Genomic DNA, 56,740 nt, shown 5'->3' with positions numbered 1-56,740 from the left:
CTGTGCTAAGGGCTTGCCTTTCCGGCCGTCTCAGGCTGCCGGGCTGAGGGCCGAAACCGGCCGATCATGAAGGAGAAGTCCATGCCCGTCGTCCGCGGCAAGAATATCGAACCACTGTTCACCGCCGTACAGATCGCCGAGCGCAATCACGAGCTCGCAGCCGATATCATGAAGGGTCCCTGCGACGATCTTCTGGTGATTTCGGTGCTCAAGGGCTCGTTCATCTTCGCTGCCGATCTCATTCGTGCGTTGCATGACGTCGGGCTCGCGCCGGAGGTCGAATTCATCACGCTGTCCAGTTATGGCACAGGCACGGTGTCGCAGGGCGTGAAGATCATCAAGGACATCGACAGTGACGTGAGGGGCCGCAATGTGCTGCTCATCGACGACATTCTCGAGTCCGGCCGCACGCTGTTGTTCGCCAAGGAACTGATGTACGAGCGCGGTGCCGCAAACGTCACGATTGCTGTGCTTCTCGACAAGAAAGTGAAGCGGAAAGAAGTGTTTGAGGCTGATTTCGTCGGCTTCGAATGCCCCGATTACTTCGTCGTCGGCTACGGCATGGACGTTGCCTATGCCTTCCGCGAACTGCCCTATGTCGGCGTGGTGACCGGCGACGCCTGAGGCGTTTCGTTTCGCGACATCTGGCCGTCGTTCGCTGACCGCTTGTTAACCATGGCGCGGGACCGGGTGTCCCGCGTTTACCTCTCGACAAGGAAACTCTGTTGATTTGCCCCGACGGGCATGAAAACGGATCGCGGGAGTTGAATGCAATCATGGCGAGAATCTTGATCACCGAAGACGAAGATTCGCTGCGCACCTTCGTCGCCCGCGCCCTGCGGCTCGACGGCCACGAAACCAGCGAAGCGGCCGATGGGGAAGAAGGTCTCGCCCTGCTCTGCGAAGAACCGTTCGATCTGCTGCTGTCGGATATCCGCATGCCGGTCATGGACGGCATCGAGCTTGCCCACCGGGCCTCGTCCAATTTTCCGGACCTGAAGATCCTGCTGATGACTGGCTATGCCGAACAGCGCGAGCGGGCAGACGATCTGGCATCGAAGATCATCGATGTGGTGCCGAAGCCCTTTGCGCTGACCGATATCCGCGCCGCCGTGGCCAGCGCCCTGGCCGGCTGACGCACTCTGGCCGGCAGACCCGCACGTTCGGGCTCCTGCCGGATCTCACTTGACCTCATTTGATCTCACTGGATTTCGAGCAAGCGCTCGAGATACCGTCGCTCCAGTTCCGGGCTGGAGTTCTGGCCGAGCTTTTCGCGGATGGCCTCGAGAATTTCGCGCGCGCGCTGCACGTCGATCTCGTCCGGCACCCTCACTCTTTCGCCGAAGTCCGGGCCCGACGTCGCGCGGGGGCGGCCGAGCGGATCACGGCCGTTCTGGTTGCCCTGGCCCATCTGCTGGCCTTCGCCCTGCTGACCCTGCATGGCCTGCATCATCTGCCCCATCATGTCGCGTGCACCCTGGCGCAGCGCTTCGAGCGCGCGGCCCTGGCCCTCCACGGCGCGGTCGCCCTGGCTCTTGCCCAGAGCCTCGCCGGCACCCTTCATTTCGCTTTGCGCCTGGCCGAAGCCCTCACCCGGTTCGAGGCCGAGGCCCTTGAGGCCTTCCTGCAACTCGCCGAGTTGCTTGCCAAGGCCCTCCTGCTGCTGGCGCAGGTTCTTCAGCGCCTCGCGCAGCTGCTCGGCGGTCATCTGGTCGGTATCCTGCCCGCCTTGCTGCCCCTGCTGGCCCTGTTCGCCCTGGGCCTGCGGATCCTGCTGCGGTTCGCCGTTTTCACCCTCTTCGCCTTCGCCCGGGTCGCCGCGCTGCATGCGGTCCCGCAGGGCCTGATCGAGCTTGAAGGTCTCGTCCATCAGCCGCTGCTGCTGCTGCATGATTTCGCCGAGCTTGTCGATCTGCTTGCGCGCCTCGCTGTTCTGCTGCTCGCCGCCGCGCTGCGGGCGTCCGGCCTGCATGTTGTTCATCATCCGGCTCAACTCGTTGAGCAGCTGGCGCGCCTCGTCCTTGTTGCCCGAACGGGCGAGGTTTTCCAGCTGGTCGAGCAGGTTGTCGAGATCCTGCTGGCGCACGGTGTTCTGGGCGCTCTGCTGCTCGCCGTTCTGGTTCTGCATGCGCTCGGCCATGGCGGTCATGAAGTCCTGCATGGCGGCACGAAGCTCGTCCATCAGCTTCTTGATTTCCTCGTCCGGGGCATCGCGATCCAGCGCGTCTGCCAGGTTCTTCTGTGCGTCACGCAGCCGCTTTTCGGCCAGCGACAGGTCGCCGTCCTCGATGCCGAGCGCGATCTCCCACAGATAGTCCGCCGTCTCCTGCAGCGCCTCGGTGCCCTTGGCCTGCTGCATGCGGGCACGGGCCGATTCGATCAGCAGGAAATGGGTGAGATTGGGAATGGTCTCGTCGGCGCGAAGGGTGATCGCTTCGTTCAGCGCAATGGCCCGAGGCATGGCGCGGGTGTCGAGCGAAAAGACCTGCCGCTGTTCGGCAACGGCCGCTGCCAGCTTCTCCGAGAAGTTTCGCGATGGCAGGATCATTTCCACCGGCGGGCTGCGGCCGACCTGTCCTGCGCCATCGGTGGCGACGAGCGTGATCGACACCCTGGCGCCGGCCAGGGGATGCTCGGTGATGTTGCGGCTGGAAACACCCTTGGTCTCGCGCGCATTGTGTCGCGGCAGGTCGAGCTTGTAGTCCGGCTGCGGATAAAGCGGCGTGGCGCCGGGCTTGGTCTCGAGCGGTACGATCTCCGCATGGGCCTTCTGCAGGCCGTAGTCGTCTTTTGCGGTGAAGGCGATTTCCAGAGCGCCGTTGATGGCGCGGCGCGGCGTGCCGTCGAAGGCGATCTCGGGTGCCTTGTCCGGTGTCACCTGAATGGTCCACTGGCGCTGGCCAACACGCAGCTGGCCTGCCTCGGCCAGTTCCAGTTCGTGGGTGCGGGCGGCCGGCGGCGCAGAAGGCGCAGGTGGTTGGTCGCCCGACGGTTGCGCAGCGGACGGTGCGCCCGCCTCTGCCTCTTGCTTGGCCGCCACCTCGACGACCGTGCCGTCGGCTGCCTTGCGGTAGAAGACCTTCTCGTCGGCGGCCCCACCGCTGATGCGAACGGTGATCTTCGAATGTTGCGGCACACTGACGCCGTTGTCGTCCTGGGTGCCGAGGCCCGACAGGAAGACGGGTGCCTGGCCGGTATAGGCCGGCGGCGTGATCCAGGCATCGATGCGCATGTCCGGCGTCTGGCTCTCGGCCGCATGCTGGCGGAAGGCATCGGCGATCGTGCCGGCGCCGTTCGAGCCGGAATAGGCAAGCGCTGTCACGAACAGCAGTGCCGGGATCGCACGCAGGGCATAACGGTCGAAGCGGGCGATATCCGGCTGTGGCAGGCCGGTGTCGAGGGCGGCAATGCGCTCGGCCATGCGGCGCTGGTGTTCCTGCCAGAGTGCACGGGCAAACGGCGTCTCGAAGGCGGGTTCGTCGTCCTGCACCGCGACCGGCTGGTGAGGCAGGCCGTTGCGCTCTTCCAGCAGCCGGTCGGCTTCACCGGATGTCGGCAGTCTCAGTCGCAGGAAAGGCAGCAGGCAGCTGACGAAGGCGAAGATCAGGACAAAGACCAGCGCCAGGCGCAGATATTCAGGGAGTTCGCGATAGACGCCGAACCAGGCAAGCGAAACGAAGAGGGCGGCAATGCCGGCGACCGGGAGAAACAGCGGCAGAAGACGTTCGGCAAACAGCACCAGCCGTGCCAGCAGGCGCTTGAAACCAACCCGGCGCGCGAGAGCAGGATCTGTCTTGAATGCGCCTTTCCGTTGGCCGGCCGGGCGGGTTTGCGGCATCCGTCAGGTCTCCGAGTGCACAGGCCATCGCATGACGACCCCAAGCCTGAAAGATAGCAGGCTTTGTGGCGAAGACGAGGGCGAGGCAGGAAAGCCGGTGGATTTTCCCGCGATATCGCTGAAATGTGAACGGCAGGCCAATCGGGTGCGTCGGAAAACGGATCGCCCGGATCAGTCGAGCCAGCCGGGGACCGAGTCGAGCGCGATCAGCTCTTCATAGCTCGGGCGTGGGCGAATCACATGGAATTCGCTACCCTTGACCAGCACTTCCGGGATCAGGCGGCGGGTGTTGTAGGTGCCGGCCTGGACCGCACCATAGGCACCGGCCGAACCGACCGAAAACAGGTCGCCGGGCTTCGGCATGCTCATTTCCCGGTCGAGCGCCAGATAGTCGCCGGTCTCGCAGACCGGACCGACGACGTCGGCGCGAATGCGCGGCGCACTGGCGGCCGACAGGATCACCGGGCGGACCTCGTGATAGGCCTCGTAGAGCGTGGGGCGGATCAGGTCGTTCATCGCCGCATCGACGATGACGAACGTCTTGTTGCCGCCGTCCTTCACATAGATCACTTCGGTGACCAGAATGCCGGCATTGCCGACAAGCAGGCGGCCGGGCTCGGTAACGATCTTGCAGTTCAGGCTGGCCAGCTGGTCCTTGACGATCTTGGCATAGGCGTCCGGTTCCGGTGGCGGATTGTTGTCGTCCTTGTAGGGAATGCCAAGGCCGCCGCCGACATCGACATGGTCGATGGCGTGGCCGTCGGCACGCAGGGCCTCGACCAGCTCGCGCAGCAGCCGGAAGGCATCCTCGAAAGGCTGAAGATCGGTGATCTGGCTACCGATATGCATGTCGATGCCGCTGACTTGGATGCCTTCGAGGGTGGCGGCGCGGGCATAGACGGCGCGGGCGCGCTCGTAGGAAATGCCGAACTTGTTTTCCTTCTTGCCGGTCGAGATCTTGGCATGGGTCTTGGCGTCGACATCGGGATTGATGCGGAAGGAGACATGGGCCCGCTTGCCGGCCTTGATGGCGCGCTGGTTGAGGATCTCCAGTTCCGGCTCGCTTTCGACATTGAAGCAGTAGATGCCGGCTTCAAGCCCGAGATCCATCTCGCTCGGCGTCTTGCCGACGCCGGAAAACATGATCCGCGATGCCGGAATGCCGGCGGCCAGCGCACGGCGCAACTCGCCCTCCGAGACCACGTCTACGCCTGCGCCGAGCCGGCCGAGCGTCTTCAGCACGGCCTGGTTGGAATTGGCCTTCATCGCGTAGCAGACCAGCGCATCTACGCCGTCGAACGCTTTGGAAAACACCTTGTAGTGGCGCTCCAGCGTTGCGGTCGAGTAGCAATAGAACGGCGTGCCGACGGCGCGGGCGATCTCGGGAATGGCCACGTCCTCGGCATAGAGGACGCCGTCGCGATAGTCGAAATGGTTCACCGGGAAAGACCTGTCAAAGGAGCGGATCGAGGAGGAAAGGCGTGTCGGATGTCGCTTGCGGCTTCGAGTCGCGCTTGTTCTGCTGGTCGACCGGCGTGCTCGGCGGATCGAGGTCGCCCTTGCGGCCACAGCCGGAAAGCGCAAGCGTTGCAGCCAGCAGCAGAGATACGGCGATCGTCGGGCGTGTCAGCGTTTTCACCATGATCCAATCCATCGAATTATGTCTTCCAAACGCTCTAGCGAAAAACAGGGCGCTTGTGCACCCTGATTCTCGTGATGAATACCTGACGCCTGCGTGATCGGTCGCTTGATCAGCTTGGGTGTTCGGGTGATTGTCGGTCGCACCGTTAGTTTCTGGCGCGCCACCAGGCGATCTGTTTCCTGACCTCGGACGGTGCCGTCCCGCCAAAGCTCCGGCGGCTGGCAACCGATGCCTCGACCGTCAGGACGTTGAAGACGTCGGCTGTTATCGCGGCGTGGATGCCCTGCAGGTCTTCGAGCGAAAGCTCAGCCAGGTCACAGGTCTTGCTTTCGGCCAGCGCCACGGCGCGGCCGGTGACATGGTGGGCGTCGCGGAAGGGAAGGCCTGCCTCGCGCACCAGCCAGTCGGCGAGATCGGTCGCGGTCGAGTAGCCGGAACCGGCCGCCGCCTTCATGCGGTCGGTGCGGATGGTCATGTCGCGGACCATGCCGGTCATGGCGGCGATCGCCAGTTCAAGGCTTTCGGCGGCGTCGAAAACCTGTTCCTTATCTTCCTGCATGTCCTTGGAATAGGCGAGCGGTAGACCCTTCATGATGGTCAGGAGGGCAATCAGCGAGCCGTTGATGCGGCCGGTCTTGGCGCGCACCAGTTCGGCCGCGTCCGGGTTCTTCTTCTGCGGCATGATCGACGAGCCGGTGGAAAACGCATCCGACAGGCGGATGAAGCCGAATTGCGGTGTCGACCAGATGACGATTTCCTCGGCGAGGCGCGACAGGTGGGTCGCGGCGATCGAGGCGATCGAGAGGAATTCGAGTGCGAAGTCGCGGTCCGATACTGTATCGATCGAGTTGCGCGTCGGCTCGCGGAAACCCAGCGCCTTGGCGGTCATGTGGCGGTCGATATTGTAGCCGGTGCCGGCAAGGGCGGCAGCGCCGATCGGGCTTTCGTCGAGATGCTCGATGGCGTGGCGGACGCGCTGGCGGTCACGGCCGAACATCTCGACATAGGCCATGCAGTGGTGGCCGAAGGTCACCGGCTGGGCTGTCTGGAGATGGGTGAAGCCGGGCATGACCGTGTCGGCATGCTCTTCGGCGCGGTCGAGGAAGGCGGCGATCAGGCCGGTGAGCATGCTTTCCGTCTTCTGCAGCTCTTCCTTCACCCAGAGACGGAAGTCGAGCGCCACCTGATCGTTGCGCGAACGGGCGGTGTGCAGACGGCCGGCGGCCGGGCCGATCAGGTCGGCAAGCCGCGCCTCGATGTTCATGTGGATGTCTTCGAGCTTGCGCGAGAAGACGAATTGTCCGGCCTCGATCTCTGACAGGATCGTGTTCAGCCCGTGAACGATCTTGTCTTTGTCTTCCGTGCCGATGATGCCTTGATGCGCGAGCATGGTCGCATGCGCTATCGAGCCGCGGATGTCCTGGGCGTAAAGCTTCTTGTCGAAACCGATCGAGGCATTTATCTCCTCCATGATGGCTGCCGGGCCGGAGGCGAAGCGACCGCCCCACATCTGGTTGGAGGATTTGGTGTCCTTGATGTCCTCGGCCATGAAATGCCTATCCTGGAGAATGACATGACTGAAAAAAGACCGTCCGGCCTCTTCCCCGTCAAGCTGGTTGCGATTGCGGCGATTGCCGGCGTAATCGCCGGCGCGGCAGCGGTATACGTGAAGCAGACGGTGTCTGGCAATGGCGCGGAGACCGCGGTTGCCGGACAATGCGAGGGTTCCGTCGCCCGCGCGGCTGCCCTCAAGCCGTATCTGACCGGTGATGTGGCGGCGATGGTGCCGGTCGATGCGCCGAAACTGATCGAAGGCCTGTCGTTTAGCGATGCGGCCGACACGGCGATGACGACGGCCGATTTTGCCGGCAAGACCGTGCTGCTCAATCTCTGGGCGACGTGGTGCGTGCCATGCCGGGAGGAAATGCCGGCGCTGAACAACCTGCAGAAGGCGGTCGGCGGCAAGACGTTCCAGGTCCTGGCGATCAATATCGACAATGGCGACGCCGAAAAGCCGAAGACCTTTCTCGATGAAACCGGCGTCGATGCGCTCGGGCTTTACCGCGATGCCAGCATGGGTGTCTTCAACAGCCTGAAGAAGCAAGGCCTCGCCTTCGGCCTGCCGGCGACGCTTCTGATCGACGGCAAGGGCTGCCTGCTCGGTTCGATGAACGGCCCGGCCGCCTGGGACAGTCCGGATGCCAAGGCGCTGATCGCGGCTGCGGCGGGCGCCTGACCGCGAAATTCCTACCTCTGGACGATGGCAGGCTTTGCGTTATTCTCTCCCTGGTTGTGCGGCGAAAGCAGACGCGTTCTGCCAGACGCATCGGAGAGGATAGGCCACTCCGACCAGGGCGATGGCCTCGCCGGGCAATCGGAGGGTGAGCTATGTGGCCAAAACCATTTAGCATCACGTTTATTATACGAAAAACCCGCACGAGCTGGCAGGCAATCGTGCGGGTCAATTTCAGATAACAAACAGAAGGGCGGGCGAAAGCTCGCCCTTCACTCCACCAATATAATCCTCAATGCCTCGATCAGCAAGGCGCGCAAGGTCAGCGCGTCGGAACCGGCACTTCGCCGCGATAGTCGTAGAAGCCGCGGCCGGACTTGCGGCCGAGCCAACCTGCCTCGACATATTTGACCAGCAGCGGGCAGGGGCGATATTTCGAATCCGCCAGCCCGTCATGCAGCACCTGCATGATCGACAAACAGGTGTCGAGGCCGATGAAGTCGGCCAGCTGCAGCGGGCCCATCGGATGGTTGGCGCCGAGCTTCATCGCCGTGTCGATCGCCTCGACCGAGCCGACGCCTTCATACAGCGTATAGATCGCCTCGTTGATCATCGGCAGCAGGATGCGGTTGACGATGAAGGCCGGGAAGTCCTCTGCCACCGTGATCGTCTTGTCGAGCGAGCGGACGAAGGTCTTTGCCGTCTCGAAGGTGTTCTCGCCCGTGGCGATGCCGCGCACCAGCTCGACCAGCTTCATCACCGGGACCGGGTTCATGAAGTGGATGCCCATGAAGCGTTCCGGCCGGTCGGTCGCAGAAGCGAGCCTCGTAATCGACAGCGACGAGGTATTGGTGGCCAGCAGCGCTTCCGGCTTCAGGACCGGGCAGAGCTGGGCAAAGATCTTGCGCTTGACGGTCTCGTCTTCGGTGGCGGCCTCGATCACGAGGTCGGTGGCGGCCATGTCGTTGATGTCGCTCGAGCCGGAGATCAGCGCAAGCGCTGCCTTGCGTTCGTCTTCGGTCAGCTTGCCGTTGGCGACCTGGCGGGCGAGATTGCCGTGGATCGTGGCAAGGCCGGCCTCGATGCGCTCCTTGGCGAGATCGTAGATCTGGACCTTGTAGCCGGCGATGGCCGAAACCTGGGCGATGCCGCAGCCCATCTGGCCCGCACCCACCACGCCTACATTGGTGATCGTCGTCGTCATCCCGCTCTCCTACCCATCGACTTAACTGTTCATCGTCAAAGTGCCGCCATCGCATGAATGCACTTCAGCGCAAAAATGCACTTCATCATGAAAATGCCGGGCTCGCCTTCGCGAGCCCGGCAATTGATAGACCCATGCCGGGTGTTTTTCCAGCCCTTTCGCGGTTGCGAAGGGCAGCGGCTCAAAGCGCCTTTTCAAGCTCCGGCAGGGCTTCGAAGAGATCGGCGACGAGGCCGTAGTCGGCCACCTGGAAGATCGGCGCTTCCTCGTCCTTGTTGATCGCAACGATGACCTTCGAATCCTTCATGCCGGCAAGATGCTGGATGGCACCCGAAATGCCGCAGGCGATGTAGAGCTGCGGGGCGACCACCTTGCCGGTCTGGCCGACCTGCCAGTCGTTCGGGGCATAGCCGGCATCGACCGCGGCGCGCGATGCGCCGACGGCGGCGCCGAGCTTGTCGGCCACCGGCAGGATGACCTGCTGGAATTTTTCCGACGAACCCAGTGCGCGACCACCGGAGATGATGATCTTCGCCGAGGTCAGTTCCGGACGGTCCGAAGAAGACAGCGCGTCCGAGACGTGTGTCGACAGGGCCGGGTTGGCAACGGCTGCGATCGTCTCCACGGCCGCGGACCCGCCTTCGGCAGCGGCGGCAAACGAGGCGGTCCGCACCGTGATCACGCGTTTCGCGTCGGTCGACTGCACGGTCTGGATGGCGTTGCCGGCATAGATCGGACGCTTGTATGTATCGGCGGACACCACTTCGATAATTTCCGAGACCTGCATCACGTCGAGCTGGGCCGCCACGCGCGGCAGGACGTTCTTGCCGACCGACGTGGCCGGCGCGATGATCGTGTCATAGCTGCCGGCAAGCGAGACGATGAGGGCTGCCAGTGGTTCCGCGAGGTTGTTGGCAAGGCTTGCATCGTCGGCGAGCAGGACCTTGGTGACGCCCGACAGCTTGGCGGCCGCATCGGCGGCTGCCTTGGAGCCGGCGCCCGCGACCAGCACGTGCACGTCGCCGCCGATCTTGGTGGCGGCGGTCAGTGCCTTGGCGGTCTGGTCGGACAGCGTTGCGTTGTCATGTTCTGCCAGAAGAAGAATGGCCATTTTCGTAATCTCCTATCCGTTCCGCTTACAGCACGCCGGCTTCGTTCTTGAGCTTGTCGACCAGTTCGGCGACGCTCTTGACCTTGACGCCGGCCTTGCGGCCCGACGGTTCCTCGGTCTTCAGCACCTTCAGGCGGGCCGTCGTGTCGACGCCGAAATCGGCCGGCGACTTCTTGTCGAGCGGCTTCTTCTTCGCCTTCATGATGTTCGGCAGCGACGCGTAGCGCGGCTCGTTGAGGCGAAGGTCGGTGGTGACGATCGCCGGCAGCTTGACGTCGATGGTCTGCAGGCCGCCATCGACTTCGCGGGTCACGGTCGCCTTGTCGGCGCCGAGGTCGAGCTTCGAGGCGAAGGTCGCCTGGCTCCAGCCGAGCAGGGCCGACAGCATCTGGCCGGTCTGGTTGCTGTCATCGTCGATTGCCTGCTTGCCGGTGATCACCAGGCCCGGCTGTTCGGCTTCGACGACGCCCTTGAGGATCTTGGCGACGGCGAGCGGCTCGACGGCATCATCGGTCTCGACCAGGATGGCGCGGTCGGCGCCCATGGCCAGCGCCGTGCGCAGCGTTTCTTCCGCCTTGGCCGGGCCGATCGACACGACGACCACTTCCTCGGCCTTGCCGGCTTCCTTCAGGCGCAGTGCTTCCTCGACGGAGATTTCGTCGAACGGGTTCATCGACATCTTGACGTTGGCCAGCTCGACGCCGGTGCCATCCGGCTTCACCCGGATCTTCACGTTGTAGTCAACAACCCGCTTTACGGTCACTAGGATTTTCATGGGTTCCTTCCTTCACTGCTTTCCGCCGGAAAATGCGCTTGAAAGCGGTCCGCCGTTTGTCGATTGGCGACATCGATACGCATTTTTTGTCCAAACACAACGCCTGACGCCGATTGCCGCGCCATTGGCAACCAGCATTAATTGACGTTGACGTTCACGTCAATAAGTCTGGCGGCCGGCGACGTTCATCGTCCCCAGTGGGTGGTTCTGGGGGTGGTCCTGGCCGAGGGCGACGCGGGCGCCCGTGTCGCCGTCGGGTCAACGGTTGCGGCCGCAGGGATTTCCAGGTGCTCGACCGCGCGTGGCGTGACGATGGTACGATCGAACAATGGCACGCCCGGGCGGCGCAAGACGAGCACCAGCAGGGCGCCGGCGATGATGCCGCCAACATGGGCGCCAAAGGAGACATTGCTGTCGGCGTTGAACAGCAGCATGAAAAATTGCTGGCCGATCCACAACGCCAGCGGAATGAAGGCGGGCAATGGCAGCGGGAACCGCATCAGCACCAGCACCCAGACGCGCACCTTCGGATGCAGCATCAGATAGGCCGCGACCACGCCGGACACGGCCCCGGACGCGCCGATCAGCGGCGCCTGAGAGGTCGGGGCAAGCAGTCCGTGCACCAGCGCACCGGCTGCGGCGCAAACGAGATAGAACAACAGAAACCGCCAATGCCCGAGTGCATCCTCTACATTGTCGCCAAACACCCAGAGAAACAGCATGTTGGAGCCGAAATGCAGCCAGCTTGCGTGCAGGAAGGCGTAGGTCACATAGGTGCTGTCTTCCGGTACCAGCACCAGCGAGGGATCGAGATCGGCGAAGTCGAAGACGACGGCCGCAATGAAACCCAGGCCGTAAATGCACATTTCCAGCAGTTTTTCCGGCATCATAAGGGTCAAAACATGGATCGCCACATTGGCCGCGATCAGCCCCAGCGTCACATATTGCCGTTTGATGTGCTTGAGCGCGTTGCGGTCATGCAATGGAATAAACATCGTGCCTCATCGCGCCTGGCTTTTCGGTTGGCAACCAGCCTAGCCGATGTGTGATGTGCGCAACAGGGGTCTGCAAGGCATTGTCGCGTTCCGCATCCTGCCCTCGGATTGAGACGGACCTGCAAGAATCTGAACCGCCAAATCATGCCACGCGAATGAGGACAGAATTTGCGCCTGGATCCTCGGGTCAAGCCCGAGGAGGACGGACAGCGTAGGGGGGCACGTTGGTGATCTCTGTCGTCTCCTCGACTATTCGCGACCTCGGGTCATCCTCGGGCTTGACCCGAGGATCCAGTCGCAGGGATTGCAGCGGAACGGGGCATTTTTCGTCAAACCACCGCAAAACCCGCCTCGCGCGGGGATGACTTTTGCAAATCCCCCAACGTTTTCAATAAAACACATCCCATTTCATCCCCCTTGTTTTGAGCTGTGCCATACTCTCCCCGTTCCGCTTTCGGATACACCGGGTGTTGCGAGCCCGGCGAAGCGGAACCGGCGCCGGGGGGCGCGGCTGTCGCTGGCCAGATCCTCCGGGCCGGATGCAACGGTCTCCCTCTGGTGGAGGGGATGGAAGATGGCGACGGCCCCGGATCGGTTGCCGCCGTGTCGAGATCCCCACAGCCATCGGACGTGCCTCAGCGGCACACAAACAAGGCGCCGGATCTGGCTGATTGATCGAGTGATTGATTGATCGGGTCCGGTGACAAAGACGGCGGGAGCTGCGGTCGGAAATGACCCGCTCCCCGGGCGAGGGTCAGGTCGGGATGTGCGCACATCCGCCGGGAACCTGAAACCTCCCGGGCACCCGGCCAGGACGTCTCAACGAGACGTTTGGGACCCCAGCCCGGTTGACGGTGAAACGTCAAGTTTCGCCGGCCAGAGCCGCCTTGCCAGAGAGACGCATGCAACCGGCAAAAATCGCCGAACGGGGCGCCGGAAGGAGCCACATACTAAACTTACAGAGGTTGCTTCTGGCGCCCTGTCCGAGACTGCCATCCCCCCCGGAGGAGGACAATCCGACCGGTCAATTGGCGTGGGATTTTTGAAGTTTTGGGATGAGGATGAAGGGTGGATGATCGAGGATCGAACCGTGTAGGTCGCCTTCCCTTACCCGCAGCAGCCAGCGCCAGTTCGCCCCCCTCTGTCGGCTCCGCCGACATCTCCCCCACACGGGGCGAGATCACCGAGACCGCAGTGCAAGGGAGAGAATGGTGAGCTCAGCGCAAAAGCAAAAGCAACCGAAAGTAAGGTGTTATCGGTCTTTCACTCGTTTCGGTTTGGCGAGCGGCCAGCCCCAATCCGATCTCCCTCCTTGTGGGGGAGATGCCCGGCAGGGCAGAGGGGGTATTGCTAGGGCACAGGGAGAAACAAAGTTACAGACCCCAGATGCACCGATACCCCCCGGAATACCTGCATTTACCGGTTCTTCCCCGGCACCCACAGCACATCAGCCTGGCCGTCGTTGTTGGCATGGCGGGCGGCGACGAAGAGGAAGTCGGACAGCCGGTTGATGTATTTCAATGCCGGGCCACCGACCTCTTCGCCCTCGATGCGCGACAGATCGACCATGATGCGCTCGGCGCGGCGTGCGATGGTGCGGGCAAGATGCAGGTGGGCGGCAGCGGGCGTGCCGCCGGGCAGGATGAATGATTTCAGCGGATCGAGGCGCGCATTGACCGCGTCGATTTCCTGCTCGATGCGATCGACCTGGGGCTGGATCATCCGCAGCGGCTCGTAACTCAGCACTTCGCCGGTGTCGGGAGCGGCAAGATCGGCGCCAAGATCGAACAGGTCGTTCTGGATGCGCATGAGCATCGCGTCGAGTTCGGGCAGATCGACCGTGTGCAGGCGGGCGATGCCGATGGCAGAATTGGTCTCGTCGATCGTGCCATAGGCCTCGACGCGCAGGTCGTGTTTCAGGCGGCGTGGACCGGACACCAGGGCCGTGGTGCCGTCATCGCCGGTGCGGGTGTAGATCTTGTTGAGCTTGACCATCTGTTTTCTCAGCGTCCGCCGCCTGTGACCCACAACGTCAGCATGATCAGCGCAATGGCGATCGCCTGCAACACGATGCGGGCCTGCATCAGCTTGTTCGAGGTATTGCCGCTGCCACCCTTGAGCATGGTGAAAAGGCCGCGCATCAGGACGATCACGACGAGGCCCATGACGATCAGGGTAAGCGTAGTAAGGAAGGCTGACATGGCGTGTTCGTGCCCTTGTTGGTGCTGGTCAGTCCAGCGATCGCATCAATCTGTAGAAGAGGTCTGCCGGCAGCAGGCGCTTGAGCAGCGCGCCCTGTTTCGCCGGTCGTGTCACGACGTAATGTGGGCGTGCGCGGGGCGCGGTCAAGGCATGTTGCAGGACTTTGTAGACGGCGTCCGGTCCAAGCTTGTGGCGGTTGACCGGACCGCTGCCGTCGAGCCGCGCCAGTTGCGCCCTGTAGTCTGCGGCATGCACCGAGTTTTCGAGGTCGATGTTTTCGCGGATCTTTTCGAGCGCGTTGGCGGTGAAGCGACTCTCGATCGGGCCGGGCTCGATCAGGCTGACCTGGATGCCGCTGCCTTCGAGCTCCATGCGCAGCGTCAGGCTGAGCCCTTCCAGCGCATATTTCGACGCCGTATAGGCGCCGCGCCAGCGATAGGGCAGCAGCCCAAGGATCGACGAGCACTGGACGATGCGGCCCTGGCGATGCTGGCGCATCAGCGGGATGACCCGGCGCGTCAGTTCGTGCCAGCCGAAGACATTGGTCTCGAACTGCCGGCGCAGTACGTCCGTGGAGAGGTCCTCGACGGCGCCCGGCTGGCCATAGGCGCCGTTGTTGAACAGCGCGTCGATCCTGCCCCCGGTGCGCTCGGTGACGGTGTCGACCAGCCTTGCGATGCTGTCGGTGTCGGTATAGTCCATGACAAAGGCCTCGATACCTCTGTCTTCGAGGGCTTGCATCTGGTCCGGCTTGCGGACCGTGGCGAAAACCCGCCAGCCGTCGCGTTTGAGGGCTTCTGCGCAGTAGGCGCCGATGCCGGACGAGCAGCCGGTGACGATGATGCTGGGCAAACGAGACCTCTTGTTCCTGTACAAACGGGAACGGGTTTCCCATATTCGTCGGCGCGTGACAATCGCGCCCCGCAACCAAGGAGACGGGATGCCGGCTTTCTTCCGCATGCTCTACAAGGTCAGCTACGATGCCCTCTACCATTTTTCAGAGGACGACGGCTGGGCCATGGCGAGCCATGTTGCGCTGTCGGCGCTGCTTGCGGTGTTTCCCTTCCTGATCTTCGGCACGGCACTGGCCGGCTTTCTCGGCGCGAACATGTTCGCCGAGACTGCGGTACACATCATATTCGACACCTGGCCGGAAACCATCGCCAAGCCGCTGTCGGATCAGGTGGTGGAAGTGCTGACCATTCCGCGCGGCGGCCTGCTGACGGTCTCGGTGCTGGCGGCCGCCTATTTCGCGTCCAACGGCGTCGAGGCGCTGCGGGTGTCGCTGAACCGCGCCTACCGTGTTCCGGAGACGCGGCCCTGGTACATCACGCGCCTGGTTTCCTTCGGTTTCGTGCTGGGCGCGGTCGTGGTGCTTGCCGCGATCAGCGCGCTGCTGGTCGCCGTGCCCGTCGCGCTCGCCTTTGCCGAGACCTGGTTTCCCCTGCTCAAGGAATTCCTGCTCACCGTTGCCAACTGGCGCGTCTATGGCACGATCGGCCTGCTGGTCATCGGTCTGATGGTGTTTCACCTCGGCCTGCCGGCCGGGCACCGGCGCTTCTTCGACGTGCTGCCCGGGGTGCTGTTGACGCTGGTGCTCTGGCTGGTCGGGGCGCTGGTCTTTGCCTCGTATCTCGCCAGCTTCGCCAACTATGCGGCGACCTACGCGGGCCTGGCCTCGGTGATGATCGTGCTGGTCTTTCTCTACATGGTCGGGGCGATCTTCATCATCGGCGCCGAATTCAACGCGGCGCTGCTGAAGTACCGCGTCGTGCCGTCCAGGCGCCGCAAGCCGCCGCGCTCAGAGGCCGACGAGGCGGCGGATATCGGCTGAGATCGCGCCGCCCTCGCGAAGCGTCGAAAGTGCTGTATCGCCATTGCTCTTCGACAGTTTCCGACCGTCCGGGCCGAGCAAGAGCCGGTGATGATGGTAAGTGGGGGCCGGCAGCCCGAGCAGCGCCTGCAACAGTCGGTGCACGGAGGTTGCGTGATAAAGATCCAGTCCGCGCACCACATGGGTAATGCCTTGCGCAGCGTCGTCGAGGGTGACCGAAAGGTGGTAACTCGACGGCGCGTCGGAGCGCCACAGGACGACATCGCCCCAGGCGGCCGGATCGGCGACAATCTGGCCTTTCTCGCCATCGCCTGTCTCGCTCCAGCAAAGCGCGCCGGCCTGCGCGCTGCGGATTTCTGCCAGCGCCTTGTCCATGTTCAGTCGCCAGGCATAGCGGTCGGCGGCGGCAATCCTTTGCTGACGGGTCGACGGGTCGAGATGCCGTTCCTCCGTCGGATAGAGCGGCGCACCGTCGGGATCGCGGCGCCAGATCTCGCCACGGTCCTCGACTGCTGCAACCTTCGCCTTGACCTCGCCGCGGGTCAAAAAGGCGGGATAGACGAGTTCGCGCGCAATCAGCTCGTCGAGGGCGGCGCGGTAAAAGGCGAAATGCTCCGACTGGCGCCGGACCGGCTGTTGCCAGTCGATGGCGAGCCAGTGCAGATCCTCCAGGATCGACCGTTCGAAGTCCGGGGTGCAGCGCAGGACGTCGATGTCCTCCATGCGCAACAGCAGCCGGCCGTGCATCGCCTTGGCCATATCGGCATTGGTCATGGCCGACAGCGCGTGGCCGAGATGCAGCCGGCCATTGGGGCTTGGGGCAAAACGCAGGATCGGCTCTTGGCAGATAATCGGGATCATGGTCCTACTTGGCATGAAACGGCTTGCGCAGAAAAGTCGCAAGGGCAAAAGATCGCCGTCGATGAAACCGGCCGCAGGCCGGCAAGAGGTGCAGCATGGGAAAGAGGATGGGAGATTTTCGGTGATCATCCGTAACGGGGCGGATCTGGCCTTCGGACTTGAGGCTCTGATTGCAGCCCATCCCGGCCTTCGGCCGATTGCCGATGGCTGCGGCGAATTGCCGCTGCGGCTGTCGGATGCCGATTTTTCCGGGCTGGCGTCAATCATCGTCTCCCAGGTTGTGTCGCGGGCGAGCGCCGATGCGATCTGGCGGCGGATGACCATCGCGCTCGGCGCGCGACCGACCGCCGCCAGCTACCTCGGCCTCGATGCCGCCGACATCGCCGCTTTCGGGCTTTCGCGCGCCAAGGCCGAGACGCTGCGGACGGTGGCGAATGCGGAGACGGAAGGCGGGCTCGTGTTGGCCGAGATCGCGACACTGCCGGCGCCGGAGGCCGTGCGCAGGTTGACCGCGCTGAAGGGCGTCGGCCCCTGGACCGCGGAGGTCTACCTGATGTTTTGCGGCGGCCATGCCGATATTTTCCCCGCCGGCGACGTGGCGCTCAGGATCGCTGTCGGCGATGTTCTGTTTGGCGGAAGACGACCGGAGATTGCCGAGGTCAAGGCGGTAGCCGAGGCCTGGTCGCCGTGGCGTTCCGTGGCGGCCCGGCTGTTCTGGGCCCATTATGCAGGGATCACCGGACGGGTGGCAGTGCCGCGCTGAGCACCGCTTTGATGCGCCATCATTATTGGGCTTCACAATGCTGTAACAACGGACCTAATATAGAATAGCAGATGCCGAATCGATCAGGAGAACGCCTTGACGATTGCAGTTTCGCCCCAGGCCCTGCCGGCGCTCGTTCTGAACGCCGACTACCGGCCACTGAGTTACTATCCCTTGTCGCTATGGTCCTGGCAGGACGCGATCAAGGCGGTCTTTCTTGACCGTGTGAACATCATCGCCGAATACGATCAATCGGTCTGTTCGCCGAGCTTCTCCATGCGGCTTCCAAGCGTGGTCAGCCTCAAAACCTATGTTCAGCCGACGCGCAATCCGGCCTTCACCCGCTTCAACGTGTTCCTGCGCGACAAGTTCGAATGCCAGTATTGCGGCTCGGAAGACGACCTGACCTTCGACCATGTCATTCCGCGCGCGCATGGCGGCGAAACGACCTGGGAAAATGTCGTGGCGGCCTGCTCGCCCTGCAATCTGCGCAAGGGATCGAAGCTGCCGAAGCAGGCCAGCATGTTCCCGTTCCAGAGGCCCTACCGGCCGACGGTGCAGGACCTGCATAACAACGGCCGGCGCTTCCCGCCGAATTACCTGCATGACAGCTGGGTCGACTATCTCTACTGGGATTCCGAACTGCAGCCGTGAAAACTCAGCCTTGAAACCTCAGCGTTTGCTGCGCAGCACGCCCCAGATGGCGACGGCTGCAAGTGCTGCACTGGTCAGGACGTTCCAGCCGGCAAAGGACAGGCCGAGCACGCGCAGCGTCGCTTCGGTGCAGGACGGCGCCTTGGTGGTGTTGAGTGCTTCGAGGACATTGGTCGGAGTTGCGCCACCGGTCGCGCCGATGCTGCAGCTGGCCGGGCCGTCCCAGAATTTCCACTCGACGCCAGAATGGTAGATGCCGAGGCCCATGCCGACGAGCATCAGCACGGCGATGACAAGGAAAAGGCCGCGGGTGACGACCGGCGGCAGGCGCAGCGCCGACGAGGCAAGTGCCGCAACACCGACGCCCAGGCCGATATAATAGGGATTGCGTTGCATCAGGCAGAGCGCGCAGGGCACATAACCGCCGATATGCTCAAATCCGAGAGCGGATCCGACGACGAGCGCCATGCCGAGAGTGAGGACGCCAGCGAGGGCCATGTCGGAATTGGCGAGGGAAGCGACAGCGCGCATCGGATATCCTTCAGAAGACAAATTCGACCGGTGAGGCGATTGGCACCGCAGGGTCAGGAGCAATGTGTGTGCTGCGCCGGGCAGAAGGCAAGAGAGCGGAACAACCGCACGGCGCGGCATTTCCGGTCCGGAATTCAGCGGACCGTTTTTATTCAAGCGGTCGATGGCTGTAAATGGCCGTCACGGCCGCTGTGGCATCCTGCAGTGGAACTTTCATGTGATCGCTTCAACGGGCAAAAAGGTGGTTGACCTGCTCGGTCTCCTTCGTATAGTCCGGCGCTGTCCACCCGGCGTTTGACGCTTTGTGCCCCATTGGCGGAACTGGTAGACGCGCTCGACTCAAAATCGAGTTCCGAAAGGAGTGCTGGTTCGATTCCGGCATGGGGCACCACATCACCTTCCCGATCTTGTTTTTCTGATCGTTGTGATTATTTCCCCGCGCTCTGAACGAGTGCGGGTGTGCTGCCGCGTCGACCCGCCTGCACCACGGCCACGGTTTTGCTGTGACGGCTGCGTTAGCCCGTGATTTTCTGTCGCTTGGGCAAAAGGCGAAAAATCAACTGCCTAATTCCGGGCCGGGTGCCGATTGTTGCAAATTTGCCGACACTCCCCTTAAAGATGATTAATCTAGTCATATTTTGTTGCCCGTCTGAAACTCCGTTTATATACCGGCGCTTAGCGCGGCAGGCCGCCCAGCGATACGCGTTCGCTGCTTCCCCATATCCGTGATCGCTCCCAGGTCACTTTCCGAAATTCCTCGCCTCCCGAAAAGGATCGCGCCATGACATATTCTCTCAATCAGCTCCGTCCGCATGGTCATCTTCTGAGCTCCACCATACTGGCGGGTGCCATGGCTATTGCATTCATGCCGGTTGCGGCTCTTGCGCAGGACCAGACGGATGGCACAACGCAGCTTGCGCCGATCGTCGTCAATGGGGCGAGTACGGACGCTGCCAGCGAGGACAACAATACCGTCGTTCCCAAGCGCTCCTCGTCCGCACTGAAAACCGACACGCCGCTCGTCGAGACGCCGCGCTCGGTTTCCGTCGTCACCCGCAAGGAGATGGAACAGCGCGCGGTCACCGACATGATCCAGGCAACGCGCTACAGCTCCGGCGTGACCACCGGTGCGTTTGGCTACGATCCGCGTTTCGACCAGATCTATATCCGTGGCATCGAAACGACGACCGCCGGCGACTTCCGTGACGGTCTGCGCCAGCCGATCATGACCTATGGTTCGTTCGCGACCGAAGTCTACACGCTGGACAGGATCGAGGTGCTGAAGGGTCCGGTATCGGTGATGTACGGCGCGGCGAGCGCTGCCGGTATCGTCAACCGCATTTCCAAGTTGCCGCTGGAAGAAGCCCATCACGAGGTCGAGCTGCAATATGGCACCGTCGGCCGCAAGCAGGCCGCCTTCGACTTCGGCGGCCCGATCAATGACGAATTGTTCTACCGTATGGTCGGCGTCGCCCGAGAGGGCGAAGGAAGCTATGACATCGCCGACGATCGCTATCTCCTGCAGCCGTCGTTTACCTGGAAGCCGAGCGACGACACGACGTTCACCGTCTACGGCCTGGCGCAAAAGGGCGAGACCAGCGCGAGCGCCTGGAGCTATCTCGAGGGTGATGATGTCTTCCTCTATACCGATCCCGACTTCAACAGCCAGAAGGTCGAGCAATATCAACTCGGCTATCAGCTCGAACATGAGTTCGACAACGGTCTGACCTTCCGCCAGAACGCCCGCGTTGGCGATGTCGATCTCACGGCCCACTATCTCAACCGCGTTCTCGTCAATACCGACGGCACCTGGCCGACGACTTCGGTGACGGACGACATGCGCACCTACCAGATCGACAATCAGCTCGAAGGCCAGTTCGATACCGGCAGCATTGCCCACACGCTGTTGACGGGTCTCGACTATACCTATGTCACCTCCGATTTTGCCATGGGCAGCGGCAGCGTTGCTGCGGGCACGCCCGGCTCCAGCGTGGCGATCCCTGCGCTCACGACCTTTAGCGGCAGCGACCTCAGCCAGACCGGTATCTACGCCCAGGACCAGATGGAATTCGGTAACTGGCGCGCCGTTGGCGGTCTCCGTTATGACTGGGCACATCAGGAATCGACCGACAAGGTTGCCGGAACCACTGATGTGAAGGATGACGGTGTCCTTTCAGGCCAGTTGGGTCTGCTCTACCTCTTCGACAATGGTATCGCGCCCTATGTCAGCTACGGCACATCCTTCGTGCCGTCCACGAACCTGTCCGTTACCGGTGAGGTGCTTGACCCGACGAAGGGCCGGCAGATCGAGGCAGGCGTCAAGTATCAGCCGGACGGCGAGAGCTTCTCGTTGAACGCCGCCGTCTACCAGCTGGTGGAAACCGGCAAGCCGCAATATGCCGGCTATTCGAGCTTCTACTACTATGAGAATTCGGGCGAGAACACCTATACGGGCTTTGAACTCGAAGGGCGCAACGAATTCGACAATGGCATCAGCCTGGTCGCGGCATATACCTATGCGCATGCCGAAATCACCGACAATATCGATCCGACGCTGATCGGCAATGCGCCTTCCACGGCTCCGCGTCATGTCGCATCGCTGTGGGTGAACTATGCTGTTCCGGATGACTCCGTTCTGGCGGGCCTCAGCGTCGGTGCCGGCATCCGTGCCACGAGCGATTCCTTCACCAGCGACGCCAACACCGGCAAGAATGCCGGCGCCGCCTATTTCGATGCGGCGCTGTCCTATGACTTCGGCGCAAAGTCGCCGGACCTGAAAGGCCTCTCGCTCTCGATCAGCGCGACGAACCTAGCCGACAGGCGCGAAGAGGTCTGCACCGACGGGTATTGCTATACCGGCCAGAGCCGCACGGTTCTCGGCTCGCTGAAATACAAGTGGTAACCGTCTGAAGCCCGCGTCGGCTTCTGGACAATTGCCGTCCCTTTCCTGTTCCGGCGCTCATGCGAGATGCCGGAACAGGCGTTTCCGGCGCGGCCGATGATGCGGAAACGGGCGAAATCGCCGCCTGAAATGTGTTGTGGAGCAAGCATGACCGAAAATGCCTATCATTTTCCCGGGGCCGTCTATTTCGACATGCAGCCGGCTGCGGGCGGAGAGCCCTATCGGATCTTCCTGTTCACGCCGAAGGGAGAGCCGCCGGCCGAGGGTTGGCCGCTGCTGGTCACGACCGACGGCAATGCAACCTTTCCGTTTGCCGTCGCCAGCCTGATGACGCAGGCGCCGTACCCGACCGGAACCAATGTCGAGTGGGGCGTTGTCGCGGCGATCGGATATCCCGGCGATGAACCCTACGATGCCCTGCGACGGGCATGGGATCTCGGGCCGCCGCCGATCAAAACCTATCCGCCGTATTTCGAAGGCGGGCCTCCCGTGCGCATCGGTGGAACCGGAGAACTGCTCGACTTCATCGAGAGACAATTGCTTCCGCATCTCGACGGTATCGTGAAGATCGACGCCGGCCGCCGGTCTCTGTTCGGACATTCCTTCGGCGGCCTTTTCACCCTCTACGCTCTCTTCGACCGACCAGGGCTGTTTTCCAACTGGATTGCCGCCAGCCCGACGATCTACTGGGAAGGCAGTGAAATCCTCAACAACGAGGCGCGTCGTGCAGACATGACGGGTCGCCGGAAATTCCTGCATCTGTCGGCCGGCGAACATGAGGGGGATGCGCTTGCGCCATTCCAGTCCGGCAACCCGGATGCCGGCACTCGCCTCGAGAAGAAGAAGCTCGAGCGGACGGTTGCACTGGCGCAGGAAATGGCGGAGAGGCTGAACCGCCCTCGCGACGGCATTCGCACCGCGTTCGAGATTTTCCCCGGACAGACCCACATGTCCGTCCTCGGACCAGCCGTCAATCGCGCCGTGAGCATCGCATTCGAAGTGGTCGGTCGCGACGCCTGACCGATGCCGGGCTGAAGGCTGCCTTCATTCCCGTCGCCCGACCCGGGCTGGTCGCATGGCTGGACACATTTCTCCGAACCATGATAGTCGCTTGTGCTGCGCGATGGCTGGTCAATTCCAGACATCGCTGCAATTGTTGAATTCAGGCGTTCGTCATGCGGCGCCGCCATTCTCTTGAGAGAGCACGACTATGGCAGACGAGATCAAGGCAGCAGGCAAGATCAAGGCAGGCGGCAAGAAAATTCGTATGGGCCAGGCGGTCCGCCAGGTGACGGTCGATGCCGGGCTGCTGCCGAAGGTTGCCGGCGCGCCGACTTCCAAGGTTGCAGAGGGCAAGGCTACAGGGGGCAAGGCTACAGAAGGCAAGGCACGCGTCAGCGTCGTTTCGCCTGTTACGCCGGCGGTTCTTGCCATGCGCAAGTCGATGAAGCAGCAGTCGGCGAAGGCCAAGGTCGCCAAGGTCACCGCCGCGATCGATGCGGGCAGCGTGCCTGCGGTGGAAGCCAAGGCGCTGGTGCTGGCTCATCTGGCGAAGATCGCCGGGACTTCGGCCGCTGCCGAAAAACTCTATCGCAGCCAGCATCTCGAAGCCTTCGGCGGCCGCACGCCGGCCCAGCTCGTCCGCGCCGGTGAGCTCAGGGCCCTGCTCGTGCATCTGAGCGCCGCGCTGCCGGCAACCAAGGCTTAAGCCCAGGTCCACGGCTTGCTGATCGCGGATCGCGATCTTGCGTGATTGCCATTTGACGGCCGTCTTCGAAGGATATCTTCCGCTTCGCACCTGCGCTGCAACCGGTTTGTGATTGTGCGCCTGCGAGATGGATGTTAGCAATTCCGCGATGAAGACTTGGAAAAGACGGCATGTTGCTACAGCCTAGCGCCTCCTACGAGGTGTTGCAGCGCGATTTTCGCTGGGAGATTCCGGCTGATTTCAACATCGGCCGGGCGGTCTGCGACGATTGGGCCCTGCGCGACCCGAAGCGGATCTGTCTCGAACATTTCAGTCCCGACGACCGGCATCTCTCCATGACCTACGGCGCACTTGCGGCGCAATCGTCGGCTTTTGCCCATGCGCTGGTTTCACTCGGTGTCGAGCCTGGCGATCGGGTGGCGCTGCTCCTGCCGCAATGTTTCGAGACGGTGATCGCCCATCTGGCGATCTACAAGATGGGAGCGATCGCGCTGCCTCTGGCGCTGTTGTTCGGCGAAGAGGCGCTGGAATACCGTTTGAGCAATGCCGGTGCCAAGGTCGTCGTCACCAATGATTTCGGCCTGTCGCGGCTGGCACCGATCGCAGCGCGCCTCGGCGACCTCAGGCATGTCGTGTCGATCGATCCGGCGACAGCGCCGGTGCATTGTTTTTCGGCGCTTGTCAGCCGACATCCGGACCGTTTCGAGATCGTCGCCTCCGGCCCGGACGATCCGGCGCTGATGATCTACACCTCGGGCACGACCGGGGCGCCGAAGGGTGCACTGCATGGTCACCGGGTGCTGGCAGGGCATATGCCGGGGTTCCAGCTGGCGCATGATTTTCCGCCGCAGCCGGGCGACAAGATGTGGACGCCGTCGGACTGGGCCTGGGCGGGCGGGCTGCTGAATGCGTTGTTGCCGTCGCTGCTGCTCGGTATTCCGGTCGTCTCGTCGCCGGCGCAGAAATTCGACGCGCATATGGCCTTCCGGATCATGGCTGAGATGAAGGTGCGCAATGCCTTCATTCCGCCGACGGCGCTGCGCCTGCTGCAGGCGGTCCAGCAGCCGCGCGCGCAGTTTAACCTTGTGCTGCGCAGCATCGGCTCGGCGGGTGAATCGCTCGGGCGCGAGACCTATGAATGGGTCAAGACGGCGCTCGGGATCGTGCCCAACGAGTTCTACGGCCAGACCGAGTGCAATTTCGTGCTGTCGTCGGCTGCCCGCCACGGCGTGTCGAAGGCCGGTTTCATTGGCAAGAGCGTGCCCGGGCACCGGGTGGCGATCATCGACGAGGCTGGCCAAGAGCTGCCACCGGGCGAGACCGGGCAGGTGGCGATCGCACGGCCGGATCCGGTGATGTTCCTCGGTTACTGGCAGAACCCGGAGGCGACCTCTTCGAAGTTCGTCGGTGACTGGATGAAGACCGGAGATCTCGGCCGGCAGGACGAAGAGGGTTATGTCCAGTTCTTCGGCCGCGACGACGACGTGATCACCTCGTCGGGCTATCGCATCGGACCGGCGGAAATCGAGGATTGCCTGCACAGCCATCCGGCAATCCGGCTGGCGGCGGTGATCGGCAAGCCGGACGCGCTGAGAACCGAGATCGTCAAGGCTTTCGTCGTGCTGCAGGCCGGCTTTTCCGGCAGCGACGCGTTGGCGTTAGAGGTCCGCGACTGGGTGAAGCATCGGTTGTCGATGCATGAATATCCGCGGGAGGTCGCCTTCGTGGCCGAACTGCCGCTGACCACCAGCGGCAAGGTCATCCGGCGGTTGCTGCGCGACCGGGAGATTGCTCTTTCGGCCGAGTGACCGCCGGGCAAGGTGCTCCTCAGCTGCCGAAACGACGGCTGAGGATCTTGTCGCGCAGGATGCGGGCGATGTTGCGGGTATTGCGATACATATGCAGCTGGGTGCCGACCTGGCGTACGTCGCGATCGGCATTCGACCGGAGGCCGATCACCAGGGTGCCCATGGCCTCGCGCTCCTGCCAGAAGCGGCTCATGATCGGATGGTCGGGGACCGCGCAACTGTCGGTGCGCTCGATATTGGCATCGTCGAGATGCCATTCGGTCAGGTCCGCCATCAGAAGCTTGCCCGGAGAGAAGCGGGCATAGTTCTCGTCATAGGCGGTCTTCCAGGTGTAGGCCTCACCGGCCATGATGAAGACGACCATGGAGGCGACCGCGCTGCCGTTCAGGTCGAGCGTGTGGATGCGGACCTGGTCTGCTTCGGCCAGATTGGTGATGGCCTCACGGGCGAAGGCGGCGCGCAGGCGATCGGTGATCATCGCCGAGCGCTTGCGGCCCTTCCAGCCGCTGGCCTCGAGCGCGAGGAATTCCTCCATGCGCAGGCGGATTTCCTCCGGCTGGCGGGCGACGTTGTAGCTGACCGGCCCCAGTTCGCTGAGCAGGCGGAACTGGCGGCGCATCTCGCGCAGATGGTTCTTTGCCAGGCTGTTCTGCAGGTACATCTGGCCGTCTTCCGCGCTTTGCAGCATCGGGCGCTCATAGGGGCTGGTGATGGTCAGCGGCAGTTCGCGTCCGAGCGCCACGGCCTTTGCAAGATGGGCAAAGCGGCCGTTCAGCCGAAGGTCGGGCAGCACCAGCACGCCGGGCAGCTTGGCTTCGGGCCGGGAGATTGCCTCGAACAGGTTGTCGATGGTTTCCGCGGCGCCTTCCGCATCGACCAGCGGCGTGCCGAGCGGGCCGAAGGGATTGGCCCAGACTCGGATGATCGAAGGACCGACCGAAAAGCCAGGTTTCTCGACGGAGAAGGGAAACAGCATCCGCAGGCGCGAGCGGCGCTCGTCTTCGTCGCGGATCACGGCGAGGCGCACCTGGCGTTCCTCGAGCCTCGGCATGGCCGGCGCAAGGAAGCGCGGCGCGAAGAAGACGTTGGCTTCCATGACGCGGTAGGTCAGGTGGTCGAGTTCGTCCTGCAGGTCGTAACCCATCTGACCGGGATAGATGCTGAGGTGGCGGCCCGGGCGGCCGACGGCGATCTCGGTGTCCGCACCGACGCGCATTTCGCCGCGATTTGCGAGGCTGCCGATCAGGCGATTGGCGTCGCTGTTCATGCTCTCGTTGTAGATGGGCTTTTCCGGCATGGTCAGGCAGCCCCTTTCGTCTTGTTCATCAGCGACAGCGGGTCGGCGAAGGCAAACACCACGATGCCGAGCGCATGGCGCACGGTGATATGCAAAAGGATGGCTTCGACCATGGTGGCCGCCGCCGTCGCGGTGGCAGCACCTGCCAGGCCGTACAGGGGGATCAGCGTCACGTTCAGTCCGATATTTGTCGCGAGTGCCGCGACATACAGCAGGACGCACAGCTTTTGCCGACCGGCCATGGTCAGCAGCATTTCGGCAGGGCCGACAAGGGCCTTGGCCATGTTGCCGACAAACAGGATCACCATCAGATGATAGCCGGCGGTGAAGGCCGCGCCAAAAAGCGATAGCAGGAAATTGCCGAGGACGAGCACCAGGCCGCCGACGGCAAGCGAGGGCCAGAAGCTCCAGCGGGCTGCAGTACCGGCAAAGCTTGCCAGCGACACCTTGTCGCCTGACGCCATCATCGCCGAAAACTGCGGCGTGGCGCCGGCCTTGACGGCAAAATAGACGAATTGCACCAGTGCCATGGTCTTGGCGGCGGCGAAATAGATGCCGACCTGATCGGGCGGCAGGTAGAGGCCGACGACGACCACGTCGGAATTGGTCAGCAGGAAGCCGAAGCCCTCGATCAGGAAGATCGGCAGGGCGACCCTGAACCAGGCGAGGAAATCGATCTTGCGGGCGCCCTTGTCGAAGCGCCGGGCGAGCCGGTGGTCGATGGTGAGGAACTGACCGATGGTGGTGAGATAGGTCGCGGCCAGGGCCGCCTGCATGGCGGTGGTCGCTGTCGCCGGCGCGCCGAACGAGACGGCAGCGAGCATCATGACGAGGATCAGCGTTGGTCGGATGATATAGGTCGGGCTCATCGCGGTCACCGGCCAGCTGTTGGCGCGGGCCGTGCCGTCGAGCACGTCGCCGAGCGCAATCATCGGCAGGGCGAAGAAGGCGAGGAAGAGCGGCACCATGTAATAGTGGTCGATCACCGCGCCGAAGAGATGCAGTCCGGCAAGCCCGACCAGCGCAAGCAGGCTGGCGCTGGTCATGGCGAAGACGCGGGCCGTCATGGTCAGGCCGCGGATCTCGTCATGGGCGTTGGCGGCGCGGTAGTGCGGCAGGAAGCGGATGACGGCGGTGTGAAAGCCGAGGCAGGACAGGTTGCCGAACAGGACGACCAGCACCCAGACGAAGACGAAGATGCCGTATTCGAACTCGCCCATCAGACGAGCCTGGATGATCTGCGAGACGAAGGCGATGCCGGCGCTGGCGACGCGGATGGCGAAGGCGATCAGGGCCATGCGCTGGGCGCGACCGGTTTCATCGGCGCGGGTCAGGAGGCCATCGAGTTTGCGGACGAACGGATGCAGGCCCGAAGGCAGCAACTTTTCCGCTGTCTGGAGAACTGCCATCACCGATACGCACAACTCTTTGCAAGGCTTTCGATGCGGCCGAGGATCGCAGCGGAGAGCCTGAATGATTGGTCTGACATAAAAAACGGCGGGACGATCAGGCCGCAGGCCGTCAGACGCGACGTCCGCAGAGTGGCAGAACACGGTTAAGAAACGGTTCAAGGGCCCGTCCCAATGCCAAACAAAAGGGGCGGCCCGAAAGCCGCCCCCTTGATGAAACACGTCGCTATCCCAAGCGCGTCAGGCGCTTTCGAATGCACCGTGGCAATGCTTGTACTTCTTGCCGGAGCCGCAGGGGCAGGCTTCGTTGCGGCCGATACGTCCCCAGGTCGAAGGCTGGTCGGGATCGCGGTTTTCCGGTGCGACAAAGCCAATGCCGCTGTCTTCCGCGCCTTCACCGAAGTCGTCCTCGCCGGTGGTCGCATCGATGTGATGACCTTCCATCGCCGGTGTCGTCGGGGCGGGCGGAGCATCGCGGACCAGTTCGACGCGCGACATCTGCATGGTGGCGGCATCGCGTAGATTGGCGAGCAGGGCCTGGAAAAGCTCGAAGGCTTCGGCCTTGTATTCCTGCAGCGGGTCGCGCTGGGCATAACCACGGAAGCCGACGACCGAACGCAGGTGGTCGAGGTTGACGATGTGCTCGCGCCACAGGTTGTCGATGGTCTGCAGGATGACCGAACGTTCGACATAGGCCATCAGTTCGCCGCCGAAACGCTCTGCCTTGTCGGCTGCTGCCTTGTCGGCCGCCTCGGTGATGCGGTTCAGGATGTCGTCTTCGGCGATGCCTTCCTCTGCCGCCCATACCTCGATCGGCAGATCAAGGTTGAGGGTCATCGCGACCTTCTGTTTCAGCCCCTGGATATCCCATTGCTCGACATAGGCGTGTTCGGGGATATGGATCGAAACCATGGTCTCGATGACTTCGTGACGCATATCGGCGATCGTCGAGGAAACATCGGCGGCATCCATCAGCTCGAGGCGCTGTTCGAAAATGACCTTGCGCTGATCGTTCAGCACGTCGTCATACTTGAGCAGGTTCTTGCGGATGTCGAAGTTGCGGGCTTCGACCTTCTTCTGGGCGCGCTCGAGCGCCTTGTTGATCCACGGATGGACAATCGCTTCGCCGTCTTTCAGGCCGAGCTTTGTCAGCATCGAGTCCATGCGGTCCGAGCCGAAGATGCGCATCAGGTCGTCCTGCAGCGACAGGTAGAACTTGGAGCGGCCCGGGTCGCCCTGACGGCCGGAGCGGCCGCGCAGCTGGTTGTCGATACGGCGGCTTTCGTGGCGTTCGGTGGCGATGACGTAGAGGCCGCCGGCTTCCAGCGCCTTGGCCTTCAAAGCCTGCACTTCGGCGCGGATCGCCGCTTCCCTGGCATCGCGCTCGGCGCCCGGCTCCATATCGGCCAGTTCATGCTCGAGGCGCATGTCGATATTGCCGCCGAGCTGGATGTCGGTACCGCGGCCGGCCATGTTCGTGGCGATGGTGACGGCGCCGGGCACGCCGGCCTGGGACACGATATAGGCTTCCTGCTCGTGGTAGCGGGCGTTCAGGACCTTGAAGTCCTTGAAGCCGGACTTGCTCAGCATGTCGGCGAGCAATTCGGACTTCTCGATCGAGGTCGTGCCGACCAGAACCGGCTGGTTGCGCTCGCTGGCAGCCTTGATCTCGGTGATGATCGCCTTGAACTTTTCGTCGAAGGTCCGATAGACCTCGTCATCCTCGTCGATGCGCTTGATCGGCAGGTTGGTCGGGACTTCGATGACTTCGAGACCGTAGATGTTGGCGAATTCCTCCGCTTCGGTCGATGCCGTGCCGGTCATGCCGGCGAGCTTCGCGTACATGCGGAAATAATTCTGGAAGGTGATCGAGGCCAGCGTCTGGTTTTCCGGCTGGATCTTGACCTTTTCCTTGGCTTCCAGCGCCTGATGCTGGCCTTCCGAGTAACGACGGCCCGGCATCATGCGGCCGGTGAACTCGTCGATGATGACGATTTCGTCATTGCGGACGATGTAGTCCTTGTCGCGGCTGAACAGCTTGTGGGCCTTGAGCGCGTTGTTTATGTGGTGGACGATCGCGACGTTCTCGACGTCGTACAGCGATTCACCCTTGAGCAGACCAGCCGCGCGCAGAAGGTTTTCGAGCTTTTCGGTGCCTTCCTCGGAGAAGTTCGCCGAACGCTGCTTTTCGTCGATCTCGTAGTCTTCGGCATTGAGAAGCGGGATATAGGCGTCGATCGTGTTGTAGAGATCGGAGCGGTCGTCGAGCGGGCCGGAGATGATCAGCGGGGTGCGGGCCTCATCGACGAGGATCGAGTCCACTTCGTCGACGATCGCGTAGTTGTGGCCGCGCTGGACCATCTGGCCGCGCTCATACTTCATGTTGTCGCGCAGATAGTCGAAGCCGAGCTCGTTGTTGGTGGCGTAGGTGATGTCGCAGGCGTAAGCCGCGCGGCGCTCGTCGTCGGTGATGCCGTGGACGATGACGCCGGTCGAGAGGCCGAGGAAGCCGTAAAGCTTGGCCATGGTCTGGCTGTCGCGCTTGGCGAGGTAGTCGTTGACGGTAACGACATGCACGCCCTTGCCGGCGAGCGCGTTGAGGTAGACGGCAAGCGTTGCCACCAGCGTCTTGCCTTCACCGGTCTTCATTTCGGCGATCGAATTGTCGTTGAGGATCATCGCGCCGACGAGCTGTACGTCGAATGGTCGCATGCCAAGAGCGCGGCGCGAACCTTCGCGGGCGACGGCAAAGGCCGGGACGAGAATGTCGTCCAGGGTCTTGCCCGAGGCCAGAAGCTGGCGGAATTCATCGGTCTTGCCGGCCAGTTCACTGTCGGAAAGTGCCTTCATGCTCTCTTCCAGCGCAGCAATCTGGGCGATGCGCGGCTGATAGGAACGGACACGACGCTCGTTCGACGAGCCGAAAATTTTGCGCGCAAGTCCACCAAGACTGACCATATCGATGGTCCTTTCTGACCTTCGTCATATCGTTAACACGCCCGAATGCTTCACTTTCGTCCAAGCATTTAGGCGCCGTGCCTCCAGAAACTACTCTGGACGCGAGGTTGCGTGACAGATAAGAGGGGGGTCGAATGATGTCAACGGCGCAGGCGCGTGCCAAAGGCCTGCGAATTACGGGCATCGGACAATTTTTTGCCCGATTCGAGCGGTCTTCAAACGGTTCACCATCCGAAAGGTCTTTCATGCTTCGCGTTAATAAGTTTCTGCTTGCCGCCTGTGTCTCCCTCGTTGCCCTCCACGGCCCGGTGTTTGCCGAGGATGTCGTGGTTGCCAAGGTCGGCACGCTCGAGATCACCCAGTCCGAACTGGATCTTGCCATCGCCAACCTCGATCCGCAGCTGTCCCAGCTGCCGGACGAGCAGAAGAAGGTTGCGGCTCTTTCCGGTGCGATCGATGTCAAGCTGCTGGCCAGCAATGCCGCCGCTGCCGGTCTCAAGGACGATCCGGAATATGTCCGCCGCATGCAGTTCATCGCCGATCGCGAGCTGCACAATATCTATTTCAAGAAGAACGTCGTCGACGCCGTGACGGAAGATGAAGTCAAGGCGCGCTACGAGAAGGAAATCGCAGCGCTTCCCAAGCAGGACGAGATCCGCGCCCGCCACATCCTGGTGAAGACCGAGGAAGAGGCCAAGGCAATCATCGCCGAACTCGATGCCGGCAAGGATTTCGTCGAGCTGGCCAAGGAAAAGTCGACCGACCCGAACAAGTCGGAAGGCGGCGACCTCGGCTATTTCGTCAAGGGCCGCATGGTTCCGGAATTCGAAGAAGCCGCATTCGGCATGGAAAAGGGCAGCTATTCCAAGACCCCGGTGAAGACGCAGTTCGGCTTCCACGTGATCAAGCTGGAAGACAAGCGCGAAGCCGCGCCGCCGAAATACGAGGAAGTTGCCCAGCAGGTTCGCCAGTTGGTGATGCGCGACAAGTATCTCGAAGTGATCGAGAAGGCCAAGGCCGACCAGAAGATCGAGATCGTCGACGAGACCCTGCGCAAGGGCTATGAAGACGCAAACAAGCCGCAGGCCCAGCCGCAGCCGTAAGGCGTCGTTTGTTCTCCAGAAAAAGGCCCGCAGATTGCGGGCCTTCCACTACAGGCCATGATCATGTCTTCCAGCATTTCTCCCCTTGCTCCGAAATCCTATGCCGACATGCCGGTAATCCGCGGTGTGCGGATGGCCACGGCGGCGGCCGGCATCAAGTATAAAAATCGTACCGACGTGCTGTTGATGGCGTTCGACAAGCCGGCCAGCGTTGCCGGCGTGTTCACGCGATCGAAATGCCCTTCGGCGCCGGTGGATTTCTGCCGCAAGAACCTGGCAGCGGGCGTGGCGCGCGGCGTCGTGGTCAATTCCGGCAATGCCAACGCCTTTACCGGCATCAAGGGCCGGGCGGCGACCGAACTGACCGCAAAATCTGCAGCCGCCGCGCTTGGCTGCGACGAGAGCGAGATTTTCCTGGCATCGACGGGTGTCATCGGCGAGCCGCTCGACGCGACCAAGTTTTCCGGCGTGCTGGGCCAGATGGCGCAGGACGGGACCGGGGATTTCTGGCTCGAGGCGGCCAAGGCGATCATGACGACGGATACCTATCCGAAGGTTGCGACGCATAGCGCCAAGATCGATGGCGTCACCGTGACGATCAACGGCATCGCCAAGGGGGCCGGCATGATCGCGCCCGACATGGCGACGATGCTGTCCTTCGTGGTTACCGATGCCGATATCGCGGCCCCTGTCCTGCAAAGCCTGCTGTCGGCAGGTGTCGAGCCGAGCTTCAATTCGATGACCGTCGACAGCGATACCTCGACCTCGGACACGCTGATGCTGTTTGCCACGGGTGCGGCTGCCGAGGACGGCCAGCGCCGGATCGAGACTGCGGACGATGCGGCACTTTCAGGCTTTCGCGATGCGCTGAACGCGCTGCTCAAGGATCTGGCGATTCAGGTGGCGCGCGACGGCGAAGGTGCGACCAAGATGCTGGAAATTACCGTGACCGGCGCGGAAAGCGATGCGGCTGCCAAGACGATCGCGCTGTCGATCGCCAATTCGCCGCTGGTCAAGACGGCGGCTGCCGGCGAGGATGCCAACTGGGGCCGTATCGTCATGGCTGTCGGCAAGGCTGGCGAGGCGGCAGACCGCGACCGGCTGGCGATCTGGTTCGGCGATGTACGCGTTGCGGTCAACGGCGAGCGCGATGCCGGCTATTCGGAAGAAGCCGCGTCGAACGTGATGAAGGGGCAGGACATTCCGGTGAGGGTCGACCTCGGTCTCGGGAATGGCTCGGCGACCGTGTGGACCTGCGACCTGACCAAGGAATACGTGGCCATCAACGGCGATTACCGGAGCTGATCGCCGGCATGCTCGCAACTGTACCCGACCAGAATCTTCCCCTTGTCCGCCGCCTCGAAGCGGTCGGTTTTCGCGCATGGCCGGCAACGAGCGTCGTCTATGACGGCAGCTGGCAGGTCCGCCTGACCGGCAGCCATCCGTCCAAGCGGCTGAACTGCATCGTCGCGCTCGACCCGTCCGACAGCCGCGACATCGGACTTCGTATCGAAAAAGCCGGTCGTCGCTTCGAAGCGCATGGCCGTCCGCTACTGATCCGCCAGACGCCCCTGTCGCCGAAGCCGATGATCGACTTCCTGGTAGCCGACGGCTGGGAGCGTTTCGAGGAGGTGCTGACGCTGACCTGCGACCTTTCGCAGATCGATCTACCTGATACGCTCGACCATCTTCCGACCCATGATATCGGCCGCTATGTCGATGCCGATATCGCCGTGCATGGCGAAGACCCGGCGTTGAAGCCATCGCTGGCCGAGATCATCAGTGCGATCAAGCCGCCGACCGGCCTGTTCGTCATCGAAGATCCGCAGGACGGGCCGATCGCGACTACGCTCTGCGTGCAGGACAACGACCTTGCCGGGATCATGTCGCTTGCGGTGCGCGCCGACCGGCGGGGCAAGGGGTTCGGCATCGAGGTTCTGACATCCGCGCTGCGCTGGGCCCGCATCGGCGGCGCTCGTACGGCCTGGCTGCAGGTTGTCGCCGACAACGCTCCGGCCCTGGCGCTCTATGCCAGGATGGGGTTCGAGGAAGCCTATCGATATTACTACTGGCGGAAGGTCGAGGCATGAGCGAGACGCCGAGACCGATCCTGCTTGTCGCCGCCTGCGCGCTGGTCGATGCCGACAACCGGATCCTGCTTGCCCAGCGCCCAGAGGGAAAGTCGCTTGCCGGCCTGTGGGAATTTCCGGGCGGCAAGGTCGAGGCCGGCGAGACGCCCGAGGAAACCCTGGTGCGTGAGCTCGACGAGGAGCTGGGCGTCCAGACCAAGATTGCCTGTCTGGCGCCGCTAACTTTTGCCAGCCACACGTATGAAACATTCCATCTGCTGATGCCGCTTTACATCTGCCGTCGCTATGAAGGCATCGCGCATGGACGCGAGGGGCAGGCGATCAAGTGGGTGCGGGCCAATGCGCTGCGCGACTATCCCATGCCGCCCGCCGACGAGCCGTTGATCCCATTCCTTCAGGATCTGCTGTGAGCGCCGCATATTTTCCGCAGCGTTCTTAATACAAAGTTTATAACCCTCGGGCAAAACTGATCGCTGTTCATGCGTCATGCGTGTGTGGAGCGTCATATGGCAAACGAAGATTTCTGGCGGGTGGCCCGGTCCAGAGAACGGTCTTCGGTGAAAACCGGAAGAACCGGAGTTCTCAATATCGCCCTGCTTTTCGGCACGGCTGCGATCGCGCTTTCGCTTGTTGTCACGCCGATGCTTGCCGACAAGACCGAAAAGAAGACGCTGGCCTTTCAGCCGGACGAATACGACATGATGAGCACCGGCTCCATTCCGAAGGCTGATGGCGGAAAGCGCTATACGATCCGCCGCAGCGTGCTGCAGGAAACGCCGGGTTCGGTCTGCATCATCGATGGCTTCGGCCAGCGCTGTTAAGGCAAATAGGTTCAATCAGGCTCGCCTATGTGGCCGAGGTCCGCGTTCTACTGGAGCGAAGATGCGTTTGTTCAGCAGGTTTATCTCGGATCGCCACGGCGCCACCGCCATCGAGTACGGGCTGATTGCCGCGATCATGAGCGTCGCTCTGATCAGCGGCTATGGGGCGTTCTCCAATTCGCTGCAGAACACGTTCGGCGTCGTTGAAGACAGCGTCACAAACGCTGGCAACTAGCCGCATTTCCGCTTTTCCCAGCATTGCCAGGGTTCTTTAGCCGGGTTCTCCGCTCCCGGATTCATCCGTCTCGTGGGCTGCCTTGCGATTCGGATCGAGGGCTTCGGCGAGGCGCATCTTTGCCGAGCCCGGCTTGAGCGGCTTCTGCTGGCTCTCATGCGGCGCCCAGCCCGAAACGAAGATCATCGAAAACGTCGCCCGAATGCGTCCGTCCGGATCGGCGTAGCGTTCGGCATAGAGCTCCGCTGCCCGCAGGAAGAAGCCTCTCGAGAGGGGTTTCCGGCTGCGCCCGATCAATGGATTGGCCATGCCCATCGCTCTCAGATCGCGCATCAAGGCAAAGAGGTTGTCGTAGCGGACGGTGAAGCTTTCCTCGTCGATGACCGGCAGGGCAAATCCGGCGCGCTGCAGCAGCGAGCCGACGTCGCGGATATCGGGAAAGGGGATGACCCTTGGACTTGCGCCGCCATAGAGCTCGGTCTCGGCGGTGAGCAGAACGTCGCGCAGTTCGGCCAGCGTGCCGGCACCGGGAATGGCGGCGAGCAGAAGGCCGTCGGGCTTCAGGGCGCGGCGCATCTGGATGAGCATGCCGGGCGTGTCGTTGGTGAGATGCAGCGACAGCGGCGAGAGGATCAGGTTGGCCGATTCCGCGGCCAGCGGGACGCTTTCGAAACGCGCCGTCGACAGGCTCTGGTCCGGTTCGGCGAATACCGTACTGGTTTCGATCCGATCCAGGCTGTCGATCTTGCCCGTCGCCAATGCGGCCCTTGCCGCGACGCCGGTCGCGCCGAACAGTTCGACGGCCCTTTCGAAATGGCGCTCGACCAGAGCCAGCCGGTCTGCCAGTTCGCGGCCGGCGAGATCGAGGAGGAAGTCGCTGCCGGTCGACGCGCGGGTTCGCGCCTTTTCGCGATTGGCAGTGATCAGGCCTTCGTCGAAGAGCGGGTTCATGCGGCAATTCCCTGTAAGATTCCGGTCTGGCCAAGGGCGCGTATCACGCCTAAAGTCAGGTCATGCTGGCTCACATAGTGCAGAAAACGCTCGCCGTCAGCCGGGAAAGTCCCCGGGCGCTGGCGGTTGGGCTATTTGCGCTGTTTTATCCGCCCTCCTGTGCGCATTGCCATGCCCGCACCGCGCGCCATGCGGCCTTGTGTCCGCCCTGCTGGAGCCGGTTGCCGTTCATCGAACGGCCGTTCTGCGAGGTGTTCGGGACGCCGTTTGCCCATGATCCCGGCGATGGCATGGTATCGGGGGAAGCGATCGCCCATCCGCCGGTGTTCGACCGCTTGCGCTCGGTGGCCCTTCATGACGGGATTGCGCGCGATCTGGTGCATGACCTGAAATATCGCGATCGCGGCGATCTGGCGCCGATGATGGCGGGCTGGATGGCGCGGGCCGCGGCCGGCGAACTGGCGCTGGCGGATGGCATCGTGCCGGTGCCCCTGCATCGAACCCGGATCTTTCGCCGGATGTTCAACCAGTCGGCCGAACTCGGCCGCCACCTTGCCGCCCTTACAGACGTCGCCTTCCTGCCGCAGGTGCTGGTGCGGCGCAAGCGGACAGAGCAGCAGGTCGGCCTAACGGCCAATGCCCGGGCGCTGAATGTGCGCGGGGCGTTTGTCGTGCCCAAGGAGATGCAGGACAGGGTGTTCGGCCGCCGCCTGATCCTGATCGACGACGTCTATACCACGGGCGCGACGGTGAGTGCGGCCACCACTGCCCTGAAAAAGGCAGGGGCCGCGGATGTCACTGTTTTGACCTTTGCAAGGGCTGTGTCCGGGCCTATATGAGGGCAGCATTTTTCAACGTCCTACCCTCGTGACGGAGTTTTGAATGGCAGGTGTTACGATCTATACGCGTCAGGGCTGCGGCTACTGTTCGCGGGCCAAGGCATTGCTGGCTTCGAAAGGGGTCGATTTTGTCGAACATGACGCGACTGGCAATGCTGCTCTTCGGAACGAGATGATTTCCAGGTCGAATGGCGGATCGACCTTTCCGCAGATCTTCATCAACGACCGGCATGTCGGCGGCTGTGACGATCTTCATGCACTCGATCGCGCCGGTGGGCTCGATCCGCTGCTGGCTCAGTAAAAGGGACAAGTCCAATGGTTTTCAAGGCTGCTGCCGTCCAGATGTGCTCCGGCGTCGACTCGGAGAAAAACGCCGCCTCGATGGCGCGGCTGGTGCGCGAGGCCGCGGCCGCGGGCGCCGTCTATGTGCAGACGCCCGAGATGACCGGTGCCGTGCAGAAGGACCGCCCGGGCCTGATGGCCGTTTTGCGCGACGAGGATACCGATCTCATCGTCAAGACGGGCTCGGATCTTGCGCGGGAGCTTGGCATCCATCTGCATGTCGGTTCGACCGCGATCAAGCTGGGCGATGGCAAGATTGCCAACCGTGCCTTCCTGTTCGGTCCCGACGGCGAGAAGATCACCTCCTATGACAAGATCCACATGTTCGACGTGGATCTCGACAACGGCGAGAGCTGGCGGGAAAGCTCGGTCTACCGGCCGGGGACCCGGGCCGTCGTCGCGGATCTGCCGTTTGCCAAGGTCGGCTTCGGAGTCTGTTATGACGTGCGCTTCCCGCACCTGTTCCGTGCTGAAGCCATGGCCGGGGCGGAAATCCTGACCACGCCAGCCGCCTTCACCAAACAGACCGGCGAGGCGCATTGGGAGATCCTGTTGCGCGCACGGGCGATCGAGAACGGCGCCTATGTGATCTCGGCGGCGCAGGCCGGCGTGCATGAGGATGGCCGCGAGACTTTCGGGCATTCGATGATCGTCGATCCCTGGGGCAAGGTGCTGGCTTCGGCGGGCGGTAGCGGCGAGGCCGTGGTGATGGCCGAAATCGATACAGCGGCCGTCAAGGCGGCGCGGGCAAAAATTCCGAACCTGAAGAACGGCCGCGATTTCGAACTTGATCTTGCGCCGGCCCTGGCGAAGGGAGGCGTCACGGTTTGATCCGCTATTCGTTGTGCTGCGATGGCGCGCACGAATTCGAAGGCTGGTTTTCGGAAAGCGCCGATTTCGAGCGCCAGAAAGCGACCGGCTTTCTGACCTGCCCGGTCTGCGGCTCCGCCGAGATCTCCAAGGTGTTGATGGCGCCGGCGGTTTCGACGGCCCGGCACAGGGAAACGATGCAGGCACTCGCCATTTCCAGCGCGCAGAAGCAGGCCGTGGTCAAGCTGAAGGAAGCGATCCAGGAGATCCGCGCCAATAGCGAGGATGTCGGGGACCGGTTTTCCGAGGAAGCGCGCAAGATCCATTACGGAGAGGCTGAAGCGCGCGGCATCATCGGCCAGGCGTCACCGGTCGAGGTGCGGTCGATGCTCGACGAAGGCATCGAGATCGCGCCCTTGCCGGTCCTGCCGGACGATGCGAATTGAGCGCGGCGGCTCACCATATCGCACTCTACAATTTCGGTCTTCATGTTGCCGAACATGACGATCCTGCGGTTGCCGGCTTTGTCTTGCGTGAACCGTTCAATTTCGAGGCTGCCCGACGTGCTGACGGCTATGTCGGTCGCTCCGGCTACGAGGGAGAGCCGGGGCCCGAGAGCTGGGGACGGCAGGTGTTTCCCAGGTTTCTCAACGGAAGCGGCCGCGACAGCGGGCCGTCCTCCCTGTCGCTCTGGCGCGACATCGAAAGCCTGATGGCATTTTCCTATTCGGGCGTGCATGCCGAGGCGCTCAAGAACGCGCGCCGCTGGAACGTTGTGCAAACGTGGCCGCCGCTCGTCTTGTTCTGGGTCGAGGCGGGACGCAGGCCGGATTGGGCCGAAGGCGTGGCACGCCTCGAAGAGCTGGCCGACAAGGGCGCCTCGGCGCATGCCTTCACCTTCAAGCAGCCCTTCGACCGGCAGGGCGCGCCGTACCGTATAGACCGGGATCGGGTGAAGCGGATCGCTGCCGAGAACGTGGCCGACCAGAACGACCTGCTGGAGGTCGTGAAGACGCTGCCGTCCTGATCCCGTTCAGCCCTTGAAGCCGCCGTCATCCAGGTAGGCGCGTTCCTCGACCGTAGATTCGCGCCCGAGAGCCGCATTGCGGTGGGGAAAGCGACCGAAGCGGGTGATGATGTCCTGATGGACCATCGCGTATCGCAGGCATTCCTCGTCATCGACCCGTTCGTGGTGGGCCGTGAACAGATCCATGCTGGTTTGCTGGTCGGCGGGATCCTCGGAATGCTCGAAGGGCAGGTAGAAGAAGATCGCCATCGGCGGATCGACGTCTCGGTCGAAGCTTTTGCCGATGGCTTGCCTTGCGATGGACAGGGCAAGCGGGTCGGTGGCGAAGGCATGGCCGCTGCCGCGGAACATGTTGCGCGGGAACTGGTCGAGCAGGATCAGCAGGGCAAGCGTGCCTTCGGGCGTTGCGCACCAGTCGCCGCATTCATTTCGGGCGGCGGCGAAATGCAGATCGGTAAAACGCGCCTTGAGCTCGGCGTCCAGCGCCTCATCCTTGACGAACCATTTTTCGCGTCCGGCATCGCGCCAGAAGGCGATGACTTCCTGGACTGCGCTCATGCGGCCGGCCGCTTGGCAAGGACCATGTAGTTCACGTCGATATCGGACGACAGGTTCCACTGGTTCTGCAGCGGATTGAAGAATACGCCCTTCATTTCAACGACCTGCATGCCGCTGGTCGTCAGGGGGGCCTCGATTTCCTCCGGGCGCACCAGTTTTTCGTATTGATGCGTGCCGCGCGGCAGCCAGCGCAGAACATATTCGGCGCCGACGATGGCGAGCGCTGCGGCCTTGAAGGTGCGGTTGATCGTCGAGACCAGCATCATGCCGCCGGGGCGGACCATCGAAGCGCAGGTCGACAGGAAGAAATCGACATCGGCGACATGCTCGACGACTTCCATGTTGAGCACGATGTCGAAGGTCTCGCCGGCTTCTGCGAGCGCTTCGGCGGTGACGGCACGGTAGTCGACCGGAACGCCGCTCTGGCTCGCATGGGTCATGGCGATCTTGATGTTCTTTTCGGAGGCGTCGGCGCCCAGAACGTCGGCACCCATGCGGGCAACCGGTTCCGACAACAGGCCGCCGCCGCAGCCGATATCGAGGATGCGCAAGCCCTCCAGCGGGCGATGGCCCTTCGGGTCGCGGCCGTAATGGGCGCAGACCATGTCGCGGATATAGGCAAGGCGCACGGGATTGATCTTGTGCAGCGGGCGGAACTTGCCGGTCGGGTCCCACCATTCCGCCGCCATGGCGGAAAAGCGATCGACTTCGGACTGATCAATGGTGGTGCGTGCCTCTGCGGTCATGATGCTGCCCTCTTAAGGTGGTTGCGCTTCAAGTCGGATTATCGGCCCGCAAAGTCAAGGGTGGCATGGTCGCAGGCTTTGGTTCGCGCTGAGGCAGAGAGCCGGCTGGAACCTCGGCTGGAACCTCGGCTGGAACCTGGGGCGATGGTTCGACGTTTCGCTTACACAGGCGGCGCTGCCGTCTTGAGTTCAAGGAGATCTACGATGCACAAGTTCTGGGTTTTGGCGGCCGCCGCAGTGTCGGCCACAATGGTTCCCGCCATCGCCGAAGCCGCGCCGGCTTTTTCGACCGCCAATGTCAACATGCGCTCCGGCCCGAGCACGCGCTATCCCGCTGTCGTGGTCGTGCCGGCCGGGACCCGCGTGAACATCATCGGCTGCATGTCATCGGCCAACTGGTGTGACGTCTCCTTCTCGGGTTATCGCGGCTGGGTATCGGGTTCGTATCTGCAGGCAAGCTACTCGCAGCGCCGTGTCTATGTTGGCCCCGAATATTATCGCCCGCTGGGCATTCCTTCGGTGACCTTCAGCATCGGGCGCTACTGGGATGACAATTATCGTGGCCGGGACTTCTACCGGGATCGCGACCGCTGGCGCGATGGCGACTACCGCCCGCGTGGTGATGACCGGCCGCGGTTCGACCGCGAACACCGGCGCAACGAGGAGCGTGCCCGCGACATTCGACGCGACAGCGACCAGCGGGCGCAGGAATTGCAGCGTGACCGTGACCGCCGCGAGGATCAGCGGCGCGCCGGTGGCCCACGCGACACCCGCAATCCGAATGCGTTCCAGCTCTTCTGCGGGCAGGACCCGAATTGCCGTGCCCGACAAGGCAATTGACGCATCCTGTAGAGGATCTGGAAGGGCGCCAACTGGCGCCCTTTTCTGTTGCCGTCAATTCTGGACGCGTCTGGCGAGGCCGTCGGTAATGCGTTTGGCCAGGGCTTCGTAGTTGCCGTCAAAGTGATGGCCTCCGGCGATCTCCTGGGTTTCGACATCCGAGCCGACGAGATCGCGGCATGCGTCGTCTTCCTCGTCCGATCCGTAGAAACACTGGATCAACGAGGGGGAGATCTTGCGGATATCGTCGAGCGGGTCGTGGCCGGTGCTTCCCGCCTGACCGAGCCAGCCCGACACGGAGACTTCATAATCCACCTGATGGGACAAGGCGAGCAGGCTGATCTGCGGCACGCGCGCTTTCAGCTTGTCCGGCAGGCCATTGAACGCCGCAGGCAGAATGTCGGCGCCGAAGGAGTAGCCGACCAGAAGCACGTGATGGACGTTCCAGCGCTTGCCGTAAGTGTGGATAATCTCGGCCAGATCGCTGCTTGTCTGCTCGGGCGTACGCGCCGACCAGAAGTAGCGCAGTGAATCGATGCCGACGACCGGGATGCCGGAGGACTGGAGCTGGCCGGCCACCTCGCTGTCGAGGTCCCGCCAGCCGCCGTCGCCGGAGTAGATCACCGCCATCGTATCGCGGGACGGGGTCGCCTCGAGGATCGTCAGCGGCATTCCCAGAGGGCTGTCAGTGCGGCTTTCGACCGCGATCAGCTCGTCGAGTGTGGCGGAGAACGTCGTATCGGCGGGGCCGGTGATGCCCCTGAGGTCGATATCGGGGTGCGTCGCCAGCAGGGACTGGACGTGCTCAACGCCGTCCCTCGGTGCCGTGTCGCTGACCAGGACCGTTGCCGGATCGGGCAGGTCGCCGTCGGTCAGGGCATATTGCATGCGGTCGCCGACCTTTGTCTTTGCGGCCGGCGTGCACAATTGCTTTGCCAGCGGAATGCCGGCCTGCGGATCGAGCGCCAGGGTCTGGCCGATCGTGGCCTTCGGTGTCTGGGCGAGGATGGCCAGTGCCAGCGCGCCGCCTTCGCCGCGTCCGGCGATGATCGGCGGCAGGAAGGCGGCGTTGCCGGCCTTGCGCTGTAGCTGGTGGCTGAGTTCCTCGATGTCGGAAACCATGTAGATGCAGTCACCCTTGTCGGTGGAAAGCGAGGCCAGGTATTTCGGCGTGTCGATGCCGATGACGATCGCGCCATTGCCCTGCAACCGTTCGGCTTCCGCCTGATCGCCCGCCTGCCAGCCGGCGCCGTCCGACAGAAGGACAACGAGTGCCTTGGCGTCGTCGTCGGGCAAAAGCGTGACCGGTGCCGGGATCATGCCGGTGTCGAGTGGCGGCTCCTGCGCCAGGGCGGGCAGGGGCGACAGGAGCGGCAGGGCAAGCAGGCCTGCCTTGAGGAGGAGGTTCATTTCTTCACCACGCCTTTCAGGCCGCCGCCGATCAGAAGGGTCGCATCGACAAGGGCGAGGATGGGGTTGAGGCCGCCGGAGACAGCCAGATAACGGGGCTGCCAGTCGGGATGGAATTTTGCCTTGAAGGCGCGCAGGCCCTTGAAGTTGTAGAGCCGTTCGCCGTGTTCGTAGAACGTATTGGCAATGCGGTCCCAGACCGGCGCCACCTGGCGGCGCGACAGACCGGAGAGTGGCGCCATGCCGAGATTGAAATGCTGGAACCCCTGGTCGCGCAGTCGGGTGAGCAGGCTGATGAACAGATAATCCATCGCGCCTTTGGGCGCATCGGGTGAAAACCGCATCAGGTCGATGGAGGCTTCCTCCTTCGTGTCGGTCAGCAGGATGTTGGCAAATGCCACGATCTTGCCCTCGAAGCGCAGGATCGCTACCGGCTGCGAGAGCATGTAGGCATCGGTGAAGGCGCCGAGCGAGAAGCCCTTTTCCCTAGCGCTGTGATGGGCAAGCCAGGCATCCGAGATCGCCCTGAGATCCGGCAAAACGGCTGCGACGTTTTCCACGTCGACGATTTCGAACGTCAGGCCGTCGCGCTCGGCACGGGTGGCGGACTGCCGCAGGCCAGCCCATTTGCCACCTTTCAGATCAAAATTGGTCAGGTCGACGACGGCGAGTTCGCCAAGCTTGAAGGCTTTCATGCCGGCATCGGCGATGGCCGGCAGCAGAACGGGCGAGGCCTGGTAGAACACCGCCCGGCAGCCCGCGGCGCGGGCAGTCTCGACGAATTGCCAGACCAGTTCGTTGCGCGACGCCTTTGGTCCGATCGGATCGAGAAAGGCGATGAAGGACCGGCCCTGCTTGCCATACATCAGGAAAGCCTTGCCGTCGGGTGAAAACATCACCGTCTTGTCGCCGGTGCGGACAAGATTGGCATCGGCGATGCCGTTGCTGTTCACCAACTCGACGGCAGAGGCGATGTCCCGTTCGCCGGAGGGAAGAACGGCGTGGCTTGCCGGTCGCATCAGGCTGAACAAGGCAATGGCGGTGGAGGCGATGGCAAGCCCCAGGGCAGCGCGCAGCGAACGCGGGGCTTCGGCGGAGAATTCGAACTGCCACCAGAGTTCATGGCTGTATTCGACGTCGCGGTAGACAAAAAGCAGGATGACGAAGGCGCCGATGACCAGCACGGCGATGGCGAGAAGCCAGGATGTGGTCAAGGCCTGGCGAAGCGAGGCGGGACGCGTGAAAGCCCGGCGGCTGGACAGCAGGCCGAAGAGAAGGATTGCCAGCATGGCCGCTTCGAGAAGGGCGATTGCCTTGGCGATGGACAGCAACAGGGCGAGCAGCGACAGAGCCACAGCCGCCCACCAGGCGCCGTCGAGACGCTGGGACATGCCGCGGGCGACGACGATCAGCAACAATCCGGTCAGGCTGGCGAGGAAATGCGCACCTTCGACAAGCGGCAAGGGCAGGTAGCCGGCCAGGATGTCCAGATTGGTGTCGGGGGTGGGCGTGACGCTCGACAGGATCAGCATGGCGCCCAGGACCAGCGCAAGCGCTGCCAGGAGAGGCGGCGCCAGGCGGCCGGCGGTGCGGGCGACACCGGCGGAGATGGGCGAAGCCGCGAGATGGCGCAGTTCGGTAACGGTCACCAGAAGGATGGCGATCACGAGCGGCAGGACATAATAGATGAGGCGATAGGCGACGAGGGCCGCCAGCACGGCGTCTGTGCCGATATGGCTGCCCAGCGTGGCGATCATCACCGTCTCGAAGACGCCGATGCCGGCCGGGACATGGCTGACGATGCCGATGCCGATGGCCACCGCATAGACGCAGAAAAATGCCGGCCAGCTGATGGCGGCTTCGGGCGGCAGAAGCACGTAGAGCACGGTTGCAGAAAAGGCGATGTCGAGCACGGTGACCAGGAACTGGCGCGACAGGGTGCGACTGTCGGCCAGCCGAAGCGTCATCTTGCCGATCTTCAGGCCGTCGCGGCTGGCAATGACCAGGAGCCCGGCAATGCCGATCACAACGACGACCGCACCGCCGAGCAGCCATGCGGGGTCGAGCCCGATCAGCGGGGCGATCTCGCCCGACATGGGGATCAGGGCGAGTGACGTGATGATGGCGAGGCCAAGGGAGAAGGACAGGGTGACGAAGCCGACGATCCGGCCGATCTCGTCCGGCGCGAGGCCTGCACGGGAATAGGCCCGGTAGCGGATGGCGCCACCGGACAGTGCGCCGAAGCCGGCGACGTTGCCGACGGCATAGGCGCTGAAGGCCGTCAGGGCGACTTCGGCGATCGGGCGCTTGCGATCGATATAGGACAGGGCATTCAGGTCATAGAAGCAGAGCGTGGCAAAGCTCAACGCGGTGAAGAGGATGGCGAGGAAGACCGAACCCGTGCCTGTCGCCTGCAGGCCTCGGATGACGTCGGCATAGGTCACCTCCCCGGTCAGCCGGTAGATGGCAAAGCCGACCATGGAGAAGACGGCCAGGGTCAGGATCGCGGCTATCGGCTTTGCATGGCGGCTGAATGCGGAAGGGACGGGGAGGGCAAGGTCTTCGGGAGTATGCGTTGCGTCCTGGTCGAGCATGGAATTGTCGAGCGTTGGCTTCATGACAAGCGATCCGTTTTCATTTCAAGGCTTGCTACAACCCGCTCCCAGCCAGGCACGTGATGGTTGGCGCTCGAATTCGTGCCAAATTATGGCAAAGCTTTTGCCCGATCCGCGACAGAAAAGCGCCTGCAAGCGTACCGATACGGGCCCAAGTGGCCGTTGCGTGTCCCGCGCTTATTCGTTAAAAGCGCCGCAACCTGCCGGTTTCCACAAAGACCGGTGTTTCTCCGCCGGGTTTCCGGCGTTTCTCAAGGGCATACGGTTCAAGTCTATGGCTCGCATTGTCATGAAGTTCGGCGGTACATCCGTCGCCAATCTCGAACGCATCCACAATGTCGCACGCCATGTGAAACGTGAGGTGGATGCCGGCCACGAAGTGGCTGTCGTCGTCTCGGCGATGTCGGGCAAGACCAACGAGCTGGTCGACTGGGTGCAGAACATGCCGAAGGTCGCAGGTGCCGATTCGCCGTTCTACGATGCGCGCGAGTATGACGCGATCGTGGCCTCCGGCGAGCAGGTAACCTCGGGTCTCCTGGCCATCGCGCTCCAGTCGATGGGCATAAACGCCCGCTCCTGGCAGGGCTGGCAGATCGCGATCAAGACGGACAATACGCATGGTGCTGCCCGTATCCAGGAAATCGACGGTTCCGACATCGTTCGCCGCATGGGCGAAGGCCAGGTGGCGGTGGTCGCGGGCTTCCAGGGCATCGGCCCGGACAACCGGATCGCGACGCTGGGGCGCGGCGGGTCGGATACATCTGCGGTTGCGATCGCGGCCGGCCTGAAGGCTGACCGTTGCGACATCTATACCGATGTGGACGGCGTCTACACGACGGATCCGCGCATCGAGCCGAAGGCACGCCGCCTGAAGAAGGTGGCGTTCGAGGAAATGCTGGAAATGGCATCGCTCGGGGCCAAGGTTCTGCAGGTCCGCTCGGTGGAGCTTGCCATGGTTCACAAGGTCCGCACCTTCGTGCGCTCCAGTTTTGAAGATCCCGATGCGCCGGGCATGGGCGATCTGCTCAACCCGCCCGGCACGTTGATTTGCGATGAGGATGAGATCGTGGAACAGGAAGTCGTAACCGGTATTGCCTATGCCAAGGATGAAGCGCAGATCTCGCTGCGCCGGCTTGCCGACCGTCCGGGCGTTTCGGCAGCCATCTTCGGCCCGCTGGCCGAAGCGCATATCAATGTCGACATGATCGTGCAGAACATTTCGGAAGACGGAACGCGCACCGACATGACCTTCACCGTGCCGTCCGGCGATGTCGACAAGGCGCTCAGAGTGCTGTCCGACAACAAGGACAAGATCGGCTATGACGTGGTCCAGAGCGAAAAGGGCCTGGTCAAGGTTTCGGTCATCGGCATCGGCATGCGCAGCCATGCCGGCGTTGCGGCGACGGCCTTCCGGGCGCTGGCCGAGAAGGGCATCAACATCAAGGCGATCACCACGTCCGAGATCAAGATTTCCATCCTGATCGACGGTCCCTATGCCGAGCTTGCGGTTCGGACTTTGCATTCCTGCTACGGTCTGGATAAGAATTGATTCCATAGAGCGGTCGTTGATCCCGGGTGTCTGAAATACCCGGGGCGGCTAGGCCGCCGACCAACCGGAAGTGGAGCCAATCCGCGATGAGAGACCTTTCAGCGGGTCCCCGCGTCCTGCTCAAGCGGCTGCGCGAATTGATGGCAGAGCCGCTCGAACCGCAGGAACGTCTTGACCAGATCGTTCGCCAGATCGCGAGCAACATGGTCGCAGAGGTATGTTCCGTCTACGTACTGCGCTCCGACAGCGTTCTCGAGCTTTATGCGACAGAAGGTCTGAACAAGGATGCGGTCCATCTGGCTCAGCTGAAAATGGGTCAGGGCCTGGTCGGCACGATTGCGGCCTCCGCACAGTCGCTCAACCTTTCCGATGCCCAGGCGCATCCCGCCTTTCGCTACTTGCCCGAGACCGGCGAGGAGATCTATCATTCCTTCCTCGGCGTGCCGATCCTGCGTGCCGGCCGAAGCCTCGGTGTTCTCGTCGTGCAGAACAAGGCGCAGCGCAACTATCGTGAAGACGAGCTCGAAGCGCTCGAAACCACGGCCATGGTGCTTGCCGAAATGATCGCCACCGGTGAACTGAAGAAGATTACCCGTCCTGGCCTCGAACTCGACCTGACGCGACCCGTGACGATCGATGGCGACAGCTATTCGGAAGGCATCGGCCTTGGCTATGTCGTGCTGCACGAGCCGCGCATCGTCGTCACCAACCTGCTCAACGAAGATACCGAGACGGAAATCCGCCGGCTGGCCGATGCGCTCGGCTCCCTGCGTATCTCGATCGATGACATGCTGTCGCGGCGGGAAATCTCCCAGGAAGGCGAGCATCGTGACGTGCTCGAAACCTATCGCATGTTCGCCCATGACCAGGGGTGGGTGCGGCGTATGGAAGAGGCGATCAACAACGGCCTGACGGCGGAAGCGGCCGTCGAAAAGGTGCAGAGCGACACCAAGGCACGGATGATCCGGCTGACGGATCCCTATCTGCGCGAACGCATGCATGATTTCGACGACCTGGCGAACCGCCTGTTGCGCCAGTTGACCGGCTTTTCGCCGCGCAGTGCCGCTGAAGGTTTTCCGGCCGATGCGGTGATTTTTGCCCGTGCCATGGGGGCCGCCGAACTGCTCGACTATCCGCGTGCCAATCTGCGCGGCCTGGTTCTGGAAGAAGGTGCGGTAACCAGCCACGTGGTGATCGTGGCCCGCGCGATGGGCATTGCCGTCGTGGGGCAGGCGGCCGGGGCGGTGGCTCTGGCGGAAAACGGCGATCCCGTGATCATCGACGGTGTCGATGCCAAGGTGCATATCCGCCCGGTTGCCGACCTGCAGAAGGCCTATGAGGAAAAGGTGCGGCTGCGTGCCCGGCGCCAGGAGCAGTTTCGTGCGCTGCGTGATGTCGAGCCCCTGACCAAGGATGGCCAGCGCATCAAGCTGCAGATGAATGCCGGCCTGCTTGTCGATCTGCCACAGCTGACCGAATCCGGTGCCGACGGGATCGGCCTGTTTCGGACCGAGCTGCAGTTCATGATTTCCTCGACCATGCCGAAGGGCGAGGAGCAGGAAAGCTTTTACCGGAGTGTGCTGAAGCAGGCGAATGGCCGGCCGGTGACGTTCCGCACCCTAGATATCGGTGGCGACAAGGTGGTCTCCTATTTCCGCTCCCAGGAAGAGGAAAATCCGGCGCTTGGCTGGCGCGCGATCCGGCTGTCGCTGGATCGACCTGGCCTGTTGCGCATCCAGCTCAGGGCGCTGTTGAAGGCGGCGGCCGGTGCCGAGCTTAAGATGATGCTGCCGATGGTGACCGAAGTGGCTGAAATCCGCGCGGTGCGCGAATTGATGCAGAAGGAGGTCCAGTACATTTCGAAGTTCGGCCATCCCTTGCCGAAGAAGCTGCAATTCGGTGCCATGCTCGAAGTGCCGGCGTTGCTATGGCAGCTCGATGAACTGATGGAGGAAGTCGACTTCGTCTCCGTCGGGTCGAACGACCTGTTCCAGTTTTCCATGGCGGTGGATCGCGGCAATGCGCGGGTGGCCGATCGTTTCGACGTTCTCGGACGTCCGTTCCTGCGGATCCTGAGGGATATCGTCCGGGGTGCTGATCGCAACAATACGCCGGTGACGCTGTGCGGCGAGATGGCCGGCAAGCCGCTTTCGGCGATGGCGCTGCTTGGGATCGGTTTCCGTTCGATCTCGATGTCTCCGACAGCGATCGGGCCGGTCAAGGCGATGTTGCTCGGCCTTGATGTGTCGAAGCTGTCTGTGGAACTTGAGGCGGCGCTTGACGACCACCGTTCGCTTGTGCCACTGCGCGACCTGTTGGTCCGCTTTGCGGAAGACAATAATATTCCCGTCTAAAGTAATAAAAAAACTGGAGTGAAGGGTGGCGAAGCTTCCTGTCGAGAAAATGCGCGAACTCGAGCGCCGGTTTGGCGAGATCGAAGCGCGAATGTCGGCGGGACCGGCAGCTGACGTCTACGTCAAGCTTGCTTCGGAATATTCCGAACTCGAGCCGGTGGTGAAGAAGATCCGCGAGTACCAGGCGGCTACCGCCGAAGAGGCTGATCTTCGCGCCATGCTGAACGACAAGGGTACCGATCGCGAGATGCGCGACCTGGCCGAGATGGAGTTGCCCGAGGTGCAGGCGCGGCTCGAAACGCTCGGCACCGAGATGCAGATCCTGCTTCTGCCGAAGGATGCGGCCGACGAAAAGAGCGCGATCCTGGAAATCCGGGCAGGGACCGGCGGATCGGAAGCCGCCCTGTTTGCCGGTGACCTGTTTCGCATGTACGAGCGCTTTGCCAGCACCAAGGGCTGGAAGGTCGAAGTGCTGTCCTCCAGCGAAGGCGATGCCGGCGGCTTCAAGGAAATCATCGCGACGGTCACGGGCCGGGGCGTGTTTTCCAAGCTGAAGTTCGAGTCCGGCGTTCACCGCGTGCAGCGCGTGCCCGATACGGAGACGCAAGGCCGTATCCATACCTCGGCGGCAACCGTCGCGGTTCTGCCCGAAGCGGAAGACATCGACATCGAGGTTCGCGCCGAGGATATCCGCATCGACACGATGCGCTCGTCGGGCGCCGGCGGTCAGCACGTCAACACAACCGATTCGGCGGTTCGCATTACCCACCTGCCGACCGGTCTGGTGGTGACGTCATCGGAAAAATCGCAGCACCAGAACCGCGCGAAGGCGATGCAGGTGCTGCGCTCGCGGCTCTATGACATGGAGCGGCAGAAAATCGACAATGAACGGTCGGCCGACCGCAAGAGCCAGGTCGGTTCCGGCGACCGCTCCGAGCGCATCCGAACCTACAATTTTCCGCAGGGACGGGTCACAGATCATCGCATCAACCTGACGCTCTACAAGCTGGACCGGATGATGGAAGGCGATATAGACGAAGTGGTCGATGCGCTGATCAACGACTATCAGGCCGGCCAGCTGGCGCAGCTGGGTGAAAGCCTGTGACCGGCGCGGTGGTGACTTCCCGGGACCTGATCCTGGAAGCCCGCCGCCGTTTCGAGGCCGAGGGCATCCCTGATGCGGCGACTGATGCCAAGATGCTGGTGTCAGGCATACTTGGCCTGAGCCAGACGGACCTTGTTCTGCGTGGCGACCAGCCTGTCGACGACGCACTGTTGGCGGGCATCGAACTGGCGATCGTGCGGCGCCTGGCGCGCGAGCCGGTTCACCGCATCCTCGGCCGGCGCGACTTCTACGGATTGCAGATGGGCCTGTCGACCGGCACATTGGAACCGCGTCCGGACACGGAAGTGCTGGTGGACGCCGTCCTGCCGCATCTTCGTCATATCGTTGCGGTAAAAGGTTCGGCAGAGATTGTGGATCTCGGCACTGGAACAGGCGCGATTGCACTGGCCCTACTTGCCGAATGTCCGGAGGCGCGTGCGATCGGGGTCGACATTTCGCAAGATGCGCTGGCGACCGCGGCACGGAACGCAGAGCGCAACGGACTGGCGCAACGCTTTCAGGCACGGCAGAGCAGCTGGTTCGATCAGCTACCGGAAAAGTTCGATCTGATCGTCTCCAATCCGCCTTATATCCGCAGCGATGTGGTCTTGACGCTCGACCCGGAAGTTCAGATTTTTGATCCGGCGGCAGCACTTGATGGCGGAAAAGACGGTCTCGACGCCTATCGGGCCATTGCCGAGCAAGCATTGGCGCATTTGCACCTGCATGGCCTGATCGGACTGGAGATCGGCTGGGACCAGCGAGAGGCTGTCACGCAAATATTTGAGAAAAAAGGTTTTTCTCTTATTGAATGGCGCAAGGATCTGGGTGGCAATGACCGAGTACTGGTCTTCGCTGCGCGTCATTTTTGACCTTTTTGCTGCGCTTGCTAAGGATATTTCCGATAAACAAAGAAAAATGCTTGGTTTTCCGAATGAAGAGAGATAGCTTGCGGGCACGCAACGGGCGGCGGAGAAAGAACGAAAGATTCGTTCCAGTCTGGGCCGGCTTCGATAATGGTTCGCACAATGAACTTCACGAAGCGAAAAAAGACCGATGCGTGAATCAGTTAACTTGACTCTCACCAGCGGCGAGCAAGCCGACGGCGCAGTCTGCGGACAGCGCGCGGAGACTTGGTCCGGTTTGACCAGAGCCGATGGTGCAGCCATTTATCAGCACAACAAAGACATTCAGGTGATTCTTCTATGAGGCCAGGACAGCAGAATAAGCGTGGTCGAGGGCGTAACAATAGCGGCGGCGGTGGTAGCGGCGGTGGTGGTGGCGGCGGTGGCGGCAACTTCAACCGCAAGGGCCAGAATCCGCTGACCCGGTCCTATGACAGCTCCGGTCCTGACGTGAAGATCCGTGGCACAGCTCAGCATATTGCCGAAAAGTACCAGAACCTTGCACGGGACTCCCAGAGTGCCGGCGACCGCGTTATGGCGGAAAACTATCTTCAGCATGCTGAACACTACAACCGCATCATTGCCGCCGCCCAGGCGCAGATGCAGGAGCGGTTCCAGCGCGAAGACCGCAACGACTACAATGATCGCGACGGCGATGATGGCGAAGGCATGGACGAAGGCGGCTCGCAGGGCCACCAGAGCCATCAGGTCCACCAGCCGCAGGAAGTTGCCGGAAGCGGTCCGCAGCCGGTGATCGAAGAGATGCCGGCCGAGGCCGCTGCGGCTGCTGCCGAAAGCGCTGCCGAGGCGAGCACCGGTGGCGAACGTAACCAGCCGCGCCGCCGCAGCACAACCAATCGCCCCCGTCGCCAGCCGCGCCGCGCGGCCGGTTCGGACGAGGGTGGTGAAAACGGCGAAGGTGGCGGTGGCGGCGACGCTCCCGCTCTGGCCGAGGTGACCGAATAAGACCGTTCGCTTTCGCGACGTCTGATCGATGCCAAATTGACGAATGCAAAACTCCGGGCCGCGTCCCGGAGTTTTTCGTTTAAATGCCTCTTTAAACGGCAAAATTAACCCCCCATATCTCGGTCAACGGAGCGGGTTTCTGCTCCAGGGCTCGCCTTACAGGGAGCCTGATCCTCAACAGCCGGGCTGTGCCGCAAGCGGGCAGCGCGGAAAACGGAGAGTGGCAAATGAACATCGAAAAATATTCCGAGCGGGTTCGTGGCTTCCTGCAGTCGGCGCAGACATATGCGCTGTCGGAGGGCCACCAGCAATTCACCCCCGAGCATGTGCTGAAGGTCCTGCTCGACGACGACCAGGGCATGGCTTCGTCGCTGATTTCGCGTGCCGGCGGTGATCCGAAGGCGGTACGTCTGGCCAATGATGCCGCGCTTGCCAAGCTGCCGAAAGTATCCGGCGGCGATGGACAGGTCTATCTGGCAGCGCCGCTGGCCAAGGTGTTTTCGACCGCCGAAGATGCGGCCAAAAAGGCCGGCGACAGCTTCGTCACGGTGGAAAGACTGTTGCTTGCGCTTGCGATCGAATCCTCGGCTTCGACCTCGCCCAGCCTGAAGAAGGGTGGCGTGACGGCGAATGGCCTGAACCAGGTGATCAACGAAGTCCGCAAGGGCCGCACCGCCGACAGCGCCAATGCCGAACAGGGCTTCGACGCCTTGAAGAAATATGCCCGTGACCTGACCGCGGAAGCGCGCGACGGCAGGCTCGACCCGGTGATCGGCCGTGACGACGAAATCCGCCGCACGATCCAGGTCCTGTCGCGCCGCACCAAGAACAATCCGGTGCTGATCGGCGAGCCCGGCGTCGGCAAGACCGCCATCGCCGAGGGCCTGGCGCTGAGGATCGTCAATGGCGACGTGCCGGAAAGCCTGAAAGACAAGAAGTTGATGGCGCTCGACATGGGCTCCCTGATCGCCGGTGCGAAATATCGCGGCGAGTTCGAGGAGCGGCTGAAGGCGGTGCTGAACGAGGTTCAGTCCGAAGACGGCGAGATCATCCTGTTCATCGACGAGATGCATACGCTGGTCGGCGCCGGCAAGGCCGATGGCGCGATGGATGCGTCAAACCTGCTGAAGCCTGCACTGGCGCGCGGCGAGCTGCACTGCGTCGGTGCGACGACGCTCGACGAATATCGCAAGCATGTCGAGAAGGATGCGGCCCTTGCCCGGCGCTTCCAGCCCGTGATGGTCGACGAGCCGACGGTCGAGGACACGATCTCGATTTTGCGCGGCCTGAAGGAAAAATACGAGCAGCATCACAAGGTCCGGATCTCGGATTCGGCCCTGGTTGCCGCCGCGACGCTGTCGAACCGCTATATCACCGACCGTTTTCTGCCCGACAAGGCCATCGACCTGATGGACGAGGCGGCATCGCGGTTGCGCATGCAGGTGGATTCGAAGCCCGAAGAGCTCGATGAACTCGACCGGCGCATCATGCAGCTGAAGATCGAGCGGGAAGCCTTGAAGAAGGAAACCGACACGGCGTCCGTCGACCGGCTGAAGCGGCTCGAGACCGAACTGACCTCCATCGAGGAGCAGGCGGATGCGCTGACGGCACGCTGGCAGTCGGAAAAGCAGAAGCTGGGCCTTGCCGCCGATCTCAAGGGCAAACTGGACGAGGCGCGCAACGAGCTTGCGATCGCCCAGCGCAAGGGTGAATTCCAGCGCGCCGGCGAGCTGACCTATGGGGTGATCCCGGACCTCGAAAAGGCGCTGGCTGCCGCCGAAGCGCAAGACGGTTCGAGCAATGCCATGGTGCAGGAAGTCGTCAACCCGGATGCGATTGCCCATGTGGTATCGCGCTGGACCGGCATTCCGGTCGACAAGATGCTGGAAGGCGAGCGCGACAAGCTGCTGCGCATGGAAGACGAGCTGGCGAAATCGGTCGTCGGGCAGGGCGATGCCGTGCAAGCGGTTTCGCGGGCGGTGCGACGTGCCCGCGCGGGGCTGCAGGACCCGAACCGGCCGATCGGCTCTTTCATCTTCCTCGGGCCGACCGGTGTCGGCAAGACGGAACTGACCAAGTCGCTGGCGCGCTTCCTGTTCGACGACGAGACGGCGATGGTCCGGCTCGACATGTCGGAATACATGGAAAAGCACTCGGTCTCGCGGCTGATCGGTGCACCTCCGGGTTATGTCGGCTATGATGAAGGCGGCGCGCTGACGGAAGCTGTCCGGCGCAAGCCCTATCAGGTGGTCCTGTTCGACGAGATCGAAAAGGCACATCCGGATGTGTTCAACGTGCTGTTGCAGGTGCTGGATGACGGACGTCTGACGGATGGCCAGGGCCGCACCGTCGATTTCAAGCACACGATCATCATCATGACCTCCAATCTCGGGGCGGAATACCTGACGGGGCTTGGCGAGAACGAGGATGTCGATGCCGTGCGTGACCAGGTGATGGATGTGGTGAAGGCCTCGTTCCGGCCGGAATTCCTCAATCGTGTCGACGAAATCATCCTGTTCCACAGGCTGCGGCGTTCGGAAATGGGCGCGATCGTCGATATCCAGATGAAGCGGCTGGTATCGCTCCTGGCCGAACGCAAGATCGACATCGACCTGGCACCGGATGCGCGCACTTGGCTTGCCGACAAGGGCTATGATCCGGTCTATGGCGCAAGGCCGCTGAAGCGGGTGATCCAGAAATATCTGCAGGATCCGCTGGCCGAGCAGATCCTGTCGGGTCATGTGCTTGACGGGGCGAAGGTGGGCATTGCGGCAGGGTCAGACCGGTTGCTGATCTCGCCGGAAAAACCGGTCAGCGAAGCCGCCTGATCAGGCCTAAACCCAGGTGAACATTAAAATGGCGGCCGGAGGGCCGCCATTTGCGTTTCGGGAGATGTCTTGGTCGGCAACGGGGCCGGCAAAGGGGGGGCGCAATTTGGCCTGTTGCTGGCTAGTTGCTGGCGACCTGGGCCGGTTTTCCGCCGGTCAGCAGCAGTGCGTCGATGCGCTGACGCTCGACCTCGAAACGGGCGAGAGGCTCGCCGTCCAGCGCCTTGCCACCCGGCAGGCGAACCTTCATTGCGTCGACCTTGGTGCCATTGACGATCAGTTCGTAATGCAGGTGCGAGCCGGTCGACGATCCGGTCGAACCGACAAAGCCGATAACCTGTCCCTGGGTGACTTTGGCGCCGGGCACGACGCCCTTGGCGATGCCGCTCTGGTGATTGTAGGAGGAGACATAACCGTTGGCGTGGCGCACAAGGGTCTGGTTGCCATAACCCGAGGCCCAGCCTGCCTTTTCCACCACACCATTGCCGGATGCGATGATCGGCGTGCCGCGGGGCGCGGCCCAGTCGACACCGGTATGCATGCGCGAATAACCGAGGATCGGATGGCGTCGCATGCCGAAGCCGGAGGTGAAGCGGCCATTGGGAACGGGATTGCGCAGCAGGAACTGGCGGATGCTCTTGCCGTTTTCATCGAAGTAGTCGATCGAGCCATCTTCCGGATTCTGGAAGCGGTAGAAGGTGGTGATCGTATCGCCGAACCGGGCGCGGACGAAGAGCAGCTCGGATTCGGCGGTTGCCCTGCCTTCCTCGTCCGTCACCGAGAAGAAGGCCTCGAGCGTGTCGCTCGGCTTCAACTGCGCCTGGAAGTCGACATTGGCGGCGAGCAGGCGGACGATCAGGGCCGTCAGTTCCTGGCTCATGCCGTAGGACAGGGCGGCCCGGTAGATGCCGTCATACACCCGCGGCAGATCGCGACTGGCAAGCGCTGCCGGAGCATTGTCGTCAAAGGCCCCGGTGACGGCGGCCAGTTCCGGCGGTTCGTTGCCGCGGACCATGCGGCCTGCATCGTTGACGGCAAGCGTCACGACATGTTCGGCCTTGCGATAGAGGGAGATCCGCACCAGGCGGACCTCTTCGCCACGCTGGATCAGGCCGATGCGCAGCACATCGCCCTCGACCAGTGTCGGCGGGCCGGTGAAGGGGGCGAGTTCGCGCGCGACATCCTCGGCCTTGGCGGTCGGATAGCCGGAGGCCGTCATCAGGGCGACCACGGTCTGCTGGCGCCTGACCGGCAAGACGTCATCGGCAAATTCCGGGGTGAGCGGCGTTACGATTTCCGGTTCGGCAACGCTCATGTTCTCTTCGACGACACGGGCCGAGATGCCAACGCCGAGATTGAGCTCGTCGTCATCGCTGTCGAAGCGGCGCGGGTCGATATAGGACAGCGCTGCGACCTGGCTGTTACCGTCGGTCAGCACGGAGCCGTTCGAGCGGACGTTTTCCTCGACCTCATCGAAACTCATCTCGCCGGCCAGCGGAACATTGGGCATAGCGGGAAAGGGGGTCGATTTCAGCACGACCTCGGATTCGACATCGGAGCCGTAAAGCGTGCCGGTGCGGTTGGCGACGGGCGGGTTCTTCTGGTCGGTGGCGAAGATCGACAGCGGATCGAAGGGCGGATAGCGCTCCTGCACCTGGTAGTCGGCGGCAAGCGCCATCTTCACATGGGCGAAGGGCTGCTTGCGCACCACCTCGCGCTCGCCGTCGAGAATGACGGTCGGCACTTCGAGAATGGCCTTGTCGACCGGCCGGGCGGCGATCTTCGGTCCGAACAGGCGGGCGCCGCGGCTGACATCCTGCGCTTCATCGGCCGCATCGCCATCGGGCGGCGTAACGGCATAGGCCTCTGCGGGGATGGCCAGCTGCTGGCGGCCATCGAGGGCGGCAAACAGGGCGACACC

50 protein-coding genes and 1 tRNA gene (1 of these 51 running past the window's edge) are annotated in these 56,740 nt (G+C 62.7%); 29 read left to right on the top strand and 22 right to left on the bottom strand.

Features of this window, described 5'->3' with window-relative positions; translation table 11 throughout:
- Positions 1-81 precede the first annotated feature (81 nt).
- Positions 82-624 (top strand): hypoxanthine phosphoribosyltransferase, encoded by a 543-nt coding sequence (hpt, locus tag IM739_RS01080; protein ID WP_237369439.1) that lies wholly within the window; start codon positions 82-84, stop codon positions 622-624.
- 152 nt (positions 625-776) lie between these two features.
- A complete protein-coding gene (locus IM739_RS01075; protein ID WP_237369438.1) occupies positions 777-1,136 on the top strand; it encodes a response regulator in 360 nt (119 codons plus the stop codon).
- Between the two features lie 65 nt (positions 1,137-1,201).
- On the opposite strand, the gene IM739_RS01070 is transcribed toward IM739_RS01075, so the two are convergent.
- From IM739_RS01070 to argH, 4 genes are all read right to left on the bottom strand, one after another.
- A complete protein-coding gene (locus IM739_RS01070) occupies positions 1,202-3,838 on the bottom strand; it encodes a TIGR02302 family protein (protein ID WP_237369437.1) in 2,637 nt (878 codons plus the stop codon).
- Between the two features lie 171 nt (positions 3,839-4,009).
- On the bottom strand, positions 4,010-5,278 hold the full coding sequence (gene lysA, locus IM739_RS01065) for a diaminopimelate decarboxylase (protein WP_237369436.1): 1,269 nt from the start codon (positions 5,276-5,278) through the stop codon (positions 4,010-4,012).
- Between the two features lie 13 nt (positions 5,279-5,291).
- Complete coding sequence (gene lptM, locus IM739_RS01060; protein ID WP_237369435.1) at positions 5,292-5,480, bottom strand: LPS translocon maturation chaperone LptM; 189 nt, start codon at positions 5,478-5,480, stop codon at positions 5,292-5,294.
- A gap of 145 nt (positions 5,481-5,625) precedes the next feature.
- Positions 5,626-7,029 carry an argininosuccinate lyase gene (gene argH / locus IM739_RS01055; protein WP_237369434.1) on the bottom strand — a complete coding sequence of 468 codons (1,404 nt, stop codon included), beginning with the start codon at positions 7,027-7,029 and terminating at the stop codon, positions 5,626-5,628.
- Between the two features lie 24 nt (positions 7,030-7,053).
- Here argH and tlpA point away from each other — a divergent pair, with 24 nt between their 5' ends.
- Positions 7,054-7,716 carry a thiol:disulfide interchange protein TlpA gene (gene tlpA / locus IM739_RS01050; RefSeq protein WP_237369433.1) on the top strand — a complete coding sequence of 221 codons (663 nt, stop codon included), beginning with the start codon at positions 7,054-7,056 and terminating at the stop codon, positions 7,714-7,716.
- Positions 7,717-8,035: 319 nt separating this feature from the next.
- Here tlpA and IM739_RS01045 read toward each other — a convergent pair whose 3' ends face one another.
- The 7 genes from IM739_RS01045 to IM739_RS01015 all read right to left on the bottom strand — a co-directional run bounded on the left by IM739_RS01045 (position 8,036) and on the right by IM739_RS01015 (position 14,852).
- Positions 8,036-8,917 (bottom strand): 3-hydroxybutyryl-CoA dehydrogenase, encoded by an 882-nt coding sequence (locus IM739_RS01045; protein WP_007607424.1) that lies wholly within the window; start codon positions 8,915-8,917, stop codon positions 8,036-8,038.
- A 181-nt stretch (positions 8,918-9,098) separates the two neighbouring features.
- Positions 9,099-10,028 (bottom strand): electron transfer flavoprotein subunit alpha/FixB family protein, encoded by a 930-nt coding sequence (locus IM739_RS01040; protein WP_237369432.1) that lies wholly within the window; start codon positions 10,026-10,028, stop codon positions 9,099-9,101.
- A gap of 25 nt (positions 10,029-10,053) precedes the next feature.
- Entirely contained in the window at positions 10,054-10,803 is a 750-nt protein-coding gene (locus IM739_RS01035) for an electron transfer flavoprotein subunit beta/FixA family protein (protein ID WP_113142569.1), read from the bottom strand.
- A gap of 185 nt (positions 10,804-10,988) precedes the next feature.
- Complete coding sequence (locus IM739_RS01030) at positions 10,989-11,798, bottom strand: rhomboid family intramembrane serine protease (protein WP_237369431.1); 810 nt, start codon at positions 11,796-11,798, stop codon at positions 10,989-10,991.
- Between the two features lie 1,416 nt (positions 11,799-13,214).
- Entirely contained in the window at positions 13,215-13,793 is a 579-nt protein-coding gene (locus IM739_RS01025; RefSeq protein WP_237369430.1) for a cob(I)yrinic acid a,c-diamide adenosyltransferase, read from the bottom strand.
- 8 nt (positions 13,794-13,801) lie between these two features.
- The gene (locus tag IM739_RS01020) at positions 13,802-13,999 is read right to left on the bottom strand and encodes a twin transmembrane helix small protein (RefSeq protein WP_159951617.1); all 198 of its coding nucleotides are present in this window, start codon (positions 13,997-13,999) and stop codon (positions 13,802-13,804) included.
- Positions 14,000-14,027: 28 nt separating this feature from the next.
- Positions 14,028-14,852, bottom strand: coding sequence for an SDR family oxidoreductase (locus tag IM739_RS01015; RefSeq protein WP_237369429.1), 825 nt, complete (start codon positions 14,850-14,852; stop codon positions 14,028-14,030).
- Between the two features lie 88 nt (positions 14,853-14,940).
- Here IM739_RS01015 and IM739_RS01010 point away from each other — a divergent pair, with 88 nt between their 5' ends.
- Positions 14,941-15,834 carry a YihY/virulence factor BrkB family protein gene (locus tag IM739_RS01010; RefSeq protein WP_237370930.1) on the top strand — a complete coding sequence of 298 codons (894 nt, stop codon included), beginning with the start codon at positions 14,941-14,943 and terminating at the stop codon, positions 15,832-15,834.
- On the opposite strand, the gene gluQRS is transcribed toward IM739_RS01010, so the two are convergent.
- On the bottom strand, positions 15,802-16,695 hold the full coding sequence (gluQRS, locus tag IM739_RS01005; protein ID WP_237369428.1) for a tRNA glutamyl-Q(34) synthetase GluQRS: 894 nt from the start codon (positions 16,693-16,695) through the stop codon (positions 15,802-15,804). The two genes, IM739_RS01010 and gluQRS, sit on opposite strands and share 33 nt — an antisense overlap.
- 121 nt (positions 16,696-16,816) lie before the next feature.
- On the opposite strand from gluQRS, the gene IM739_RS01000 reads away from it, so the two are divergent.
- Positions 16,817-17,458, top strand: coding sequence for a DNA-3-methyladenine glycosylase family protein (locus IM739_RS01000; protein ID WP_237369427.1), 642 nt, complete (start codon positions 16,817-16,819; stop codon positions 17,456-17,458).
- 96 nt (positions 17,459-17,554) lie between these two features.
- On the top strand, positions 17,555-18,112 hold the full coding sequence (locus IM739_RS00995) for an HNH endonuclease (RefSeq protein WP_237369426.1): 558 nt from the start codon (positions 17,555-17,557) through the stop codon (positions 18,110-18,112).
- 18 nt (positions 18,113-18,130) lie between these two features.
- Here IM739_RS00995 and IM739_RS00990 read toward each other — a convergent pair whose 3' ends face one another.
- Entirely contained in the window at positions 18,131-18,643 is a 513-nt protein-coding gene (locus tag IM739_RS00990) for a disulfide bond formation protein B (protein ID WP_237369425.1), read from the bottom strand.
- A 306-nt stretch (positions 18,644-18,949) separates the two neighbouring features.
- Here IM739_RS00990 and IM739_RS00985 point away from each other — a divergent pair.
- From IM739_RS00985 to IM739_RS00965, 5 genes are all read left to right on the top strand, one after another.
- Positions 18,950-19,034: transfer RNA gene (locus tag IM739_RS00985), tRNA-Leu, on the top strand.
- Between the two features lie 390 nt (positions 19,035-19,424).
- A complete protein-coding gene (locus tag IM739_RS00980; protein WP_237369424.1) occupies positions 19,425-21,545 on the top strand; it encodes a TonB-dependent siderophore receptor in 2,121 nt (706 codons plus the stop codon).
- 147 nt (positions 21,546-21,692) lie between these two features.
- Complete coding sequence (locus tag IM739_RS00975; RefSeq protein ID WP_237369423.1) at positions 21,693-22,565, top strand: alpha/beta hydrolase; 873 nt, start codon at positions 21,693-21,695, stop codon at positions 22,563-22,565.
- A gap of 190 nt (positions 22,566-22,755) precedes the next feature.
- The gene (locus IM739_RS00970) at positions 22,756-23,253 is read left to right on the top strand and encodes a hypothetical protein (RefSeq protein ID WP_237369422.1); all 498 of its coding nucleotides are present in this window, start codon (positions 22,756-22,758) and stop codon (positions 23,251-23,253) included.
- Positions 23,254-23,423: 170 nt separating this feature from the next.
- The gene (locus IM739_RS00965; protein WP_237369421.1) at positions 23,424-25,061 is read left to right on the top strand and encodes an AMP-binding protein; all 1,638 of its coding nucleotides are present in this window, start codon (positions 23,424-23,426) and stop codon (positions 25,059-25,061) included.
- A gap of 19 nt (positions 25,062-25,080) precedes the next feature.
- Here the strand turns inward: IM739_RS00965 and IM739_RS00960 are convergent, their stop codons facing one another.
- The 3 genes from IM739_RS00960 to secA form a co-directional block, all read right to left on the bottom strand.
- A complete protein-coding gene (locus IM739_RS00960) occupies positions 25,081-26,328 on the bottom strand; it encodes a GNAT family N-acetyltransferase (protein ID WP_442981112.1) in 1,248 nt (415 codons plus the stop codon).
- A 32-nt stretch (positions 26,329-26,360) separates the two neighbouring features.
- Positions 26,361-27,767 (bottom strand): lipopolysaccharide biosynthesis protein, encoded by a 1,407-nt coding sequence (locus IM739_RS00955; protein WP_237369419.1) that lies wholly within the window; start codon positions 27,765-27,767, stop codon positions 26,361-26,363.
- 240 nt (positions 27,768-28,007) lie between these two features.
- Complete coding sequence (gene secA / locus IM739_RS00950; protein WP_237369418.1) at positions 28,008-30,725, bottom strand: preprotein translocase subunit SecA; 2,718 nt, start codon at positions 30,723-30,725, stop codon at positions 28,008-28,010.
- A gap of 245 nt (positions 30,726-30,970) precedes the next feature.
- On the opposite strand from secA, the gene IM739_RS00945 reads away from it, so the two are divergent.
- The 6 genes from IM739_RS00945 to IM739_RS00920 all read left to right on the top strand — a co-directional run bounded on the left by IM739_RS00945 (position 30,971) and on the right by IM739_RS00920 (position 34,974).
- Positions 30,971-31,828, top strand: a complete 858-nt coding sequence (locus tag IM739_RS00945) for a peptidylprolyl isomerase (protein WP_237369417.1) — start codon at positions 30,971-30,973, stop codon at positions 31,826-31,828.
- Between the two features lie 63 nt (positions 31,829-31,891).
- Entirely contained in the window at positions 31,892-33,133 is a 1,242-nt protein-coding gene (gene argJ, locus IM739_RS00940) for a bifunctional glutamate N-acetyltransferase/amino-acid acetyltransferase ArgJ (RefSeq protein ID WP_237369416.1), read from the top strand.
- An 8-nt stretch (positions 33,134-33,141) separates the two neighbouring features.
- Positions 33,142-33,918, top strand: coding sequence for a GNAT family N-acetyltransferase (locus IM739_RS00935; protein WP_237369415.1), 777 nt, complete (start codon positions 33,142-33,144; stop codon positions 33,916-33,918).
- Positions 33,915-34,328 (top strand): 8-oxo-dGTP diphosphatase MutT, encoded by a 414-nt coding sequence (gene mutT, locus IM739_RS00930; RefSeq protein WP_237369414.1) that lies wholly within the window; start codon positions 33,915-33,917, stop codon positions 34,326-34,328. The genes IM739_RS00935 and mutT overlap by 4 nt, the downstream gene beginning before the upstream one ends.
- Before the next feature lie 96 nt (positions 34,329-34,424).
- Complete coding sequence (locus IM739_RS00925; RefSeq protein ID WP_237369413.1) at positions 34,425-34,739, top strand: hypothetical protein; 315 nt, start codon at positions 34,425-34,427, stop codon at positions 34,737-34,739.
- Between the two features lie 61 nt (positions 34,740-34,800).
- On the top strand, positions 34,801-34,974 hold the full coding sequence (locus IM739_RS00920; RefSeq protein ID WP_237369412.1) for a Flp family type IVb pilin: 174 nt from the start codon (positions 34,801-34,803) through the stop codon (positions 34,972-34,974).
- Between the two features lie 36 nt (positions 34,975-35,010).
- Here IM739_RS00920 and IM739_RS00915 read toward each other — a convergent pair whose 3' ends face one another.
- The gene (locus IM739_RS00915; protein WP_237369411.1) at positions 35,011-35,925 is read right to left on the bottom strand and encodes a methyltransferase domain-containing protein; all 915 of its coding nucleotides are present in this window, start codon (positions 35,923-35,925) and stop codon (positions 35,011-35,013) included.
- 62 nt (positions 35,926-35,987) lie between these two features.
- Between IM739_RS00915 and IM739_RS00910 the strand changes: the two genes are divergently transcribed.
- From IM739_RS00910 to IM739_RS00890, 5 genes are read left to right on the top strand one after another with little or no spacing between them, the layout of a single operon-like run.
- Positions 35,988-36,764 carry a ComF family protein gene (locus IM739_RS00910; RefSeq protein ID WP_237369410.1) on the top strand — a complete coding sequence of 259 codons (777 nt, stop codon included), beginning with the start codon at positions 35,988-35,990 and terminating at the stop codon, positions 36,762-36,764.
- Positions 36,765-36,807: 43 nt separating this feature from the next.
- Positions 36,808-37,065 carry a glutaredoxin 3 gene (grxC, locus tag IM739_RS00905; protein WP_237369409.1) on the top strand — a complete coding sequence of 86 codons (258 nt, stop codon included), beginning with the start codon at positions 36,808-36,810 and terminating at the stop codon, positions 37,063-37,065.
- A gap of 14 nt (positions 37,066-37,079) precedes the next feature.
- A complete protein-coding gene (locus tag IM739_RS00900) occupies positions 37,080-37,937 on the top strand; it encodes a carbon-nitrogen hydrolase family protein (RefSeq protein ID WP_237369408.1) in 858 nt (285 codons plus the stop codon).
- Entirely contained in the window at positions 37,934-38,362 is a 429-nt protein-coding gene (locus IM739_RS00895) for a DUF1178 family protein (RefSeq protein ID WP_237369407.1), read from the top strand. Before IM739_RS00900 ends, IM739_RS00895 begins: the two co-directional genes overlap by 4 nt.
- Positions 38,359-38,943, top strand: a complete 585-nt coding sequence (locus IM739_RS00890) for a DUF3291 domain-containing protein (RefSeq protein ID WP_237369406.1) — start codon at positions 38,359-38,361, stop codon at positions 38,941-38,943. The genes IM739_RS00895 and IM739_RS00890 overlap by 4 nt, the downstream gene beginning before the upstream one ends.
- 6 nt (positions 38,944-38,949) lie before the next feature.
- On the opposite strand, the gene IM739_RS00885 is transcribed toward IM739_RS00890, so the two are convergent.
- The gene (locus IM739_RS00885) at positions 38,950-39,501 is read right to left on the bottom strand and encodes a DUF924 family protein (protein WP_237369405.1); all 552 of its coding nucleotides are present in this window, start codon (positions 39,499-39,501) and stop codon (positions 38,950-38,952) included.
- A complete protein-coding gene (gene ubiG / locus IM739_RS00880; protein WP_237369404.1) occupies positions 39,498-40,247 on the bottom strand; it encodes a bifunctional 2-polyprenyl-6-hydroxyphenol methylase/3-demethylubiquinol 3-O-methyltransferase UbiG in 750 nt (249 codons plus the stop codon). Before ubiG ends, IM739_RS00885 begins: the two co-directional genes overlap by 4 nt.
- Positions 40,248-40,451: 204 nt before the next feature.
- On the opposite strand from ubiG, the gene IM739_RS00875 reads away from it, so the two are divergent.
- Complete coding sequence (locus IM739_RS00875) at positions 40,452-41,087, top strand: SH3 domain-containing protein (protein WP_237369403.1); 636 nt, start codon at positions 40,452-40,454, stop codon at positions 41,085-41,087.
- 54 nt (positions 41,088-41,141) lie between these two features.
- Here the strand turns inward: IM739_RS00875 and IM739_RS00870 are convergent, their stop codons facing one another.
- Both IM739_RS00870 and mprF read right to left on the bottom strand, forming a co-directional pair.
- Positions 41,142-42,497 carry a virulence factor family protein gene (locus IM739_RS00870; RefSeq protein WP_237369402.1) on the bottom strand — a complete coding sequence of 452 codons (1,356 nt, stop codon included), beginning with the start codon at positions 42,495-42,497 and terminating at the stop codon, positions 41,142-41,144.
- Positions 42,494-45,091: a bifunctional lysylphosphatidylglycerol flippase/synthetase MprF gene (mprF, locus tag IM739_RS00865; RefSeq protein WP_237370929.1), complete on the bottom strand. Its 2,598-nt coding sequence runs from the start codon at positions 45,089-45,091 to the stop codon at positions 42,494-42,496. The genes IM739_RS00870 and mprF overlap by 4 nt, the downstream gene beginning before the upstream one ends.
- A gap of 295 nt (positions 45,092-45,386) precedes the next feature.
- On the opposite strand from mprF, the gene IM739_RS00860 reads away from it, so the two are divergent.
- The 6 genes from IM739_RS00860 to clpB all read left to right on the top strand — a co-directional run bounded on the left by IM739_RS00860 (position 45,387) and on the right by clpB (position 54,819).
- The gene (locus IM739_RS00860; protein WP_237369401.1) at positions 45,387-46,661 is read left to right on the top strand and encodes an aspartate kinase; all 1,275 of its coding nucleotides are present in this window, start codon (positions 45,387-45,389) and stop codon (positions 46,659-46,661) included.
- A gap of 86 nt (positions 46,662-46,747) precedes the next feature.
- On the top strand, positions 46,748-49,015 hold the full coding sequence (gene ptsP, locus IM739_RS00855; protein WP_237369400.1) for a phosphoenolpyruvate--protein phosphotransferase: 2,268 nt from the start codon (positions 46,748-46,750) through the stop codon (positions 49,013-49,015).
- 25 nt (positions 49,016-49,040) lie between these two features.
- Entirely contained in the window at positions 49,041-50,120 is a 1,080-nt protein-coding gene (gene prfA / locus IM739_RS00850; protein ID WP_237369399.1) for a peptide chain release factor 1, read from the top strand.
- Positions 50,117-50,992: a peptide chain release factor N(5)-glutamine methyltransferase gene (prmC, locus tag IM739_RS00845; RefSeq protein WP_237369398.1), complete on the top strand. Its 876-nt coding sequence runs from the start codon at positions 50,117-50,119 to the stop codon at positions 50,990-50,992. The genes prfA and prmC overlap by 4 nt, the downstream gene beginning before the upstream one ends.
- 333 nt (positions 50,993-51,325) lie before the next feature.
- Complete coding sequence (locus IM739_RS00840) at positions 51,326-51,991, top strand: DUF4167 domain-containing protein (RefSeq protein ID WP_237369397.1); 666 nt, start codon at positions 51,326-51,328, stop codon at positions 51,989-51,991.
- Between the two features lie 227 nt (positions 51,992-52,218).
- Positions 52,219-54,819 carry an ATP-dependent chaperone ClpB gene (gene clpB / locus IM739_RS00835; protein WP_237369396.1) on the top strand — a complete coding sequence of 867 codons (2,601 nt, stop codon included), beginning with the start codon at positions 52,219-52,221 and terminating at the stop codon, positions 54,817-54,819.
- A 121-nt stretch (positions 54,820-54,940) separates the two neighbouring features.
- Here clpB and IM739_RS00830 read toward each other — a convergent pair whose 3' ends face one another.
- On the bottom strand, positions 54,941-56,740 hold the 3' portion of the coding sequence (locus tag IM739_RS00830) for a M23 family metallopeptidase (protein WP_237369395.1). 147 nt of this gene lie beyond the right edge of the window; the window shows 1,800 of its 1,947 coding nt (coding positions 148-1,947); its start codon lies off the right edge, out of view; it ends in the stop codon at positions 54,941-54,943.

The sequence above is a fragment of the Rhizobium sp. SL42 genome (assembly GCF_021729845.1).
Lineage (GTDB): Bacteria > Pseudomonadota > Alphaproteobacteria > Rhizobiales > Rhizobiaceae > Allorhizobium.
Note: the sequence above shows the minus strand (reverse complement) of the source record. Positions and strands in the feature narration are given on the sequence as shown.

What these genes read in the sequence shown, in the direction of transcription:
- hpt (WP_237369439.1), top strand. Translation starts at nt 82, where the DNA reads ATGCCCGTCGTCCGCGGCAAGAATATCGAACCACTGTTCACCGCCGTA.
- IM739_RS01075 (WP_237369438.1), top strand. Translation starts at nt 777, where the DNA reads ATGGCGAGAATCTTGATCACCGAAGACGAAGATTCGCTGCGCACCTTC.
- IM739_RS01070 (WP_237369437.1), bottom strand. Translation starts at nt 3,838, where the DNA reads ATGCCGCAAACCCGCCCGGCCGGCCAACGGAAAGGCGCATTCAAGACA.
- lptM (WP_237369435.1), bottom strand. Translation starts at nt 5,480, where the DNA reads ATGGTGAAAACGCTGACACGCCCGACGATCGCCGTATCTCTGCTGCTG.
- argH (WP_237369434.1), bottom strand. Translation starts at nt 7,029, where the DNA reads ATGGCCGAGGACATCAAGGACACCAAATCCTCCAACCAGATGTGGGGC.
- tlpA (WP_237369433.1), top strand. Translation starts at nt 7,054, where the DNA reads ATGACTGAAAAAAGACCGTCCGGCCTCTTCCCCGTCAAGCTGGTTGCG.
- IM739_RS01045 (WP_007607424.1), bottom strand. Translation starts at nt 8,917, where the DNA reads ATGACGACGACGATCACCAATGTAGGCGTGGTGGGTGCGGGCCAGATG.
- IM739_RS01040 (WP_237369432.1), bottom strand. Translation starts at nt 10,028, where the DNA reads ATGGCCATTCTTCTTCTGGCAGAACATGACAACGCAACGCTGTCCGAC.
- IM739_RS01035 (WP_113142569.1), bottom strand. Translation starts at nt 10,803, where the DNA reads ATGAAAATCCTAGTGACCGTAAAGCGGGTTGTTGACTACAACGTGAAG.
- IM739_RS01030 (WP_237369431.1), bottom strand. Translation starts at nt 11,798, where the DNA reads ATGTTTATTCCATTGCATGACCGCAACGCGCTCAAGCACATCAAACGG.
- IM739_RS01025 (WP_237369430.1), bottom strand. Translation starts at nt 13,793, where the DNA reads ATGGTCAAGCTCAACAAGATCTACACCCGCACCGGCGATGACGGCACC.
- IM739_RS01020 (WP_159951617.1), bottom strand. Translation starts at nt 13,999, where the DNA reads ATGTCAGCCTTCCTTACTACGCTTACCCTGATCGTCATGGGCCTCGTC.
- IM739_RS01010 (WP_237370930.1), top strand. Translation starts at nt 14,941, where the DNA reads ATGCCGGCTTTCTTCCGCATGCTCTACAAGGTCAGCTACGATGCCCTC.
- gluQRS (WP_237369428.1), bottom strand. Translation starts at nt 16,695, where the DNA reads ATGATCCCGATTATCTGCCAAGAGCCGATCCTGCGTTTTGCCCCAAGC.
- IM739_RS00990 (WP_237369425.1), bottom strand. Translation starts at nt 18,643, where the DNA reads ATGCGCGCTGTCGCTTCCCTCGCCAATTCCGACATGGCCCTCGCTGGC.
- IM739_RS00980 (WP_237369424.1), top strand. Translation starts at nt 19,425, where the DNA reads ATGACATATTCTCTCAATCAGCTCCGTCCGCATGGTCATCTTCTGAGC.
- IM739_RS00975 (WP_237369423.1), top strand. Translation starts at nt 21,693, where the DNA reads ATGACCGAAAATGCCTATCATTTTCCCGGGGCCGTCTATTTCGACATG.
- IM739_RS00970 (WP_237369422.1), top strand. Translation starts at nt 22,756, where the DNA reads ATGGCAGACGAGATCAAGGCAGCAGGCAAGATCAAGGCAGGCGGCAAG.
- IM739_RS00965 (WP_237369421.1), top strand. Translation starts at nt 23,424, where the DNA reads ATGTTGCTACAGCCTAGCGCCTCCTACGAGGTGTTGCAGCGCGATTTT.
- IM739_RS00960 (WP_442981112.1), bottom strand. Translation starts at nt 26,328, where the DNA reads ATGAACAGCGACGCCAATCGCCTGATCGGCAGCCTCGCAAATCGCGGC.
- IM739_RS00955 (WP_237369419.1), bottom strand. Translation starts at nt 27,767, where the DNA reads ATGGCAGTTCTCCAGACAGCGGAAAAGTTGCTGCCTTCGGGCCTGCAT.
- secA (WP_237369418.1), bottom strand. Translation starts at nt 30,725, where the DNA reads ATGGTCAGTCTTGGTGGACTTGCGCGCAAAATTTTCGGCTCGTCGAAC.
- IM739_RS00945 (WP_237369417.1), top strand. Translation starts at nt 30,971, where the DNA reads ATGCTTCGCGTTAATAAGTTTCTGCTTGCCGCCTGTGTCTCCCTCGTT.
- argJ (WP_237369416.1), top strand. Translation starts at nt 31,892, where the DNA reads ATGTCTTCCAGCATTTCTCCCCTTGCTCCGAAATCCTATGCCGACATG.
- IM739_RS00935 (WP_237369415.1), top strand. Translation starts at nt 33,142, where the DNA reads ATGCTCGCAACTGTACCCGACCAGAATCTTCCCCTTGTCCGCCGCCTC.
- mutT (WP_237369414.1), top strand. Translation starts at nt 33,915, where the DNA reads ATGAGCGAGACGCCGAGACCGATCCTGCTTGTCGCCGCCTGCGCGCTG.
- IM739_RS00925 (WP_237369413.1), top strand. Translation starts at nt 34,425, where the DNA reads ATGGCAAACGAAGATTTCTGGCGGGTGGCCCGGTCCAGAGAACGGTCT.
- IM739_RS00920 (WP_237369412.1), top strand. Translation starts at nt 34,801, where the DNA reads ATGCGTTTGTTCAGCAGGTTTATCTCGGATCGCCACGGCGCCACCGCC.
- IM739_RS00915 (WP_237369411.1), bottom strand. Translation starts at nt 35,925, where the DNA reads ATGAACCCGCTCTTCGACGAAGGCCTGATCACTGCCAATCGCGAAAAG.
- IM739_RS00910 (WP_237369410.1), top strand. Translation starts at nt 35,988, where the DNA reads ATGCTGGCTCACATAGTGCAGAAAACGCTCGCCGTCAGCCGGGAAAGT.
- grxC (WP_237369409.1), top strand. Translation starts at nt 36,808, where the DNA reads ATGGCAGGTGTTACGATCTATACGCGTCAGGGCTGCGGCTACTGTTCG.
- IM739_RS00900 (WP_237369408.1), top strand. Translation starts at nt 37,080, where the DNA reads ATGGTTTTCAAGGCTGCTGCCGTCCAGATGTGCTCCGGCGTCGACTCG.
- IM739_RS00885 (WP_237369405.1), bottom strand. Translation starts at nt 39,501, where the DNA reads ATGAGCGCAGTCCAGGAAGTCATCGCCTTCTGGCGCGATGCCGGACGC.
- ubiG (WP_237369404.1), bottom strand. Translation starts at nt 40,247, where the DNA reads ATGACCGCAGAGGCACGCACCACCATTGATCAGTCCGAAGTCGATCGC.
- IM739_RS00875 (WP_237369403.1), top strand. Translation starts at nt 40,452, where the DNA reads ATGCACAAGTTCTGGGTTTTGGCGGCCGCCGCAGTGTCGGCCACAATG.
- IM739_RS00870 (WP_237369402.1), bottom strand. Translation starts at nt 42,497, where the DNA reads ATGAACCTCCTCCTCAAGGCAGGCCTGCTTGCCCTGCCGCTCCTGTCG.
- mprF (WP_237370929.1), bottom strand. Translation starts at nt 45,091, where the DNA reads ATGCTCGACCAGGACGCAACGCATACTCCCGAAGACCTTGCCCTCCCC.
- IM739_RS00860 (WP_237369401.1), top strand. Translation starts at nt 45,387, where the DNA reads ATGGCTCGCATTGTCATGAAGTTCGGCGGTACATCCGTCGCCAATCTC.
- ptsP (WP_237369400.1), top strand. Translation starts at nt 46,748, where the DNA reads ATGAGAGACCTTTCAGCGGGTCCCCGCGTCCTGCTCAAGCGGCTGCGC.
- IM739_RS00840 (WP_237369397.1), top strand. Translation starts at nt 51,326, where the DNA reads ATGAGGCCAGGACAGCAGAATAAGCGTGGTCGAGGGCGTAACAATAGC.
- clpB (WP_237369396.1), top strand. Translation starts at nt 52,219, where the DNA reads ATGAACATCGAAAAATATTCCGAGCGGGTTCGTGGCTTCCTGCAGTCG.